Source organism: Legionella qingyii, assembly GCF_003184185.1.
The window spans coordinates 1-56,969 of record NZ_QHJG01000030.1 but is presented as its reverse complement, the minus strand read 5'-3'; the positions used below and the strand labels follow the sequence as shown (position 1 = coordinate 56,969).

The window sequence follows — 56,969 nt, the reverse complement described above, 5'->3', positions numbered from 1 at the left end:
ACTTCAAAAAAAATTATTCTTTTTTTAAAAATAATGGTCACTTTTTGTGACCATCTCTCAGGGCTTGTTCGTGGCATCCAAGTAAATAGTCGATTGTATTAACTTGTATCTGTTTTTAATTCTGACTGGAGGAATGTGCGTAGCACATGTGCTATTCGCCCTTGATGACGTTTGCCAGCTTGCCATCCTGGACATTGAGTTAACCGATAAAAACTTAAGCAGTATTTAATTGGGCTTAAACGTTTTGCCAAAGCAAATGCATTTAACAATCGTTCCTGAGATTCAAAAGCGTGCCAATAACCCAAATAGCTATCACGTAATTGACGATAAGTTTTATTTTGATCATTCATTTGATGAGCGCGCATCATGTTCACCAAAAAAGAAATTAGCGAAAAAAAAGGGTGGGAAAGAACACTTTCACCCCAATCAATAATTGTAAGATGTTGTGCCTGACAGAGGATGTTATTTTCGTGAAAATCACTATGCTCAATTGTTTCTGGAATAGAATATTGGCCAAGCTGCTGACAAAGCCCCGCAAATCTGGGGTGCAGCGAGATGAGGTGTTGCCGCTCATTTGAGGTGAAACCATCGTGGATCAAAAACTCGGTGTCATCCAGTAATTTGAAATATAACTCAGGGAGGTTCGGCAAACGCCAATCAGGGACTCCAAGTGCTAGTAGCGAATCAATTTGGCTTATAAGACCCATTTGGATTTCCGCACAGGATTTAAGTGCTTCTCTGGCCAAATCAACCTGAAAATTGATGGCCAATTGTTTTTTAAGAGGTGTTCCTCGGTCACTCATCAAAAAACAGCGTAAATTTGGATTATGGGCAAGCACTTCCGGCACTAGGGCTGGGAAAAAACTCCGCAGGTATAATAATAAATTAGGCTCAATGGCAAATGACTCAGGGATTTGTTTTAAATACAAATAGCCTCTTGTTGTGGCTAATTGATATACCTTGGCCCAGGATGTGTTTTGTATTAATTTAGACGATCCTTGTATGGAATAACCCTGTTGATTCAGATGGTTTTGCGCCCAAAGAAGCGCTGAATCATTTTCTGCATTCATAGAGAATTGTTTCATCCTGTTCGTCAGGCGATGCGGACCTATCAAATGCTTTGAGCAAGCGAATTTCTCTAAAACCGGTTTCATGAAGTAAGTCGAGTAAAAGAGAGGGCTCATCATAAAGACGGATCTTATATTCCTCGATTTCAGTTCTAATAAGTTGATTTGCCTCAATTAACTCATATTTGCCAATCGAGTAACAAATGGACTCCTCAACCAGGGCCAGTTGACTAAGCAAAATCGTTTGTCCATCGGCACGATGCCAACGCGAGCCACGCCAAATCCCCAATTCTTTGGGAACAGCATATGAGGTTTCCGCTTCAAATACGAAAATACCCCCATTTTTTAAATGATGATAAATAGCTTTTAATGACCGTTTAATCGCCTCTATATCAATGATTAAGCCAAATGAACCGCTCGGAATAAAGATTAATCCATATTGCTTTGCCTGGCAGAGTTCTTCAAGATACCCGTGCCAGATCTTGGGTTCTAACTGTTGTACTTTTGCTTTGGCATGTAGCGCATCCAGCATCGATTTACTGGCATCAAATCCTTCAATCGCAAACCCTTCCCTCAACATAGGAAGCAGAAAACGCCCAGTACCACACATGGGCTCTAAAATATCCCCCTCGGTCTCATTTGCATAACTCAAATAGAAATTCCAAGCATCTTGTGGCGGATGCGGCTTACTCAGATCATAGACCTGGGTGCATAAGTTTAAATAAGTATCCAGAGATTTATTGGCCATCAACACAACCTTCATTAGGATTAAAAAGGGATAATTTTATCCACTGTTTTTCTCTTTTTTTATTGATATTATCTGTAATGAATGATCAATGCCAATATGTTTTTTGTTCCGATTTTGAGAGTTAACCAATGAATTAATGAGTCACTTATGCTGAGCAAACTGTTGCACCGGGAGCTATGGTTTGTCTGGATGATGATTTGGTTTTGTGGTTTACAAAACGTTTTTCGTCTTAGAGAAGGGTATCTGTAATTCCGCGCATAATCCTTAAGCCTGACGTCAGACTTAGTGAAAAAAGCTAGCTAGAACCATATTTAGACGAACATGAAGGGTCTTGCTCTTGCTCTTGATTATCTAGATCAGTTTTTTTAATTTGCATAATGGAGTTTTTAAATTCTTGTACTTTATTAGGTTTTTGAGGAGTTGGAAAAATTAATTCCTTAACTAATTCAACTATATCCCATAAAATACCCTCGCTTACTTTTGTAGAAGCCTCATTAAATTTTTTTTCACTAGCTGTCAATAACTCATTAAATTTATCGACCCTTCTTTCGAGTGATAATGATTTATTTTCTATGATTGTTTTAAGGTCCTTTGCGCTATCAATAGCCAATTCTAAATTTGCTGCTTTAAGACCAAGCTGTAAGGCTTTACTATCTTGGGGGATTAGTTTTTTTTGTTGTTTTACACACTCATCAGTAAGTTGGACCTCCAACTGTTCTAATTGCTGTATATATTCATCAAGTTTTTCGATTAATTTAACTATTATTTGCTCATTATGCTCAACATCGCTTATTAACTTAGAAATTTTTATTGCAGCTTCTCTTTTTGCAAAAAAATCATATTCCTTCTCATCGCCATTTATAATACCGTATAATTCCTTAAAAGATTCTTTAGCGCTCTCATCACCTAGAGAATCAATCTTTTGAAGTATTCCCTCTTTATTTTCATTCAGCTGGCTAATAAATATCGTTTCTAGTTCATCTAATAACGCACATTGAAACGCTGCCGCTGCTGGCTGTTCTTCGAAACTACACTCAGGTGGCCAATTAGATATTGCATTATAATAATAAGTATAATTATTAACCACGTTTAATGAAGAGAAATAGTTTTTATTTTTCACTATATCTTTAATTTCCTCTGCCATTTCCTCATAATCTTCCCCAGTAGAATCAACAGCTTGCAAAACTACTTCTTTAGCAATTTTTAAAGCACCAATAGGGTCTTTAATCATTGTATCAATAATGTTTGTTGTCGAAGCCAAAGATGTATTTTCTAAGTTTGATTGAGCCATATAAATGCACCATGATTATTTATTGACCAATAATATATTATAAGCATAAATGGCAAAAAACACATGCTGGACCAACGGATGCAATTCGTGCGAAAACCTCTTATTAAAAAGTATTTAATCGAATCATTTTAAGATGGTCATTTTATTTTAAAATCACTTGAGTCTTAAAAGGTCATATTGACTTGAATTTATATATTTTCTTTATTTAACAATTAGTTATCTAAAATAAGTAAAAATAGAAAATTACACGTTTACAGGATTTAAACTTATCACCTAAACTAAAAAAACATTAATTAAATACCTGCAACGGATGAATGCGCTAACAATAATAAAAACGGCAAAAGAAAAGCCAACAACAGTCGCCAACAGCCGATTGGTTTTTTTACCTGGGGTTTTGTCGGATCATCGCGTATGGGCTTATCAAACACATCATTTGCAAGATCTGGTGAGTTGTCAAACCATTCCACTCGTTCATGGGAATACTACTGAGGATTTGCTCCAAACGGTGTTAAACCATGTTGAAGGGAGTTTTTTTCTGGCAGGACATTCGATGGGTGGATGGTTGGCATTGGAACTTGCCAGGAGGGCTCCGGAGCGCATTTTAAAATTATGCTTATTGAATACTTCTGCCCAACAAGACTCTGAAGAAAAACATCAAAAAAGAATAGAAATGATACAAAAAGTTGAGCAGGGAAATTTTCAGACGGTTGCTGCGGCACTTGCAGATCATTATGTGTACGATAACCGGGTTAAGGCGGAAGTGCTTTCCATGTTTCTAAGTGTTGGTCAACAGGCCTTTCTTTCTCAGCAAAAAATCCTGTTAGCTCGCGAAGAATGTAGCTCGTTCCTTGCATCACTTGCAATGCCTACTTTGGTCATTCATGCACGCCAAGATAAAAATTTTTCTCTGGCCGTTCATACCGAGTTGGCAGGCAAAATTCCCAATGCCAAATTAGCGATTATTGAGGACTCTGGCCACATGGCACCTATGGAATCACCACAAGCGGTCACTGCATTATTACGATTGTGGCTGGATTATTTTTGAGGTAGTCACTCTTCATAATCACTCAGATCAAATGCTTCTTGCAAATTACCCAGCTGCTCTTCAACCACCGTTAATTTTTCAAAGCTGGCAATATGAAACAAAGCCTGTCCTGAATGCACAAGCGGCAGCATATTTTCACCAATAATAATGCCAGAAAGTGGTGATTTTAATTTGTATTCTTCCGTACTGGTTGGATTGGCGATAACCGCAATTACTTGTCCTTTGGTGACTCGATCTCCTGATTTTTTAATGTGTCTTAAAATGCCACTTATGGGTGCTCTTATCCAATAGCTGTTCCTGGATACAGTAGGGGTACATTTTTTTACTCTGTATCGCCCTGGTTGAATCATTCCTAAGGCCCCCATAACACTTAAAATTCCATTAATACCTGTTCTGATGGATAATTCATCAAAACGCAAAGACTCTCCTCCCTCATAAACCAAAATAGGAATGCCCTGCTCATTCGCATATTCCCGCATTGAACCATCTCTAAATGTTGAATGCAGAATGACTGGGACATTAAAAGCGTGAGCCAATTCTTCGACACCTGGCATATCAAGATTTGCTCTAATTTGCGGTAAATTAAAGCGATGATTGGAGCCAGTGTGTAAATCAATGGCGTGAGTTGATTGAGATAAAATTTGCTTGCTGATAATTTTAGCAAGAATGGAGGCCAGTGAACCATTTGAACTGCCAGGAAATGATCGATTTAAGTCTCTTCGATCCATTAAGTATCGTTCCTGGTATAAAAAACCGTATACATTGACAATAGGAATCGCAATGACATTCCCGTTCATATTTTTTAGCCCCTTTTTTTTCAAGAAGCGTCTGATGATCTCAACTCCATTGATTTCATCGCCATGAATGGCTGCAGTAATGCATAACGAAGGTCCTTCTTCCACCCCGTTAATGACATGTATTGGCAAACTGATGGGAGTCCAGTCATATAATTTGGGCATGGGTAATAAAACAGTTTTGCGGGTACCAGGTTTAATTTTCACGTCACCAATTACAACGGGTGCTTTGCTACTCATTCTTACTATTTCCTTAAATAAGGTTATATAACAAGTGTAGCTTGAATTAAGGCAGATATAATGAAGACACCGCTAAAGTTTCAGTCTTTGAACATTTAGCGGTTTGGATGGACATGCTTTTAAAACGGTTTTTGATATGTCATAAAATCATTTAATCAAGGCTTAAATCTGAACCAACAGAAAGTGTATTTCCAAGTTTTATGCCCGAGAGTTGTTGATTAAATATCGCATAGTTATTGTGTGAGCCGGTATTAATTATTGGGAACACAAGATGCTCGAAGAAATGGGCTCGTTTCTCAATTTCTTCACTATATACCCTTGCTACTATTTGAGGATCATTTTTAAATTCACCACAACCCCAGGCACCTAAAATTGCATTGGGTTGATTTGCAAGAATTAATGTATCGAGCTGGGCGGCAATGCGTCTTCTTAGATCCGCTATATATTGTTTCTCGGTTTCAAGATCCAAGTCATGGGGTGTGGAGGGAAGTTGCGGCGCAGCTGATCTTAATTCATAAAATGGGAAAATATCTGATTCAGGAAGAAAGGCATAACTCATGTCACTATCTGCAACATAGCGTACATGTGTAAAGTCATCAGGAGCCGTGGGAAAAGATATTTCAGGCCCTCTGAAACATACCCTGGGTTCCGGGCTAAAAAATACTTTATATCCTTGGGAGTCCGTTTCTCCACCGTGTTTTTTCAATGTCTCACGTTCTTCCTCAGTCATTTTTATCTTGGCTTCTAAAAGCTTTTTTGCTGTGTCACGGTAGCAAAATGCTTTAGCTTCTTTGTCTAAATAAATAATATTGTCCAATAAAGATTGAGCACAGTTACTTCGATGCCATATATTTTCCTCTTGGGCACTTCCTCCTTCTAAGGCAGCCCCCCCAGGGAACATCGGACTTGCCATATTGAGTACCGAGTAAAATACGCCATATTTTTTGGTTGCTTCAAGCGCTGCAAGCCCCCAATCTCTGTGGATGACTTCAACTAACTTTGGTGAAGCTGATTTATGTTTAGCCCATAGGTTTAAATTATCTTGTGCTATACGGTGTAATTCCTCTGATTTTTTTAAATCAGTGATCCAATCTAAGGTTTTTTCCATGCTTTTGTGTCGCCATCTCTGACCAGTATAAGATCCTTTGATGAGGCTTGGCTTATTTTCTGCATGCACTTCTTTAATAACAGATACGCTATTTTTCGGAAGTGAAGGATTAAATAGTCTAATTTTCGACATCATTTTTTTTTATCCTTAATTTCTTGGCTCCATCTTCTATCTTCAGTGACTTGCTTCTAAAATCAATTGATTGGTTTTTATTAAGATTCCGCTTTTTAATAGAAGACGGTACTCGTCAAATTTCCATCAGGCACAACAGCTTTGAGTGTCATTAGTTTAAATTTCCATACACAGACAGCACTCTTGATTTGTATTTTTTTTATAGGGAGAACATGCAACAGATAGGGGTATCTCTACTAATAGCAATATTCTAAGCAATTGTAACCTTCCATATATACTTCTTTGACTCAACTTTGAATAAAGTTGAATCAAAGTCAGTAGACCAAAATGTCCAAAAAAAGTCAACTTTGTTTTTTGTTATGAGACGAAGTTCATTTATTATCATATTGATGGGGCATGCAATACCGCATAAAAGTTGGATTCCAATACCCCCTTTAGGCTAAGAATAAAGAGGTGTTAACACGGACTTCTCATTAAAAAAAGATTAATTATTGATCTATAATTACATTAATCTCACTTTTTGATTGATTAATATGAAAATTGATGAGGATTCTATAAGGGAGCTATGTGGTAACAGTTCTGAAGTTGTTGTATTCGGTTTTGGTAAATATAACTATAAAGAGGTCTGTAATGCATTCAATAAAAGCAATGGAATAAATGCAGTTCATTCTGATAATTATGAAACCAAAAACACAGATCTAACCAATAATAACCCCTATTCTATATATAATTATTTTAAGTTTATTATTAACGACTTAATTGTTGAAAATTATAAGAGGCAAAAAGAAGGTAAACCAATAGTTCCTTTAATTTTTGTAGTTGGAAAAAGTGATGAGAGTTATGACCCAAAACAAATTGCTCAAAGAGATGAGGGGCCTATCGATAAATGGGTCACGCTCACAGAACTACGAAGAGTCTATAAATTAGCAACAGAATTTGGTCCCGAATTTTCTAAAGTTGCTCTAGATACGGTTAAGTTTGTAAGGCTTGAAACAAACTCTGAGGTAACCACATTAAAGCCTGTTCCTCCTTTTTGGGAAGGCAAAGAATGGCAGCAAGATTGGCAAACGCGAAAAGAAGAGACCCAACAGAGACATGGTCAACTGATTAAAAACAGTATTTGGCGCTCCAATTTACAAGAGAAAATTCAAGAAATCGATAGTCAATATTCTGATGAGAACAGTAAAGAAGAAAAAAATACTCTTAAGAGTTAGCTAAGATTGGTTTTAGCAGAAGACTCGAACTGGTGACCTAATCATTAACAGCCCTGCTTATCAAGTTGTGGTCGTTAGTTGTTGGTTAAAGCGAGGATAAGAATTAATCTATACGGTTATGCCCAACAATGAACCAATCCCTGCACTCACAACCATCGCTAGTGTTCCCCAAACGACAACACGTACTGATCCTAATAGTACTCGCGCGCCACCAACCTGTGCAGCAACTCCTCCGAGTAATGCCAAAAATAGAACCGTCATCACTGATATTGTTAGAATAAGATAGGTACTGGGAACAATAAATATGATTGATAGAGGTAATAATGAACCAAAAGTAAAGCTGCAGGCTGAAAACATTGCTGCCTGAAGCGGACGTGCACTCGATATTTCTGTAATGCCAAGCTCGTCTCGAGCATGTGTACCTAATGCATCCTTAGCCATCAGTTGTTTTACAACCTCTTTTGCAAGAGCGGGTTCTAATCCACGATTGATGTATATTGTGGTTAACTCTTCTATTTCATTCGCTAAGCTTGTCTCAAGTTCTTTCTTTTCACGTTGTAGCGCGGATTGTTCTGTATCTGCTTGAGAGCTTACTGATATATACTCACCTGCAGCCATTGACATGGCACCGGCAATTAATCCTGCAATCCCAGCTATAAGTATTCCATTATATGGCGTGTGGGCAGCAGCAACACCAATCAACAAGCTCGCTGTAGATATAATGCCATCGTTCGCGCCCAGGACGGCCGCACGTAACCAGCCAATTCGTTCAATTCGATGATGTTCTTTATGTTGCATAAACGACAAACCTCCTATGAGAAATAAGTCTGGAGCGAAATGCCACTAAGTTACTCTCGTGGCATATCAGATTTGTGCTTATATACTGCCTTTTCAGGGATATCAGTAGCTGAATAGACGCTAATTATTTTGAATGGTTTTTTTGCATTAAGATTAATAAAATTATGAGGAACTCCTTGAGGGATAAAGATCATATCACCTGCTGTAACCGTTGCATTTTTTCCATTGAGAACAGATTTTGCCTGACCCTCAACAACAAATATGACCTGATCAAATTTATGAATTTCCATCCCAATCTCATTGTTGGGGTTCGTTTTGGGGGTGATACTCATAAAAACAACCTGAGCATCTTTACCTGTCATAAATGCTAACTTCCAGTTTTCATTATTTTTGGCTTTTTCAAAAATTTTGGGAGAAATAACCGCATTTATTTTATTATCAACGGCGCTTTCTTCTGAACTGGCAAATGAAGATGTTGCGATTAACGTTGACATCAAGAACGTAGATATAAAAGCCCTTTTAATTCCTTTTATTTTCATACTATTCTCCGTAATTTAAAATTAGCATATTCACCTATGCATTAATCGAATTTTTTATTCTGATTCTTCAGTTTCTTTTAATAAACTGGAACTACTTTATCCACGAACTATGCAATAAACTCAAAAGTCTTATACAGTGTAGCATATGGATTAAATATTGAGTTAAACGTGATGAAGTTAGAACAAGCTAGAATTTGGCTTAAAAACTTTGATTACAATCATTATTAAAATTTATTGTGATCGCTTGGTTGCATTAGAAGAACTGTGCTTCATTAATGTAACTATGACCCCAAAATTATCTTCACTCTTAATACCCATTTGATTAGCAAGCAGTAATCGAGATATAGTATCTATTAGAATTGATTGCTATAATTTTGTCATTTTATCAATAAATTAAGCAATAAAGCTGTATGCCTCATTTTTTTAATGCGCTAAACCCTTTATCCAAGTCGTCAGGTATTAACTATCGTAACAAGCCTTTGCTAAATATATTAATGCCTGAGGAAATACCCGATCTGTTAACTCATGAATTTATTCAATTACAGTGGAATAGAGATTTGTGCTGGTATGAAACTATCGATGCAACATACGTATGTTTAGTCGGTGATCATTATGATTACTCGCCTTCTGCTTCTCAAAAAACTGTGTTTGAGCAAATAATGACAGCTTTCTTTCGTCCCTATCTGATCCCCGTAATAGTGGGTTCCGAAATCTATGCTGTTTATAATCGTAAAACAGGGATCAAAGGGGCATTGGATTTTTTAATTTTTCCATTGGTAGCACGTAAATTAATTGCTGATACCTGGTTAGAAGAGAGAAAAAATACACCCATACTTAATGGAATAGCCTGGGCAATTGCAATTCCTCTTGAAGTGTTAAGACATTCGCTGGCCTTAGCATTAACCATTGCTCTTATTCCTATTGTCTCTTTAATACATATATTCAGAAGCTTAATTAATAATTTCTCAAATGTTCCTTTAGATGAAAATGAAGAGGATACTCTGGATTTGGTGCTGTTCTAGTTTAATTTTTAAGCTTTGGATTCGTATTGGAGTTTAGTCAAACTCCCTTACTCATCAATTTAATTCTTTATTACTTTTAAGGCGCAAATAATTTGCATAGTGATTGCTCGTTGACTATTATGAATTTGGTAGATCTCATTTTTTGAATGGGTGTCGCATGGTAAACAAAAGCAAAACAGCTGAAGAAGTTAATAAGGCGTATGATTCTCCTTCGTGGTTTTATGACTTAAGAGGCCTCTTTATACTCACATTTGCTTATCAAGCGACTTTATGGAATCAAATTAGCTTTTTTAGTAAAAACATAAAGGGAATTCATCTTGAAGCGGCTATTGGCTCTGGCTCATTGTTATATGTTATCTTAAAATGGCTCAAATTAAAAAATGTAAAATATGATGTCATCTATGGTTTTGATTATGCAGAATCTATGCTTGCAGGAGCCAAAAAAAGATTTAAGAGAGACCCAAATATTATTCTTGAAAAAGAAGATGCCGCATCTCTTCCCTATGAAAATAACTTTTTCGATTCGGTTTCTATTGCAAATTCAGTTCATTGCTTCCCAGAAGTTGAAAAATCTTTAGCCGAACTGGTGCGAGTAACAAAACCTAAAGGCACAATTTTTTTGAATGTACTTTTATACCCTAAAACAAAAGGATTTCTGGATAAAATATCAAATAAAATCAATAACTGGGCTATTAAAAAAGGAATTCTAATAACTCCTTTTACTGAGAAGAAAATTAATGCTCTTATAGATAATCTTAACGTCAGCGTTATATCAAAAGATATTGAGGGAAACTCAATGAATATTAGTCTTATCAAAGAAGACTGATTTGAAGATCGATTTAGCGACAATGCTAAAACATTACTGTAGATTAAAAATTCTGAGAGGGTATTGTTCACTAGGGTAATGAAGCAATTGTCAACAGACTCTAGCGAGCTATTGAAAAATCTTGTTTCAAGTCCATTGCATTCGGGTATTGGGTTTCAATCAGTTCGTTAGCAATGAAGAACTCATTTAAGGTTTAATTGATGTTCGCCAAAACCCAGACTGAGATTGGCTTCTCGGACAGGCCTTGAACCCGCGACCTAATGATTAACAGTTATAAGATTACGGCTTTTAATTACTTTTACCAACTTTTAAATTATCTCAATAACCCTTTGTTTATAAGGACTATCGGCTTTTTTTATAGCACAATTACTTTTATTGTGTTTTAATCATTCCTTCGACACATATTCGACACGTTTGAATAAGAGGGAAAATGAAAATCACAAAATCGGCCGTTGATAAACTACCTTTGCCTGTTTCAACGACTCAGGGAAGAACGGCACAAAAACGATATTACGATGACGCAATGAAGGGATTTGGTATCAGAGTTACCTCCGGTGGCACTAAGGCTTTTTTTGTTGAAAAACTCATAAAAAATAAACTGTCCCGAATTACTTTAGGCCGTTATCCTGAACTGACAGTTGAGATGGCAAGAAAGGAAGCCCAAAAACTACTTGGACAAATTGCCACAGGAATAGATCCAGTTGCCGAAAAGCGCGCAGAAAAAATGCGGCAAATCACCTTAAACGATGTATTTAATGATTACATTCAAGTTCGTAAATCGCTAAAACACAATACCCTTTATAATTACAAAAAGGTATTAGCCACAGGATTTGCAAGCTGGATTAATAAACCCTTGCTGACCATCACCAAAGACAGCGTTGCAAAGCATCATAAAAAATTAGGGCAAGAGCATGGCAAGGCTTACGCCAATTTAGCCATGCGTCTACTGCGCGCCCTTTTCAATTTTGCAGCCGGCCAATACGAGGATACACAAGGTAAATCATTAATTACCGAAAACCCGGTAAAACGTTTATCACAAACTAGAGCTTGGTATCGGGTTGAGCGTCGTCAAAGTTTTATTAAAGCTCATGAATTGGCGGCTTGGTACCTTGGTGTACAACAACTACAAAATGAAGTTTTACGAGATTACTTATTGTTAATCATACTAACAGGATTGCGCCGTCAGGAAGCAGCCACTTTACGCTGGGATCAAGTGGATCTCAACGCTAAAACCTTAACTGTACTTGATACTAAAAACCATGAGCCTCATACCCTTCCCCTTTCTACCTACCTCTATGAACTGCTATTATCACGCAGCCAAAAAAGGATAAATGAGTATGTTTTTCCTGGCACGGGAGCCGCAGGTCACATTATTGAGCCACGTAAGCAAATGGCCAATGTAACTAAGCTCTCAGGCATTCATTTTACGGTTCATGATTTAAGACGAACGTTTATTACTATTGCTGAGGGACTGGATATCTCAGCTTATGCTTTAAAGCGTTTGATGAACCATAAAATGAACGGTGATATCACTGCTGGGTACATCGTGACCGATGTTGAACGGCTGAGAAAACCAATGCAGCAGATTACCGATTATTTTTTGAAGTGTATGGGTGTCCAACCATCCTCAACACTAATAGCAATCCAACAACAAGGAGCAGTTCATGAGTAAAGAAATTAAAGTTCAAGATGACGCATTACGCTTAAACCAAGATTACAAGCATTTTTTAACCGATATTAAAACACGGTTACAAGCAGCTCAGATTCGCGCAGCACTTGCTGCGAATAGTGAGTTGATCAAGTTCTATTGGGAGCTTGGTACTGATTTAATCGAGAAACAAAAAAATCATCAGTGGGGTACTGGATTTTTAGAACAGTTTTCGCATGACCTGCGTGAGGCATTCCCTGAAATGCAGGGATTTTCAGTGCGAAACCTACAGCGTATGAAGCAATTTGCCACGCTATATTCCGATATTTCAATTACGACACAAGCTGTGTCGCAATTACCTTGGGGCCATATTAGCCGCTTAATGCAAATGGTCAAAGATGATACGGCGCGTGATTGGTATGCGACTCAAACCATCAAAAATGGCTGGTCACGCTCAATCCTAGAAATGCAGATCGAAAGTGGATTATATGAACGTCAAGCCGTTGCCAGCAATAAAACCTCCAATTACCACAAGCATTTACCCGAATTACAATCCGATTTAGCCAATGAAATATTAAAAGATCCCTATAATTTTGATTTTCTGACCATTCAAGGCAAAGCCCATGAACGTGGTATTGAAAATGCTTTAATCACCCATATTCGTGACTTTCTCATTGAGCTCGGCCAAGGTTTCGCCTTTGTGGGTTCTCAAGTCCCCCTAACCTTTGATGATCAAGAGTTTTTTGTTGATCTATTGTTTTACCACCTCGAATTACGAGCATTTGTTGTCATCGAATTGAAAAATACGAAATTTAAACCAGAACATACCGGACAGTTGGGTTTTTATCTAGCAGCTGTTGATGATCAATTACGAAAGCCCGGCGATAATCAAACTATTGGAATCTTGCTATGTAAATCGAAAAATAAAGTCATTGCAGAATATGCATTGCGAAACATTAGTGCTCCTATAGGTGTTTCAGAATATACCTTATCTAAATCAATTCCAACTGATTTGAAAGGTAGTTTACCGACAGTTGAAGAAATTGAGGCTGAATTAAATGAATCTGCAAAAGAGGATTGATTGGTTCAATCTATTGTAGACTTGTAAAAAATGCTGGGACAAAAGGGACGAGTGGGGCACCCATATTAATACCGGGTTAAAACAGTCCCAGTATAAATTGTTCATGTTGGGACTTTGGGGACTTTTTTACTTTTTACTTTTGTTGTTTCAATCAGTATCATTCAAAACAACCAATTTTCTATAAAGAAAAATCGTAAGTAGAGAACCTATTGAGCAGATTAAAAATAAAGAATAATAGTCAGCTAACTGATAGATTGCACCTCCTAAAATGGGTCCAACCGCCAAACCAATTGCAGAGGCATTAAGAACACCATAACAGCTACCCATCACATGAGGTGGTGTAATTTTAGCAAGAAACACATCATTCAATGGGAAAAAGATCACCTCGCCCAGGGATAAAATCAGCATGGAGCAATTCAGTGTTAAGCTATTTTGGGCAAAGCAAAATCCCATAAAGCCTATAGCTAATAAGGATAACCCTATAGATGCAAGCAACATATAATTTACTTTTTGGAGAAGAGGTCCAATAAAAATCTGCAGCAAAACACAGGTTATTGCATTGACGATTAGCATGTTACTGTACACTACAACGCCATCGTCAAATTGTTGCACAATATATTGGGCTAACGAAGAGGTTATTTGGGAGTACATGCTGTAACAGATGAAACTAATGAGGAAGAGTCTTTTCAGAGATGTGTTTGTTGCGATAAGTTGCAGGGTATCTGTGATGGAGACGCTTTTGGAGCTATGAGAGTCTTTTGAGAGCTGCAGATTGTTCTTTTTTGACCAGAAGATTGACAATAAAAAACCAGTAGAAAGATAGCAGTATGCGATGAGCTGAAACAGCTGAGTGGATTGTTCAGCAGCATAACGTGCGCCGAATAATGGGCCTAAAGCCGCCGCTAAATTTAAAACAGCATAACGTAAACCAAACGCAACGCTTCTCTGTTGTTCATTGATACTGGTGGCTAACAACGTTTTCGATGCAATATCAAAAATAGCTCGAAATACGCCGAGGATGGTATTTAACACAATAAAACACACTAAAGATTGGCTTAGATAAAGGGCCTCATAGGCAATTCCTGCTCCAAATAAAGTCATAATGAATAATTGCTGCGGAGGGTAGCGATCAGATAGATGTCCTATGAATATGCTTGTCAGACTGTGGCTTAATTGTCCGGAAGCAATAATAACTCCTATAGAAATAGGCGATAGTGAAAAATAGTTCAAGTAAATTGCTAAAAAAGGTACGATCAAAAATTGCCCTAATTTTATGATAAAAAAAGCGATTATAAAGAGTGAAATGTTAAAAAATGCTCTACCTGATCGAGTTGCACTAAGATACATAGATTCTGACATAGTACTTCCCTAATCATGGTGAACTTTTGTTGTTATTTGTACCTGTTTCATAGCCAAATGCACTGTAGAAATCGCTTCATCAATATCGTGTCCTGTTCCTAAAATATATCCTTGTCTGGATTGAGAAGAGCTTAGTTTCCCAAACTTCTGACCTTTTTTCAGGGTACAATGAATACGAACAATTCCAGGTAAATTGTTTGCAGACTCAAGGCCATTAATATCAAGAATTTCTTCAAATTCTCGTGCAAAAAATAAAACAGCAGCGGCATTTTCTTTTTTATTCCTTGTTTTTTGACATAATCCCAATAAATGGAGCACCGTTTCAGAAATGACATCCACTCCTGTGGTCAATTCGGTTAGCTCCCAAATTTGATCGCCTCCCATTCGGGTTTGTGATTCAATCATTTTTATTTCACCCTGATGTACTTTAATTTCAGTATGCGCCGGACCATTTTGGTGTTGAATAATATCTAAAAATCGAAGCATAATTTGCTGTATTTTTTGTTGCATATCTGGAGTTAGGCGAGCAGGAGTGTAATGACCGAATTCAATAAAATGGGGAACTTCTGTTGTAAGCTTTTCAGTAATGGCAATGATTTGATGTTGCCCATCCAAACTTAAGGATTCCACACTGTATTCTTTACCTAAAAGAAACTCTTCTGCAATAAGCTCTTGGTTGTCGAGCTGTGTAGCCCAATTCCATGCTTTAGTGATATTTTCAACGGCGTCAACATAAAAAACACCTTGACTTCCTGCGCCATGAGCAGGTTTGAGGATAAAAGGAGCCTTTATTTGCTCATAAAAGGCATATACATCTTCTAAAGTGCGGCAGTTTTGATAGACAATGGAGTCAAGCTGATGCTTCTTAAGTAAACAGCGCATTTTAAGTTTATCGCGTGTATGATCCACTGGAAATACTGCATTGCCTTTAATGTTCAATTGTTCAGCGATTAATGCTGCCGGGTATAAACCAAACTCTGTAAAAGAAACAACCGCTCTAAAATGGTGAGCTTGATGTAAATTTTCTGCTATTTGACTTATTTCAGAAAGATTCTCATAAGTATCAACGAATACGATGTTTTCAACCAAATACTCAGTTAAAGGATCAAGTTGCGACTGAATCAGCACAAATTGAACTTGCATTGTCATAAGTTTTTGTAATGTATGTTCTCGTGCCCCGATGACGAGTAAACAAGGAGATGAGTTTATATCATATGCTTCCATAGTGGATGTTCCTTAAAAATTGCTAATTCTTGGGTAATTTCTGATACCGATTTATCTAGATAATAAGTACTGAGAGAAGAGAGCTCCTTTCCCGAAGATAAACGACCAAGCCATTCAAGGGGTGTAGACGTATCCTGAATAAAGTTGGTCCCCCATGCGTTTAAATCATTACTTAACATCTCTTGCAGGAGCTCTTGTTCATCAACAACATTCGGACCGAGTAGCTCGCCAAAGATTTTTTGGATTAAAGGAAGATAAGCAATTTGTCGCGTTCCACCCAATACTCGAATTTGGGGCATAAGGCATAAAACTAGAAAACTTAAAAAGATATTGGGAATTAATTGCCCATTGATAAGGGCCTCACAAATAGATTGAGGATCTAATGGTATTTTTAATTGTTTACTTAGATTGGTTGTCTCTTCTTTAAAAACATTATCCACAATTCTTAATGCACGTATCTTATTGTCTCTGACGCCCCAAAAAAATTCTGTCCCCTGTTTTAAGAATAAATGACTCTTTTCATGCATTAAGAGATTAATTAAATAGTTCAACTTACTGCGTTGTTTAGAGGAAAAAATAAGCTGGTAAATAATTCCTTCAGGATCACGTAAATGTTCTGCAACTAAAAGTGATGTGAAGTTATCATTTAGGATCACTGGCTGGACTTCTTGGGCATGATCACACTGCGTGAGTAAGTTTCGATTCGATAAGGTGAATGCTGGAATAAATCCTTTATATTCATTGGAATCAATGGTTGTAAGTAATTTTTCTATTCCTTTTTTTTCTAAAGAATCAGCTTGAGTCAAATATCGGATGAAATTATCAATGCAATAAGTTAATCGAGGGTAGGAGGAACAAACACTCAGTTTGGACATCTGTTTTGGCGTTAATGCAAATAAATTAATTACCCCTTGCTTTAAGTTAAGCCAGCCTGGCCCTTGCTGTTTACTCCATTGTAATGTTCGTGTCACGCTATTTAAGATAAACATATGGTTTAGCTGATGGAGTTGGCTTCCCATCCAACTCATCAAGATGGCATTAAAGTCAATCTCATTGGCGTACAACTGACAATGTGGTCCAGTTTGCAAAATGGGATAGCGGTCAAATTCAGAAAAAGCGAGTTCAAAATTAATATAGTTAGAACCAAAGAAAAGCCTCAATGCCGAATAGAATTTCGCTCTAGATTGACGTGCTAATGGGCTTACACAAGAAATCGGTTTTTGCCACACTTGTTTTATATAGGAGGACAAAGTCTCGTCCCAATTTGCTTTTAAATCACTTATAACACTTGGGCAAATGGCTTGCATTGCTCTTGTAATGGGGAATAAATCTAGTTTTTTCATGCTAATCAACCCCAGATATTTTGCGACACGTGATAAAAGGGATCAAACACGTTGGCGAATTGCATTTGAGAGTAGTCCTGGAGTTTTTTATGGAGGATATGGAGTTCTGCACAAGCAATAATAAATTGGTGCTCTGGAAATCGGCTCATAAATTCTAAAAACTCATCAAGTAGCGGTGCATCCACGAGATTGTCCTTCACTGCCTTAATCAGCGTATTGAGTTGTGTTTGCGCCTCACTCCCAACAAAAGTAATTTGCCGTGCTGCCTTTACCCAAAGTGGATGGTTCTCCAAAACCTGTGCCTCTTTGGCGGAAGAAGCACAAAGAACGATAAATTGAGTATTTTGTGCAAGTACATGTTCTAAAACCCATGTTACAAGGGAGCAAATTTTAGCCTGGTGCTCAGGTAATAATTGGGGAAGTAATGCATGGGCAGTAAAGCAGCAAATAATAAGGTAGTCGACATTTTGCTGTAAGAGATAAGCTATATTATTTTCCAGCTTTGCTAAGAGTTCCGCTTTACTTTGATGAACAGACATCAGTGCTGTTGATTGAGTTTGCAAGGGCTCTGAATATAAATACACATAAGGAGGATGGTATTCTTTTTTTAAAGTATGCTTGCTTAGATAGACCGTATAAAGAGTTTCAACAAATGCTGATGAAGCTAAAGGCCCCATTCCACCGATAATACCTATTTTGATTGTTTTCTTATTCATTATGTTTAATCCATTAATTTATCACAGCAGCCGCAAGGTCTGTTTAACTCGAAGTGTGCTTTGACTTTGGTGTAGGCGTTGTATCCTACTCTTGCGATGAGATTAAGTTTGTTGGTATCGATTCGTTTATCCTTGGTTAAGATGTCCGGATTAAGATGAATACCAACGACTTTCGCAATGACCATCCTGTTGATTAAACCCGAGTCATTAGGTGTCGGTAATTGCACCGATTGGTGATAAACACATTCCAAACTAATAGGAGACCCATTAACGCGATAGGTTTGGATGAGCTCCCCAGGTAAATGCTCCACCTCCGCCATATGAAATTCGTTAATTCCTCGTGAAAAATCTAGTGACGTAATATTCATTGCCTCTTTACTGCGATAACTCACTAAATTGACGGTAAATTCTTTGGTTTCCTCAACGTTTTTTAACGTATCCTTGGCTCCCCCGCTGCCATGTGAGCCGGTTGTGGCAAACATAATCATAGGAGGGTCTTCACAGACAATATTAAAATAGCTAAAAGGTGCCAAATTAGGATTGCCATCAGTATCTTTAGTGCTGATCCAGGCAATAGGCCTAGGAACAACACATGCTTTAAAGAGTCCTTTAGGCAACTTCTGTGATGTGTGAAAAAACATGATTGTGTATTCCTTTATTAGAATGTGGAAGAAAGACTCTTCCTCCTACAGTTTGAAAATTCCTGAATGCCCATAAACTGGGGCTTACAAAGATGCGTTGGATCCATCGATAAGGACAACCCTGGTTGTCGTAGGTTGGCGTAAATCGTTCTCGAGCATGCAGAGTGAAACGATTATCCACATAGATTAATTTTCCCGGAGTAATTTGAATGGCCTCAGATGTTTCTTTGACTGCCTGGTGAAAATGAACTAACGCCATTTTAGCTGCATGATTTATTGGTAGTATCATATTCGAGTAAAAAGCGACACTTATGCGAGGTTTATTCAATGTACCTCTGATTACAGAGCATTTTACCATGGCGTCATGTGAGAAAATTTCTCGCCAGCGATAGGGGAGGTTTAAATAAAAATTCGCGCCATATAAAATCTTCAAATCATAGGTGCTTAGTAATTTTAAGGCCTTTCGAGTATCAGCGATGAATGTTTTTGTTGGTTCAATGGTTTCATCAACTCTAATACCTAGAAAGAATATACCCGATGGGGAATAATCATCCTCAGAAATATACTGTAACGCTGCATTTTCAATATGAAAATCAAGCTCAACTTCTGAACCCAAGCCAGTATAATCAAATCGAGTTTTTCTCTGTGGGGTTAAATTGTTAACAAGTTCTTGCCCCTCGAAATATATGGAGTAAGGTTCACCTACTAGAGAGGCAAAGGCGGTAATAATATTTTCACTAAGGGTTCCTGATTTAAATAATCTGCCTGTTTGTTCGAAGTCTGGACTTCCATAAATGGCTTCATCGATTGGAACATTGTTAACTACTATTGCAGAAGCCAATTTATCGGCACTGCGCTGACTTGTCAGTGTATTAATTAATGTTTCTGGTAAAACTTTGTATATTTTTTTCCGGAGCAATTGGATGTAACGCTCTCCTCCTGAAGGGTCATATACAATCTCGTTAAACTCATGTATTAGTTTTTGCTTCTCCTGAGTATTTAGAGTGACTTCAATGATGCTTTTTTCTTCCATAATAATTCCATATTTAATCCTATACTTCTGATTAAAAATCAGTCCTTTTCCAAAGTTATTTTTAGCTGATGGATTTCATATCTAAATTTATAAAATAAGTTTTTTCTTAAAGGTTGAGCTCGATTAATTGAAACATCGAATATTAAAGAAAAAAATTACTTTATTTTCATTTAAATTTAAGGGCCTAATAATGATCAAATTAATTAAAAAAGGATCAGGGTGGCGAATCTAATTTGTTGACATGCCTCATTTTGTAGAACTAAAATCGCAGGTTTTTACTAGATCATACTAGAACGTGACTTCATTTGGTTTCAAGGCAAAAAATGAGGACACAACCTAAAATACAGGATGTTGCATTGATGTATACAGCGGTTGATGAAAGAAAAGGATTGGTTAAATGTTTTTGGTCAGATATTCGTCATCGTTTTGCAAAAGTAGAGCCTATATTCACAAGTATCGTAGATCAGTTATCGCCGAATCAATCTTACCCTCTTTATATTGCCTATTATCTTTATGGTGATACCGATGCTGACACATGCAGCTCCTTATTTCCGAATATAAATGGAGACTACTACCGAATCACGGATCCCAATGTTCCACAAGATATTCTTCAGCATCTTGGATATAGCTTAAATGGCACGCCTTTAGGCATGATTCTTGAGAAAGAGCTTGAGTGTTATATTGATTTGAAAAATGAACAAATCACAATTCCCTGGCTTGTTTATAAACCTGGGGATATTTTTCCTCTCTCAACCATATTAAATAAAAGAAAGAGTCATGTTTATACGCCCAATGGATTGTTGTCTTCAACAGCCGGAGCGCGATCAACATTTATGTTACCTAATATAGGAGCAACTCTAAATCACTCAAATTTACAGCGAGATTTTAATATTAAAAGTCGACCAGCAAAATCACTATATGAACATTGGCAAGTTTTTAGAGAGGTAGTCAATAGTAAGGTAATTAGTACTGATTGGCGTTGTTGTATTGTTTATTTCTCAGAAAATTGGTTAATTAGTTTGCATAATGATGTGGGTTGGAAAGCTTTGAAACAATATTTGCACGAATTGGCATGGTATCGATATGAGTATGAGCGAAACAGAATTTACTATGATATCACTTTTTCGATCATACAAAAAAATCGTAATTTAAAACCCAATCCTTACCTTGTCGATACAGCGAAACATTTATTTGCTACTGCTTTAGGGGCTGCTCCTGGTTATGCTCCTGCAACAGATAATAATGCTTTGCCGGTAGATATTTTGCAGCAAGCTTTTGTGGAGTCTTATGGCCTAAAAAAATATAGGCCAACAGTGATGCAACCTAAACATTTTAATTTTCAAACAGATTATTTCCCAATATATTATTCATTACAGCATCCTGCTACTCGTATATTCTCACCAAGATCACGCCTTGCCTCCAGTACAATAAATGAAGTACGCGAACTAGAGCATATCATGAATATTTTCATTGAAGAATTATCAAAAGATGGAGCGTTGTCTTCTGATACTGTTGTTGGACAAATAGCAAAATTTGTTAAGTTCAGCTACTTTCATAATTCTATAGATACTCATAACATTCTTAGAAACTCTCTTGAGCTGCTAAATAGTGACAAGCGGTTTAGTGATACTTTATTTCCACATGCATCAGAAGCATTATTTGCAGCAGATGCTTCCTTCTTAAGAGGATGTGTTAGTATAGGTTCTGCTGCCATACCAACACAGAAAAAAACACATTGTCCCAATGAACATGCTGCAATACCAAAGTAAATTTCCCCCCCAATTTTGATATATGATACCTCCTACGGCTGGTCCAATGACATTGCTTATTGCAAATGCAGTTTGAAATAATCCTAAGCTTTGTCCCTTTTTCTGATTGCTACTTTGCTCATAACATAAAAGTTGGGCCGTAGAGATAAAGAGCATTTCACCAGTTGTCCAAATAATGCATGAGAAAATAGCCAGCACAAATACAGAAGAATAGCTTAAAACCAACATCCCTATTCCCATTAATAAAGCCCCAATTCCTGTTACTAATAATTTATTTTGCCCACCTACTAAGGTAGTCAATGGAGCTTGGAAAAAGACAATTAGAAAAGTATCTAAGATAAATAAAATACTTACGGCCCTAATACCTAAATGTGGAAATAACTTTTGAATATAGAGAGGATAAGTAGTGCTTAACTGGGCAATAATTAACCCAACAAGAAAAACACATGCAATAACCAATAATATAATTATTTGAGACGCATTTGAATACTCGTAGTAATGCTGTCCTTTGATTGGTAACAGTACAGTAGTGCTCGTATTTTTCTGAAATAAAAGATAAAGTGCAGAGCACAAAAGCAATAAGCTTGATAAATAAAAAATTGACTTAAATCCATAAGTAGTCATGCTAGCAATTAGAACTCCTGATAATCCTAATCCAAAATTGGCAGCAACATGTGAAATACTAATCGTTTTGTACCGTAAATTTGTATCATTTCGACATAAGCTAAGCATCCATACATTATTGGAGGTTTTAAATCCATAAGCTGCAAATCCAAGCAAGAACATATTAGCCATTAATGCGAAGACTGAATGTAAGTAAGTTAAAAGAAAAAACGTTGTAGATTGCACTAAAAGGCTAGAGATTGAAATAAGATGAGGTGAAAACGTATCTGACAATTTACCAGTAATAAGTCCTCCTAAAACAGTACCCATACCATAGCAAGAAAGTAATAATCCAGCCATGGATGGAGTAAACTGCCTAATAGTAACAAAGTAGAGCGACAGGAAAAAGCAAATGCCAATAGTAAGCGTATTAATACAAATAAGCATAATACCCTGCCAACAATGCTTTGATAATCCTTTATAATTTGCTGCGTATTTTCTAGCCAAAGTTGTTAAATAATCCGTCATTTTTACATTAATCCGAGTGCACTTAATATTGCCTCATTACAATGAGTCTTTTTTACAGGGGGAATATATAAGGTTGAAATAGTCGATAATTGAATATCCGGTAAATACTGTAACTGCGTACGGGTTATTCTAGGATCTAAACCAGGATATTGGGCGGCTTCATAGATAATAATTTCATCTATAGGCTTATAAAAATGCTGCAAATAATCCAATAAGAGCAAAATCCCCATTTTTTTATTATTTGTTGATTCATGGTCAATAATGCCTACCGCATCAATTTGCCACAAGATTAAGTGTGACGAAGCATCTAATTGTCGCTGGTGAATTAAAAAATCCGATGCTTCGAATGATTGACATCCTAAAGAGCCAGGATCTATCAATAAATCAGCGAAAAGACAAGCCTCTGCAGAAATAGCAGGTAAGATTTTTGCAAAATAACCTTTTTTTTGCGCCTGCTTAACTGCTTCTAATCCTGGTTTGGAAAAAACACTTGGATGACCATATAGGGCAAAGCATACATGTTTCATTTGGTATAGATGCTCTAAAACATAATTAGTAATACGCTGATAGGCTTCTGCACGATGAGAGCATGAGCGATATAAAAAGTCCAACGATTCTGTATTCTGATTTTGCTTTTGTATCCATGACTTCAGAACAGGATCATTCACCAAATAAAGAACGATATCAGACTGTTGTATATAAGCAATTGTCTCTGTTGTTAAATGAGCGAAAAACTTAATTCCACATCCAACAACAACCAGTGAAGATGTATTTGGATTAATTTGCATATCTAATGCTAAAAGACTTAGAAGGTCTAGAGATCAAAAATTGTGGTTCTATCAGCAAGTATTGCTTTTTCATTGAAAAGGTTTTTTAGAAACGAGGCATCGTTATTAGCAAATACTTGCTGTATGTTAACATCTTTTTCTTTTAATAGCTCATCAAGATTTATTTTATGGTGAGTTGTGCTAGCCAGTTGTTCGAAAAGCGATATGATGCCCATAGTAGATCCCTCACAGATTAAATTTTGATTTTAGCATGGGGTTATAATAGTTTAAACCTTATCAAGTTTGATTTTGATTTATTATTCAAATTCCATTGGCATTTGATTAAAAGAGATCTTCCTTCACTTAAATTGATCATCACAAATTTTAACATTCTTTAAAATTAGCCTATTTCAAAGTGAAAAGCATGATGTTTTTCTAAATTTATACCATCCATAAGATACCTATTACATTTTCAAACCAATTCAGGTTTCTTATCCATTACAAGAACTTCTTCTGATTGAATTAAATTATTAAGTAAACTACTAGGATCAGCGTGTATCATAGGTATAGTAGATTGCTTAGCGTGTATAAATCCATTTTCTTGACAATGTTCAATAAAACTAAATAGTTTTACAAAATATTCATCTATATTAAGGAATCCTATCTTTTTGTTAAGTTCACCTATTTTTATTGCATTCCAGGTTTCAATTGCTTCTTCTAGTGTTCCTAGCCCACCAGGTATAACTATAAATGCATCAGCCAATTGTTGAAGCATTTTTTTACGTTCTTGCATTGAATCAACTATATGAAGCTCATCTAGAGTATCTAACGGCTTTTCTTTGTCTAAAAGATGAGTAGTTATAACTCCTATTACTTTGCCTCCCAATTCTTTAACTGTAGTTGCTAATAAACCCATCATCCCTAGACTAGAGCCACCATAGACAAGTGTAAGTCCGTGATCAACAATTTCATGAGCAAGCTTATTAACAGCTTGTTTAAATGCAACATTGTTTCCAAAACTAGCTCCTAAGTACACGCAGATTGTTTTCATATTAAGCTTTCATGGCTGATTTTTTTTGTATCATACAAGCATCAAGTAATGCATGGAAGGCGTAATAATTACGGTATATATTATTCCGCTATTCAACACAAATCTGTACATTCATTTTGTTCATTTTTTCATTTTGTTCATTTTTTCATGTTGTTCATTTTATTTGAACAAGCAATAATTATGAACATGGCAAAGAGGATATTGTGATGAGTATAGATAAACTATTATCGATCATAAAGGATAGATCAAAGCTTCAATGTAAATTTGATGAAAAACGAAATCAATTAACCCTTCAAATTGAAAAGAATAATAAGCTAATCTATAACCCTGAACTCGTTGGCAATATCGATAATTCGAATATTGGTGCCATCGTTCAATATATGCAACATTTAAATAAAAAAAGCATTTTAATTAGCAACCACATTAATAAATGTTTTGGCTGATAAATTGCAAAAGGCGAATATTGAGTACGTTGATTTCTCTGGCAATATGTATATAAATTCTCCCCCTGTATTTATCTCTATTAAAGGAGAAACGCCTCAAAAGAAAAGTCTATCGGATATCACCCAATTCACACTGAGTGTTGCCAGTATAAAACTTATTTTTACATTGCTTGTCATTAAAAAAACGTTAGAGCATACCTATCGTGAGCTTGCTAAAATGAGTGATGTGGCATTAGGAAGTGTTAGCAAAACACTTTTTATTTTAGAAAAGCATGGATATATCGTAGAAAAAAATCGTGGTGAAAAGCATTTGGTTAATAAAGATATCTTATTAAGTAAATGGTGTATTGGCTATGCTGAGAGATTACGTCCAAAATTAATGATCGATAAATTTTCAACAGATAATCTGGCACAGTTTAAAGAAACAAATCCCTGTGAATTTAATTTTCTTTGGGGAGGAGAAATAGCTGCTGCAAAGTTAACTCATTATCTAAGCCCCCAAATAATTACACTTTATGCAGACGATGCATTACCACTATTACAATATAAATGCAGGTTAAAAAAAGATAACAATGGGAATATAGAGCTAATAAAAAAATTCTGGAATTTTGATACCAAAACTCATAAAGAAAACCATGTACCCTTCATTTTGGTTTATGCCGATTTATTGAGCTCACTCGATGAAAGAACTAAAGAAACAGCGGAAATTTTATATGGACAAATTCATTAGAAAACAGATGGAATAATTTTTCAAATAATGATATCGGCTCTACCCCAAATAAGGGGCAGCTTTAAAGTTTTGTGTTCTTGATTAGTGCCCGGGTTGGGGGAAGAGCCTAAAAAACTTGGAAACCACAGGTGCGTGTTATCTCCGAACGTCATCCCAAACTTCGACACATATTCGACACGTAAAATTTAAGGTTTGATTGATTTTCGCCAAAACCCAGACTGGGATTGGCTCCCCGGACAAGACTCGAACTTGTGACCTAATGATTAACAGTCATCCGCTCTACCGACTGAGCTACCGGGGAATAGGGTCGGAATCTTAAAACGATTCTGGTTGGGGGTCAAGTAGATTTAGTAATAATTTTTTAAAATTTAATATTTATTGGGAAATTTTTATTTTTTATCCTATTTTAGGATACCTCTTCTGCCTTTGTGGGCACCTTCTCCCCATTGGGGAGAAGGGATTTTTTGTGTTAACTGCAAAAACGTTGCAGGCGATTTAAAGCATCTTCTAATATTTCCATGCTGGTCGCAAAGGATAAACGAATGCAGCCTTCATTGCCAAATGCGGAGCCGGGAACTAAGGCAACCCCTGCTTCAACTAACAGTTTTTCAGAAAATTCAAGGTCATTGCTGTATCCACGCTTTTCTATGATTGCTTGCACGCTTGGGAAAATATAAAAAGTCCCATCAGCCGGAATGACTTCAATTCCTGGCATTTCCTGCAATCGAGATGCTACAAAATCGTGTCGTTGGCGAAAAGCCTTTACCATTTCCAATACACTTTCATTGCCACCGGTTAGTGCTGCTACAGCTGCTCTTTGGGCAATGGAACAGGGATTTGATGTTGATTGGGATTGGATGGTTTTCATCGCATTCATTAATGGAGCAGGGCCTGCTGCATAACCGATGCGCCAACCAGTCATCGCATAGGCTTTGGATACGCCGTTCAAGACAATGGTTCGCTCATAGAGCTCAGGACATGCGTTAAGAATATTGGCGAAGGGTTGGCTCCAAAGGATATGCTCGTACATGTCATCCGTGGCAATAATAATCTGGGGATGCTTTTTCAAGACTTCGGCTAAAGATTTTAATTCATCTAGCGTGTAGGCGACTCCGGATGGATTGGATGGACTATTTAAAAAGATCATCCTGGTTTTGGGGGTGATGGCTGCTTCGAGTTGCTGGGCATTAATTTTATATCTTTGTGCTGGAGTTGTAGAAATGATAACAGGGATTGCATCAGCCAATAAGACCATATCAGGGTAAGAAACCCAGTATGGTGCCGGAATAATGACTTCGTCACCAGGATTAAGCAGGGCTTGGCAGAGGTTGTAACAACTTTGTTTGCCTCCTACTGAAACTAGAATTTGATTGGCCTGGTAATCAAGATTATTATCGTTTTTGAATTTATTTTTAACGGCTTCTTTAAGTTCAGGAATGCCATCAACAGCCGTATACTTGGTGTAACCTTGATGAATGGCAGCGATAGCTGCTTCTTTAATGTAATTGGGTGTGTCAAAATCGGGTTCGCCTGTACCCAGATTAATGACATCATGCCCTTGAGCACGCATTTGGGTGGCCTTTGCTGCTACGGCCAAAGTAGGTGAAGGCTTAACTTTTTGCACGCGTTTTGCTAATGCGATATCCATTTGTTGCTCCTGTGAGATATACTATAAAAGATATGAAAGATTTATTTAAACTCTATGCCGATTATAAACCTGCTGGTGACCAGCCGGCCGCCATAGCCTCATTAATTGACGGCTTGAAATCAGGCTTATCCAAACAAACCCTTTTAGGGGTTACTGGCTCAGGCAAGACTTTTACTATAGCACATGTTATTCAAGCCATGCGCAGGCCTGCCTTAATTATGGCTCCTAACAAAACGCTTGCTGCCCAGCTTTATGGCGAATTTAAAGCCTATTTCCCCGATAATGCGGTAGAATATTTTGTTTCCTACTATGATTATTATCAGCCGGAAGCTTATGTGCCTGCTTCGGATACCTTTATTGAAAAAGATTCATCCATCAATGAGCATATAGAACAGATGCGTTTGTCTGCCACCAAAGCCTTAATTGAACGTAAAGATGCGATTATCGTCGCAACAGTTTCTGCAATTTATGGTTTGGGTGATCCTGATTCCTATTTGCGTATGGTATTACATCTTTCCCGCGGAGAACAATCCGATCAGCGTAAAATTTTAAGACGACTTGCTGAAATGCAATACACACGCAGTAACTTAGCTCTGGAGCGTGGCCAATTTCGAGTGCATGGCGACATTATTGATATTTTCCCTGCTGATGCGGAACGAGAAGCCATACGCATTGAACTCTTTGATGACGAGGTGGAGAATATTGCTCAGTTTGATCCGCTTACCGGCGAAATTCTGCGGCGGGTGCCGCGGGTGACTATTTTCCCTAAAACGCATTACGTCACTCCTCGTGATCGTATTTTACAAACGGTAGATTGGGTCAAGGAAGAGTTGCAAGAACGTTTGGCGGAGTTTAAAGCGCAAAACAAATTGGTTGAAGCCCAGCGTTTGGAGCAACGTACTTTTTTTGATATAGAAATGATGCTGGAATTGGGTTATTGCTCTGGTATTGAAAACTATTCTCGTTATTTATCTGCGCGAGAAGCCGGTGAACCCCCGCCAACCTTATTTGACTATTTGCCAGCCGAAGCGTTGCTTATTATCGATGAATCCCATGTTACTGTACCCCAAATTGGTGGCATGTATCGAGGTGATCGAGCTCGTAAGGAAACACTGGTCCAGTATGGTTTTAGACTGCCTTCGGCGCTGGATAACCGGCCATTACGGTTCGAAGAATTTGAAGGACGCTCTCCACAGACCATTTACATTTCAGCAACTCCTGGCCCTTATGAACAAGAGCATTCTGATAATGTTGCGGAACAGGTAGTGCGCCCTACAGGACTTGTTGACCCAGAAGTCGAAATTCGCCCGGTGCGTACCCAGGTCGATGATTTAATGTCAGAAATTCGCTTGGTGATTCAACAAAATGGACGGGTTTTAGTAACCACTTTAACAAAACGAATGGCAGAGGATTTAACCGATTATCTGAACGAGCATGGTGTTAAAGTTCGTTATTTGCATTCGGATATCGACACGGTTGAACGCGTTGAAATTATCCGTGATTTGCGTCTGGGGGTCTTTGATGTTTTGGTTGGGATCAATTTATTGCGTGAAGGTTTGGATATGCCAGAGGTCGCTTTGGTTGCGATTCTTGATGCAGATAAAGAGGGTTTTTTACGCTCTGATCGTTCTCTGATTCAGACTATAGGGCGTGCAGCACGTAACGTGAAAGGACGCGCTATTCTTTATGCTGATAAAATTACTGGCTCCATGCAAAGGGCTTTGGATGAAACCAGCAGAAGGCGTGAAAAACAAAAAGCATTCAATGAGGCACATGGAATCATCCCCAAAGGGATTAATAAATCCATAACAGATATCATGGAAGGCGCCTATTCAGGAAAACGTAATGCGGCAGTTGCTGAACCAAGCCCAGAATATTTACATTGGTCAACTCAGGAATTAGTGAAACACATCAATACGTTGGAAAAACAAATGTATTTGCATGCGAAAAATATGGAGTTTGAAGCAGCAGCCAAGGTTCGAGATGAATATCTTTTGTTAAAAGAGCAACTAATGAAAGGATAGCCCGACAGACATGGATTATGAACCCTGGGGTTCAAGTGGGTAGCGGATGAGTCGGTTCAGGCTTCCCACTACAGGGTGGGCTTGCACAACGCCGACTTCAGGATGCTTCCCATGCTGTTAGCATTGGTTCTAAAATCTCTCGCTATCGGGTTAAGTTAATTATACCATGGTCTTCTCGATGAAAGTCAAGAAATGGCGCTGTTTGGCTCTATTTCACAAGTGAAAGCGGAGATTTTCCGCCACTGCAGGGCTGCTGCTAATGGCTTTGTTGTCGGTGACTATCCATTCTAATATGTTGGGTCCTTCCCATAATAGATGTTTGCCTTTTATTCCTTGAAATAATTCTAAATTTAACGATGCCCCCTTGGGGAAGTCTTCAATGTCGATGCCGTAGACTTGCCAATTTGAGTTCTGTTCCTCTGGCGCTACGAGCACGGTGGCATAGTAATTTAAATCGGAGGGGATATAAGCGATTACTGGATGATTAAAGGCTTGTTCCAAGCAGGCAAGAAAAGGTCTGGCAAATTCAAACAAGTTTTTGTGTTTATTATTATCAGAAATGAGAAAAACAACGGATTGAATTTGAGCCGATAACTGTTGTTTTAATAGTGCTTTGGCGAAACTAACCGGCTCAAGGTAACGTAAAAATTTATCATTAGCATCCACATCAACTAATAGAAGCGGTTCTTTGGCTTTATTTAAGTCAGTTAGCTGATCTAACGTTACAACATCAAAATGAGTCAATTGTTGTAAGTTCGTCGCAGCCGTTCTATTCTCTTTGCTGTTGCTCATCAATACTATCATCGTATTCTCTATAGTCCGTGTAGTTCAATTATAGTAAATAGACTAAAAAATAAACAAATGGAACTATACTAACATTATTAGTCCTTTGGTTTTCCATTTATTTAATGAAGTCAAAAAACATTATACTCATTTTAGGTGATGATTCGGCCACTCTTAGTTCGGCTCAAAGTATCGCCAAGCAGCTCCCAAATAGTGAAATAAAGCGTTTTTCCCCGAATTGCTTGATTGGCTTAAGTCCGGCTGATGTTACGCGAATAACCGTAGTTGGACATGCTGGTTCTAAAAGTTACGGCGAATCTCATTTTTCCCCAAAACAATTTGTAAGAGCCTTTGATGAGGCTAGAGAAATAGCTGGATTAAAAAAAGGAGTTATCAAAGGATTACGGTGTTTCGGCTGTGAGTTAGGTTTGATCAATAAGCAGGGTAATTGTTATGCGCAAGAGATGGCCAATGAATTCGCCCTGCAAGGATATCATTTAAATTTAAGCGCATTTACTAATCGGCATTCAACTACTTTGCAGAATATGATTGTTGGAGTACGTTTGGATGGGAGCATAAACGTATATGGTTATACAAATCCATTCAATACCATCCGAGGCGAAGCATTAGTAGAGCAATTAAAAGCAAAGAGTGAGGAGATAGAAAGGTTGCAAGCAAAAGTGTCGTTTCTTGATTTCTTATTGGGGCGAACAAAAGCGACAAAGGCAGTAGATAAAGCAGTAAAAGAGTATGAGGACCTTTTAGAAAAGCAAAATAAAATACGGGTTCCGATCGCTCGAGAAGAACATCCAATTGAGGCATTAGATCATGATAAAAAATATCAATTCTTGCCTTCGCTCAATCCCAAAGAGCTCGAAGAGAAAGTTAGCGACTTGCGGGAAAGAATTAATACATGCGAGCACAACTTTAAGATGTTCCAAGATTTTGGAGATTTCAGTTTAGCCTCGCAGATGCAAACAAGACAAAAAGAATTAGAAGAACAATTAAGGACTATTGAAAATTACCTCACTAATGAAAAAAATAAAGATCTTATAGAGGAGGTAACGCCCGAGCAAAAACAAGATTCCCTCTTGGGTAATTTAAAAAAAGAGCAGCAATTGGAAAAAAGAGCTGTTCAATCTTGGCTAAAAAGCGCATGGCAGGGTGTTAAACAATTTTTTAGCGATCTTCGTATGAAATCGTCAGCAACAGAAGATGTAGTAATGTCGGAATTGAGTCCGAAAACTCAAGTGGTAGAACGAACGAATGATACACGCATTAGTAGTTATCGAAAATCTATGGTAACACTTGATAGCCCGGTTATAAAAAGCAACAATAAGCCTATTGAACCAATGGAAATGAAGGATAAGGAACTGCGTGATCAACCGATAGCATATACAAGCTATAAGAAAGACTCGCCGCAAGCTGTTGCTCGCAATTTTAAGCAACAATTAACTCAACTGCGGCAGGGGCATATATCTCAAGAGCAAGAAGAACCGCAAAATGAGACTCATTCTCAGCCTGAGCTTAGATGAAGTAGATAGCAAATGCTGATGAGCATTCAGCCTCTCGTTTGATTACCCATAATTTTTCGTTTAACATGTCATCACTAAAGGTTACCCCAATTCTTTTTTGAATTTGTATTCAAGATTAAGAGCAACGACACAATCAATGAACCTACACTAAGTTCTATTTTATAGATATTCTGCTGCATGATTGAATGGAGGTCGATGTGGCACATATTTTGATTAACGAGAGGTAATTATGGCAGCAACTGCATCAAACATGCTTCCTTTAGGAAGTAAGGCACCTGATTTTACTTTAGTTGATACACGCAACGATCAAGGGATTTCCCTGGCACAGATCAAATCACCCATTGCAACAGTTATTATGTTTTTGTGCAATCATTGTCCTTATGTCAAACATATTCAGACAAAAATAGTGGAGTTGGCGGAAACGTATCAGAAAAAAGGACTTCAATTCATTGCAATCAGTTCTAATGATGCAGAAAAATATCCAGCAGACGGTCCGGAAAATATGCGGATTGAGGCAGAAAAATTTCATTATCCATTTCCTTATTTATATGATGAATCACAAGAAGTAGCTAAAGCTTATCATGCGGCATGCACCCCTGATTTTTATATTTTTGATAAGGATCTGCTTTGTGTCTACCGTGGTTGTTTGGATGAGTCAACGCCTGGGAACAATAAACCCGTGACTGGCTCTCACTTACAAAATGCGCTGGACAATATCCTCGCTGGTAAGCCAGTAAGTCCAGAGCAAAAGCCAAGCCTGGGATGTAATATTAAGTGGAAATAAGACAACTGGCTTGGGTGGCGGTCTGAAGGACCGTAACCCGGGGTTCGCTGTGCTTCACCCAGGCTACCCTACGATTTTCAAATTAAAATTTGTCCGGATCAGCCTTGTCCCAATGTGCTTTATAACTCTCAGGGATATCAGGGCCTAGTAGTTGCCCAGGTGAAAGATACTCATAAATTTCATTAAAGCATTTAACTTCTTGTAAGCTTATTCGTCTCATGATGTGGCTGGGTTTCAAATCGCTGGGGTTATCCAAGCCGAGGGATCCTACCATTTCCAAAAAGCTTTTCATGGTATTTTTATGGAAATTGGCAACGTGATATTTTTTCAAATCGACGACTAAGCCATATTGTAACCTTTTGTTTTGTGTTGCTACTCCTGTGGGGCAAGTATTTGCATTGCATTGTTTGGTTTGCAAACAGCCAGCCGCCATCATCATGGCTCTTGCAGAATTGCACATATCGGCACCTAAAGCGATATTGGTCAGTATATCGAAGCCATTCGCGACTTTACCGCTACAGATGATGCGTATTTTGTCGCGTACATTAATCCCTACTAATGCATTATGCACAAAGACTAATCCTGCTTCCAGAGGAGTTCCCATAAAGTTAACATATTCTACTGGTGCCGCCCCTGTTCCTCCTTCGGCTCCATCAACGGTAATAAAATCAGGTAAGATATTGGTTTTTAACATGGCTTTACAGATAGCCAGAAATTCATCTCTACGCCCCAGACATAATTTAAACCCAATGGGTTTGCCATGGGATAAGTCGCGTAATTTTTTTACGAAATAGAGCAATTCTACAGGAGTACTAAACGCAGAGTGGGCCATTGGGGAGATGACGTCCTTGCCCATGGAGACTTTTCTTACTTTAGCTATTTCTTCAGTTAATTTGGCAGCAGGTAAAATACCCCCGTGCGAGGGCTTTGCTCCTTGAGACAGTTTAATCTCTATCATCTTTACTTCTTTACGATTGGCTTCAGCAGCAAACTCCTTATCATCGAAATTTCCCTGGGCGTCGCGGCAACCAAAGTAGGCGGTTCCAAATTGAAATATCAAATCGCCTCCTTGTAAATGATAGGTACTTAACCCCCCTTCACCCGTGGCTTGGGCAAAACCACCAATCAATGCGCCCTTATTCATGGCCATAATTGCTTTGCCAGAAAGTGCGCCAAAGCTCATGCTGGAAATATTAAATCGTGAGGCACAGTAAGGCTGCAGGCAATCGGGTCCCCCAACGGTAATTCTTGGTTCGACTTCTGAATGATGTTTTGGGGCTAGAGAATGAAGCGCCCAAGTATACCCCACACTTAAAATATCGCGTTCCGTACCAAACGGTACAGTATCACGAGTATTTTTTGCACGTGCATAAATAAGAGAGCGTGTTTCACGATTAAAGGGGAGTTCACTTTCATCGGTGGCAATAAAATATTGTTGAATCTCTGGGCGAAGAAACTCGAGAAAATAGCGTGCATGGCCCAAGACCGGGAAATTGCGTAGGATGGAATGTTCCTTTTGAATCAAGTCATAGATCCAAATCACAAAAATGGGAATAAGAAAAGCGATAAACCATTTGATGCTATGAAACATCGCAAAGAAGGCAAGTATAATTAATAAAGCTATTCCAAAGCCTACATACCATTGGCGTCTCATTTTAAATCCTTTTAATCAAAATTGGTTCGCTTTCTCTTGTTCAGAGCGCATACACTAAATATATTGTCTCCTCGCGAAAGACGAGGAGGTCTCTTTTATAAAATGAACAATAAAACTAATCTATTTCGGAAAATCGTTCCACCATCTCACCACCTACCATTTTGTTAATTTTATTTTCCAGTGAGTTAATAAATTGTGTTACTTGATGCTGTTGATGTGCTTGTTTGTTTTTGCATAATATTAATTCATGACTGATATCGAGGGCCGCAAGTAATAAAGTTTGGAAATCATCTAGTTGCTTCGATTTCTTTTTATTAATCCCTATTTGGTTGTTTAATTTTTGCACCGCAAGCAATAAATTGGGTTCCTCGCCTTCAGGGCATTTTATGTCATAAGTTTTATTTAATAATTTAACAGTACACGATTTCATTTGCGTCATGATAATAAGACCTTTGCAATTCCATAGGGAGCCTATGTGAATAGTAACAATTTTGCTCGCAAGCAGCAATTAGTAGGGTGAACGCTTACGTTAAATCGGTTATCATGGAGTATTTTCTATAAATGAGTTGAATATGTCCGAAGAAAGAGCACATTTGCATTTGCCCGATTATGATGAGTTTTCTGCAACGATTTCTATTTTGATGTTGCATATATCCGCCAGTTTATTACATGGAATGATGTGTGGCTACCTGTGTGCTGGCGCTGACAGTCAAGGCGAAGCGTATTTACGTGCTTTATTAAATAATAAAAAAGATGAGGCCAGTCGTAATGCTGTTTTAGCTATGTTTTCTGTTTTTTCTATAAGTCAGCAGCAAATTAATACTATGGATTTTGAGTTTGAAATGTTGCTCCCTGATGATGAGGAATCCCTGTTGATCCGCGCGCAAGCTTTTAGTGAATGGTGTGAAGGTTTTACTCAGGCGTTGACTTTAGCTGGTGTTACTGCCAATCGATTTCATGAAGATGAAGCGCAAGATGCATTTCAACATCTTGTTGAATTTGCCGAGCTCGATTGTGATACCTTGGATGTAGACGAAGAGGATGAGCGTGCATTAATGGAAGTCAGTGAATATGCACGAATGGCAGTGCTTCGTTTATACAGTGATTTAGTTATGAATGAAAATGAACGTGGTGGCCATACTGGAATGACCCATTAATAAGGATGTTAATATGATTTCTCAACAAGAATATCTAACAAGAAGAAACCAACTGGCAAAGAAACTGCCCGAAGGTAGCATTGCCATCATTCCTGCTGCTCGCGAAGTATTACGTAACGGTGACACACATTATCGTTTTCGTCAGGACAGCAATTTCTATTATTTAACTGGATTTAACGAGCCTGACGCATTGTTGGTTCTGATTTGTGGTGCGGATACACAGAGTATTTTATTTAGCCGTACTCGTAATCCGGCAGAGGAACAATGGACTGGAAAACGCCTGGGACAAGATGGGGCTCTAGCGGTATTAGGCATGCACGCGGCTTTTCCTATAGACAGTGTTGCTGAAGAATTACCTAAATTATTAAGTGGTAAATCAGCAGTTTATTATGCTCTTGCGCGAAATTCAGATCTGGAAAAAACCATCATGCAGTCATTGGTGGCGCTTAAAGGTCAAGTTCGGCGTGGAATTAAAGTACCGGGCCATTTATGTGATTTGGAGCCTATATTAGGTGAGATGCGTTTATTTAAAAGTGATGCAGAACTGGATTTAATGCGCCGAGCAGCAACTATTTCTGTTAAAGCTCATGAACATGCAATGCGTCGTTGCAAGCATTTGGAGCATGAATATCAGCTGGAAGCCGAGCTGATTTATGAATTCAGCCGCCATGGCTGTCGGAGTGTCGCTTATGATCCGATTGTGGGCTGTGGAGAAAATGCTTGCATACTGCATTATACAGACAACAATAAACCCCTGCACCGAGGTAGTTTAGTGCTTATTGATGCAGGCGGTGAGTATGAGAATTATGCTGCGGATATCACAAGAACATTTCCAATCAATGGCAAATTCAGCCCGGAACAAAAAAGCATTTACGAACTGGTGCTCAAGGCACAAAAAGCAGGAATTGCAGCAGTTAAACCTGGACTTCCTTGGAATGCGGTACAACAAATAATGATACGCATTTTAACGGAAGGGCTTTGTGCGTTGGGTATTTTGCAAGGTGATGTGGATGAGTTAGTTGCAATAGAGGCTTATAAGCCTTTTTATATGCATAATTCAGGGCATTGGCTGGGATTAGATGTTCATGATTGCGGCCTATATAAAGTGAATGGTGAGTGGCGGCCTTTAGAACCAGGAATGGTTTTAACTGTTGAACCAGGTTTGTACATTAGTTCAAATATTCCTGGGGTTGATAAACGTTGGTGGGATATTGGTGTGCGTATTGAGGATGATGTAGTGGTAACGAAAACAGGCCATGAAGTATTAACTGCGGCATTGCCTGTAGAGGTAGATGAAATTGAGGCGTTAATGCGTGATTAATAAAGAAATTGATATACTGATCATTGGTGGGGGATTGACGGGGGCAACCCTAATGCTTGCTCTGCAAGGATTGGGCTATAGCACCTTGTTGGTAGAAGCAAAACCTTTTAGTGACAAAGTAAACCCTGATTTTGATGCGCGATCTTTAGCTTTATCTCCAGCGAGTCGGCGTATTTTAACCATGCTTGGCGTTTGGGATCTTCTTAAAGACCATGCAACTGCTATAGACACGATCCATGTTTCTGATCAACATCATTTTGGGGTATCACGCCTGCAAGGGGGGGCAGATGCTCCTTTAGGCTATGTTGCTGAAATGCAGCATATAAATCAGGCTTTGCATCAATTATTACCGCATAACCAGATTATTGCACCAGCAAGCCTAAAGTCCCTGGATTATGAACAACATTCGGCAACAATTCTTACTGATTCTGGTGAAATTAATGTTGTTGCACGTTTAATTGTTGCTGCAGATGGTGCGCAATCCTCAGCACGTCGTTTTTGTTCATTACCTGCCAAGACCAAACTTTATGGTCAACATGCAATTGTAGCGAATGTGGGGTTACTTAAGTCCCATGGCCACCGTGCTTATGAACGATTTACAATGCATGGCCCTTTGGCACTTTTACCCATGCAAGATAATCGCATGTCTTTAGTTTGGGCCGTTCCTCCTAAGGAAGCAGAGCACTTATTGTCTTTATCTGAGACTGATTTTTTACGGGAATTACAACAGGCTTTTGGCTATCGCTTGGGGCGCTTTGCCAAAGTGGGTAAGCGCTTTTCTTATCCTTTACAGCAAGTTTTAATGCCAATACAAACCAAATGGCCAGTAGTTTTTGTAGGTAATGCGGCGCACACCCTGCACCCAGTAGCGGGACAGGGATTTAATTTAGGGCTTAGAGATGTGGCGACTTTAGCGCAATGTATTGCTGAGCAAGGAATTAACGCGGCGATGTTGCAACATTATGTGCAATTAAGAGCCCACGATCAAAAAGCTATTACTCGTTTAACAGATGGTTTAATTCACGTATTTACCAGTCGTTTACCAGGATTTGGGGTGGCACGAGGGTTGGGCTTGATTGCTCTTGATAATATTCCTGTATTGAAGAACCTTTTAGCACGATATGCACGAGGGTTTGGGGGAGTGGTTCCTGATTTGGTTTGTGAAATCGCATTGCCAAAGCGATAAAATAGTTATGAAGGAAAAAAAATGAGTCTGCAATTTAACGTATTAGTAATTGGCGGTGGCATTGTGGGTTTAACTGCTGCTCTAGCTATGGCGCAGCGTGGTCACTCTGTAGCAGTAATTGATGCAGGCTCATTAAAAGTTGATAGCTCACAACCTGATACTCGGGTCTATGCAATTAATTTTGCATCACAAACACTGTTGCACCAATTAAACGCCTGGCAACATTTAGATAAGCCACGTCTTTCTCCTTACCGTAGTATGTATGTTTGGGATGCTGAAAGTAACGCTCATATTGATTTTGATTCACGCTATATAGGCAAACAGAATCTAGGGAATATCATTGAAGAATCTGTGTTGAAACAGGCTTTACTACACCAGGTTTCAACTCAGCGTTCCATTCATTTATTCCCTGACAGCCGTGTTGAAGAGGTTTTTAGTGATGAAGCTGGGGTTAAAGTATCAAGCAATCAGCAAACTTGGGAAGGACATCTGTTAATGATTGCTGATGGAGCGAATTCACCAGCACGGCAAAAACTTAAGGTGCCATTAAACAGCTGGTCTTATGAACAACATGCTTTAGTAGCCACCGTATCAGTAGAGAAACCGCACCAACAAACCGCATATCAGGTATTTCGTGCTGATGGGCCTTTGGCATTTCTACCACTTGCCGATGCACATCAATGTTCTATCGTATGGTCTACTGATCCAGTACATGCAAAAAAATTGATGAATCTTTCGGAGCAGGAGTTTAATGAATCATTAACCCGGGCTTTTGCTAAAAAACTGGGTCGGGTTGAAGTAATAAGTACACGCCATCAGTTCCCTTTACAGATGCGTCATGTGAAACAATATGCAGGTGACCGGTGGTTGCTTCTTGGTGACGCAGCACATACGATCCATCCTTTAGCTGGTTTGGGTTTAAATGTTGGCCTGGCTGATGTACGCTCATGGATTCAATGTTTGGATACCGTACAGGATAAGCTGTTATCTAAAAAAGCGTTAGGTGCTTATCAACGTGAGCGCAAACATGCAGTATGGCAAATTATTATGATGATGGAAGGTTTCAAACGATTATTCAGTAATTCCTTTATGCCGGTTGTTACCTTACGTGGTTTAGGTTTAAATTTATGTAATCGATTGATGCCTATAAAACGATTATTTATTCAACATGCACAAGGCGGGTAACACTAGGAGCGCCTCTTTTTCCACGATTATTTATGCTAAAAAAACTGCTATTTATCTGATGAGTAAATGATCCATTATTCTATTATTAGGGATAGATACGATTACACATTTAATTGTTATTTCAATAAATGGAAAGAAATTACCCCAATTGCAAGCCAATCCGTGTTTTTGTCTAAAAAGTAGCTGGACAGGTTACTTTTTTTTATTAAAATTCATCCATCATTGAACTATGAAGAATCAATATGAAAAAACCCATTATATTTTTAAAAAACTCAGACAGAGTACAAGCCATGGAGGAAATGCTAAAAGAGGAATTGATTTTTTTTCCTGACGAAGAAGATTCTCGCATAAAGTTATGTAATTATGTAAAAAATAATTGCAGCCAACCAGATTTTAATTATCAATGTACAGAGTATGATGAGGATGTAATTATAGCCGCTAATCCCAATCTTGGCCCCAAGCAACTAGGGGTCTATGCTGCTAAATCATTTAAGGCTGGAGACATTGTCGGAGAAATAAAAGGCACTGATTTATTTGGGATACGGCCTAATGCTGAGATAGACAGGAAGGTCGAAGCGTATCAAGAGGATTCCTCTTATGTTTGGAAATTAAATTTAGATGATAAAGACAAATATGCTGTATTAATTGATTTGTTGAAAGAAGGATCCGGTACTCGTTGGGTTAACCACGCAAATAAACCTAATTTAGAAGTAAAAGTGATTTGCAAGCAACGTAAAGATGAGTATGGTCAAATTTTATTTGATTATCATGCCTATTATGTTGCAGTCAAAAATATTGCATTTGCTGATGAGCTGACTATTTCTTATGGAGATGATTATTTTTCCGTGGAGCGACCTCAAGTTATGTGTCAACCTCAAACTTTGGTCGATATCCTTCATGAACTTGCTAAAACACAAGCAGTTGAAGTAAGTAAGATAAGTACTCGTTATGAAATAAAAGATTTTTTCACTTTATTAAGAGCCGCCATGTTAAGCAAAGAAGAACAAAAAAAACGAATGTATCTAGATAAAAATTTAGATCCTAAAATCTATGATTTGAGAAACCTCGAAGATGTAATGCGCTTTCAAAAAGAGCAAAAGATTGAGCTGAAGCGAAACTCGCCTTACCATTTATATATAGCTCCTACAGTACGCGGGAATGGGGAATATCGTTATTCATTATTTAGTGGTCAGAAAATTCCTGCGAAGAAAACCCTATGCGAGCTAGTTGGCCAGAAAATGGAAGGCGTGCCGGTAAAGAATCAAGAGATGCTCTTGTGGGCGGCCCAGCGTAATATTGATACGAATTATTTAGTGGAATCAGGCGAGGGCGGATATCTTTATACTAAAGACAAGGCATCAGAAGCCTATTGCATAGAAGGAGCAAAGTACCGAAATGAAATGAATGTTCGCTTTGATTTTGCAACAAATTCTTATATAACGACACGACAAATTCTACCCGGTGAAGAAATTTTGGCGTTTTATCAGAGTTATGATTTCGGAGCCTCCCCGACGACTTTGGCTAAAGTGTTCACTGATTTTAATGAGTCACAATATTATTACCAAGCTACCTGGAGCAACGATAAAGTCGTTATGGAGCACGTGATACCCAAAACCCCTGGTTATAATTTAGATGAGGTTGATGACTCAATCTACCCCGAGTTTTCTGATCAAGAGTATACAAATGAAATGAGTCCGCTAACTGATTATGATGAAGATGTGCACATTTTAACACCTGGTCATGATTTAGAAGAAGATGAAAAAATCCTCCCTCCTGGTTATAGCGTTGATGTAGTGGACACCGACCTCTCTCGTGGTTCGGAGGAGGAGCTTCAAATAGATGAAGAACGCCTCCATGAAAAAAGGAAGACTTGGAGTCCATCTTTTCAATTTAGCGAAAATAGCGGGCATAAAAAAAGGAAAATTACAGAAATGGAACCGGGTGAATATAAAGAGGATGGAACTCTTTTGGATACAGAATTACGCCTCCATTAATTAGCCAGGCTTTGCTATTGGCATTATGAACGGTGAGGGCTTATTATTAAGCGCTCACCAGGAGAAGTTATCTCGAAAAATAGACGTTAATCCGAATATAATATGCGCTCGTCCCGAACGTGGGGCGATCTCCAAGAGAGTGATGCCGAGCTGGATTTTAGTGATAGGCCGAGGCACCAGGCAAGCGAGGTAAGAGTCAGCACGCTCTACTTTAAACGAGCGAAATGTTCACGGCTAAAAGCTACTTTTTCAGCAACTGATTCTTTAGGATGCTCCTGATAGTGGGCTTCAATGATTCGATATCGTTTTAATCCGCCTTCCCTGTTCGCAATTTGAATATTTAAACCGGGTCGGGCATTTAATTCAAGCATTAACGGTCCGTGTTCTTTATCAAGAACTATATCTACACCGAGATAGCCTAGGCCTGTTAGATCATAGCAGCTGGAGGCAATCTCAAGTATTTTATTCCAATAGGGTACTTCAATGCCTACGATGGTGTTCAGGGTATCCGGATGATAATCGATGATGTCATTATGATATACACCACCAAGGGTTTTACCTGTGGCCAGATCTACTCCAACACCAATAGCACCTTGATGTAAATTCGCTTTTCCACCAGATAAACGAGTTGGGAGTCTCACCATGGCCATGGCGGGATAACCCAATAAACTAATAATGCGAATATCAGGGATGCCTTCATAACTTACTTCGGCAAATACAGGGTCTACTACAACCCGTTTCTCTATAATTGCATAATCTGAGGAACCACCGAGGCTATATGCTCCTGAAAGGAGACAGGATAGATGGTAGCTAAGCTCTTGGGTTGTGGTGAGCTTGCCATTAATTTGTCGATAACGGCCATAAACTTTATCTTTAAAAACTAAAATACCATCTCCACCAGAACCACGAGCTGGTTTAACAACAAAGTCATTATAAGGTTCTAAACGTTCCTCTATGGTTTTTATTTGTTGTTCTGTTTCAATGATATCGTATAAAGGTGGGACCGCAATACCTGCTTTTAGGGCCAGCTTTTTTGTTTTTAACTTATCATCAACCAGTGGGAATAGTTTTCTTGGATTATAGCGTAACACAAAATCTGAATTACGCTGGTTAATACTTAATATTCCGTGGTTTTTTAAACGGCGAAACAGAGTAATCATTTTACGTGTCCCGCAAGTGATTTAAAGCGTTTCAATTCAAATAATCGGTATCCCCGATATTGACCAAACCATAAGATTAAAGCGAGCAGAACTAATATCAATTCTGGGAAAGCAAACACCAGGTATTGTAATGGTTCATAACTCATTGCCCAATAAGAGATAACTGCAGCGATTAGACTGCCTATGCCTGATTTGATGGCTTCTGATGCACCTCGTTCATCCCAAGTAATGCACATACGTTCTATAGTCATGGTTAAAATAACCAGAGGGAATAAAGCAACTGATAGCCCTGCATCAAGTCCAAGATTTTGACTGATGATACTAATAAAGATCATTAGCAAAATCACGACAGTAAGAATTGCCGCGAGTCTAGGAACTAAAAGCAACCTCAATTGATCCAAATAAAAACGAGCCAGTAAGCCAAAGGATACAATAATAACGAAGAGGGAAATTCCCCAGACTACATGGGTTTCTCTAAAAGCTAAAGCGATTAGAACAGGCATAAAAGTTCCAAACGTTTTAAGTCCGATAAAATTTCGTAGAATTAAGATAATAAAAGCACCTATGGGCACAGTTAATAAAATCTTATAGGTGGCCTGAGCATTGACAGGCAGTTGCAATAATGAGAATCGCAACAGTTGCGAATCGGATTGCAGTCCTCGCGATTTCGCAATACTTAAGGCATTAATGGGCGTAGGCGATACAGTCAAATTAAATTGCGCCTTTTTGCCACCCACAACGTTAAATACAGGCTCATTGCCATATTGCCAAATAAGGAAATCTTTAGGCAAGCCTGCCCCGCCTGTTTTAGGGTTAATATAAATCCAGTTTTTACCATTGAATACAGCCAAAAATGAACTTAATTCAGCTTTGCTTTTTTGAGATAAATAAATACCCTTTACTGGAATTGCAGAAATTTTAGACTGATTTAAAATTAAAATGGCGGCATTAATAATGTGTTCATCACTAAAGTCATTACTTGTTAATAACTTGGCATTCCCATCTTTTTTATTCAGTTCTTTAATCGTGCTCTGAGCAAAGGTCTTAATATCTGCTGAAGATTGTCGTACCTGACTGGTAATGGTTTCAACAGCGGATTTTTGACTTTCTTCAAGTGGTTGTGTTTTGGCGGCAGGAGGTGTCGCTAAAGGTGATTCATTGCCCTCTGCTTGGCGAAAAATTGCCCTGTAGTACAGAGATTGCGCGCCATGCGCTCGCCGGATTGACCAAACGGTTTCCCGGTTATCGCCATTTAAGTTAGTCGTTACCCCATAATTTCTTGATACGAAATACTCATCCAGAATAGCAAAATGCGGTGGTAAATAAGGGATATTAAAACTCGCTTTAATCGGCGTATTCGGGTCCGCAACGAAACGTAAGTTGGATTCAACCATCCAACTGTTTATCGTTTCAGTATCAGTTAATGGCACATCGAGTACGAAGTGTCGATACAAAAAAATTCCTGCTCCAAGGATAAATAGTGTAATGATTAATCCATAAACATGACGCGTGTTGTTTTTCATTGTTTCTTAAGACTCTGATTTCTTAACGTAAATGTGAGTGCTGGATTAACTGCACCATTAAAGGCAATAATTGCATCTCTTCCCAAAAGCAAAGGATAGAGGAACCGTTTGCGGTTGGTTAAATTCACTTTAATTGTTCTAACCTTATCTCCAAGTTGTAGATCAAGCAGTACAACGGGGCGTTTGATGGGGGCGTGTGCTATGATTTCTGAACCATGCTCTCCATCGCGAACTTTAATTTTTACTCGGCCTTTGTATTCGGCTTCAAATATATAATCGCCAGTCTTGGTAGGAACGGTAAAATGTAAATAAGGAACCCCATTTTTGGTAATTTCAGTAATGTTGGTTGCATTTAAAGATGCTGATTTAGCCCCAGTATCTAATTTAGCTGATAGAGTCAAATTTTTTTGGGGAAACGAAACTTTTTCGACATAACCATAAATTTGTACTTCATTCGATGCCATAACGGGTCCGGTCATTAGTGCTGCAAAAATAAAGAGAGCAAATATTGATCTCATTGAATCCTCTTTCCTGAGTTGTTTTTATATGAGGACAATATCGTAGCAGGTTTGCATCCTAAGTCACAACCCGTAAGTGGGGTTAATGAAATATTTTTTGTACGAACTGAATGTGATATCATGATAAACCACCCAAAAATTGTACTTATTTAGCCCATGATGAAACGATTATTGACATCAAGAGCAATAATCTATATACTTCGCGCATCCTAACAGGTGGCCATTTTTGTGTGTAAGAATGACTATTAAGGCCGAAGAAAATTCATCGTTAAAATCTGAAGACCTCGTTTTTCTCTTGGCGATCGCCGGCCGTATTGACGCGCAAAGTAGACTTCTCGCTCAAAAGCTCGATAAAGATCGTTACATTTATCATGCTTATGCCGTTATGGATTCTCTGAGCTCATCCTACAGTATGTTTAAATACTTTTTTGAAGTATTTATCGCCAAGACTGATCCTGATTTAATTCATAAAGTACTGACTTCCCCCGAAGGAATCGCCGCGGTTGCTGCAGAAGCAATTTTTTTAGTTTCGTTTTCTTTTTTAGCAAGTGTTTATGATAAAGAGGATAAGGATTCTGTAAAAAAATTTATATCGTCTGCATGGCCCTATTTTCGTGATTTGATGAAAGGCTTAAAGAACGCATATAAAGGATGGCGAAGTACAGTGCAAGTATTAAGCCTGTTAAGTGGGATGGACCTCAAATATATGGTCATCCCCGTGGGATTGGTATTAGGTATATTTGCTGCTGCCAATCGTCTTTGGATACGCAGCATGGTTGAGCGGCGTAAAATGCAAATGGATAAGAATAAAGAGCTTTTACTTGAAATCCAACAGTTGAGCTCCGTAACACACTTAGACCACAAATCCTATTTATCAAAAATTGAATATCAGGATATAGATACTCGCGTTTATGCCTATTTAGCTGTAGCGACCGGGGGATTTCTAGATGGGTTATATCTTTATATTGGTGTAGTGAGTCTTTCGGTCCTTTCGCCGCCTCTTCTTCTTGCGCTGACAATTATTGGCGCTTTGTACACGCTATCCTGTGTTATTTCACGAATTTATGAAGAATATGATTTTCAGTTGCGTCTAGAGGTTACCCAAACACGCTGTAAGTTGGCGTTAACTACTAAAGAATTGGAGTTAACCTATGCTAAATTACTTGAGTTACAAGCACGTAACAGCATTAGAAATGAAGACCTAGAGGAAATCAGTAGATTGAAGCGTGAGGTTTGTCGTTTAATTGAGAAATTTGCAGAAGAACGTCAATTCTTACAAGACCAAACAACCCACAATTATTTAACAGCCGGTCTGTTAGGCATGAAGTATGGTTTATTTGCTTATGGCGTTTTGACCAGTATCTTATTTACAGCTTCTTCGCTTTCTTTAATTACTGCAAGTAGCTTTCCTCCTGCTTTATTGGCAGTAATTATCGTTTCTGGCCTGGTGCTTATGATAGGGATGACCGTTTACACCTTGAATGCTCATTATCAACATATGCAGAGACGCAAAGAACAGGTTCAAAAGGAATCTCCTTACACTCAAATCATGGAGATGAAGAAGCATATCGAGGCGAACCCAGATACGGATGTTTTAACTGCAGATACTTTTGCAACATCATTACAAGATGGTCTTAAACTGGATCCTTCGCCACAGACTTTTTTCCAAGAGTGGTTTGAAGTGTTCCGCTCTTTTGCTTCAGGTCTATCCAAGGGAAATAATTTCTCCAATTTTGCAATGACTTTTTCCCAAGAGGCTGATTCTGATGGGCATTATCACGATACTCCTGTAATGGGGGTATTGGCAATCGCAAGTGGCGTCTTATTTTCAGTAGTTTTAGGTCTTCGGGCTTTGGCAAAAGGCTTAGGGCGTCCACCTCTAGGCCAGGTTGGTTCTACGAAAACTAAAGAATCAGATGGTGCCGAAGTGTCGATGGATAAAATGAAAACCCAGTCTCAAAGGGAATCAAGTGAGCCTGTGAAACCCCAAGCCCCTGATTCCCTATCGAAACGCGGTTCTTCATTTTGGAATTTCTTTTATCATAAAACAACCTCACAAGACGCCACACTGCCTCATTCAAAGAGCGAGACTAACTTAAATCGTTACCATTCTTCTCCCGGGAGTACAATTGGGGGTTTAGAGTAGGATCATTATACATTTTAAATTGATGATAGATTCTAAACGTACGCTTTTTTGCTTGTACTTCTTCAAGTAATTCTTTGAAACACTGGGCTAATTGTTCTAATTGTTGATCAATAATTTCTAATTTATGGGCACAATTGTTCCGATGCTCTTGTGCAACATCTTCGCGCTTGGTTTGTAGCCCCATGTGATAAGATTTCAAAGACAAAATAGAAAGCCTGTCTATGATCATTCCTGGTGATTCAGAGTTGACTGGACAAACATTATAATCTGCTGGTTGCAATTGGTTGAAAAGCCATTCGTCCATTGCTTCCATACGGTTATTACGTAATTGATTGAAGCGGTCAATTTCTCGCTTTGCCTGGTATACAAATTCATGCCCTTGATCATCACGGCGCGCCCTATCTTCTGCATGCCAGAGCTGATAGTTAAATGCATGATTTTCTTCAACTAGGCGATAAAATTCTTGGTGTTGATGCACTATACCTGAGGCTTTCCATTGGATGATGGAGTTTTTATGTAGATTGATGATTTCTTCGCTATTAATACGATCTGACATGTTTTATCCTGTCTCTTTGATAAGAGATGCCAGTTTAACCTATACCGCATAGCGCTACAAATTGGAGCCGAAGTATTTATTATAGATGTTTTCATAAGCCCCATCATTTTCCATTTGTAATAAAACCTTGTTGATGCTGTTGATGAGCGCCGTATTTTTGGGGAGTGCCAGGATTCCATATCCATTTCCCAGAATGATCGGTTTGCCTACAGTTTGAAAGTTAATCACTTTATTAATCGTAAGATACTTAAAGATATTGATGTTCAACACAATTGCATCAACATCATTATTGAGTAAAGCCGTAATCATTAAAGAAATTTTTGGATAGGTTTTTATATTATCTCTGCTGGTATAAAGTGCAAGAGTATCTTCAAGGTGGCTTGCTTCTAGAGTGCCTATTTTTTTGTTTTTAAGATCTGCAATGGTTTTTATATTTGAGGACATGGTTAAAAATTGTCCATCACTTGTCATAAAGGGCAAACTGTAAACATAATCTTGTGATATGGTTTGGGGTATGGGGCTTGGCGGAAAAGTAATATCAATGCTCCCTGCATTTAATTGATCCAGTTGGTTTTTCATGGTAATTGGTTTGTATTCGCATATGATATTGAGACGTTTACAAATTTCATTCATCAGGTCGATACAAAAACCAAAATAGTGATTGCTGCCATCTACTGCAGAAAAAGGAGGGGCTGATTTTGAAACGCCTACTATAATGCTGTTGCTATAAACGAGTGTAGTACCTGCTAACAGAATAAAAAAAAGGAAATGCCTTATCAGCTTCATGCCGTTGTACCATTTCATCTTGAGCCTATTTAAAATCTAGGTTGCTGATAATTATTTGTCAAATTAATAAATTAACTGCAAGTGACTGATCATCGCATAGGATGATTTTTTTGCCATAAAAGTTATGGCGTTCAAATTGTACTTAACTATATGAATTTAATGATTACTTACATATGTTCTTTGCTAAACACCTATCTAAGGCATTGGCAAAAGCAGTTTTTTCCTTAATGCTTAATGCAGCAGGTCCACCAGCATAATGGCCTGTGGCTCGTAATTGTTCGTTCATATCTCTTAAATTTAAACGCTGTTTGATATTGTTCTCAGTGTACTCCTCTCCACGAGGATTAATCGCCAATCCCTTTTTGGCAATAACATCTGCTGCCAAAGGGATGTCAGCGGTAATAACTAAATCGAAAGGTTTTAAATGAGTTGTGATATAATGATCTGCACTGTCAAAGCCTTTCACGACTTGCACTGCATCGATAAAAGGTGAGTTAGGATAATTAAGATAGGAATTAGCCACTAAGGTGAGTCGTGTTTTTGTACGGACTGCAGCGCGAAATAAGATCTCTTTAATTATTTTGGGGCACGCATCGGCATCTACCCAGATATGCATATTGTTTAAATTGTCAGGCGAAAGTTAGAATGATTTTAGCAAGTAAGGCTGACAAGTAATATAGGCTAATTATATAATTTTATCCTTGCAAGCTGCCTTCATGATTTGAACAATCAAATTTTCTATTTTTTGGGAGAAAGTAATGAGAATTTTGGTTTTTGTTTGTTTTTCACTGTTATCTTTTTATGTTGCTGCTGAATCAACCTTGCCTGTTGGGTGTCAGGCTGTTGCTGTTCAAGGTGAATCAGTGACCCTGCAAGCCAAAAAAAGCAGTCTGGTTTTTATTCATAACCTCACTTCTGCCGATTTATGGATTACCCATCCCGTTACTAATCCGAGTGCTAGCGCAGGTTGGACAACTCGATTACAAGGTGGAAATTGGTCTGCATTAGCCTTGAATAAAGGCCCCTTTGCTTTAAATTGCATTGAATCTAAGCCTGGTCATGAACAACAAGCTCCTTGTGAAGGACTCATTGCTGTGTGTAAATGGAAAGGAGTGAAAATTCCTGCCAATGGGCAAGACAGTACGTTTTGGGCCGCAGAAGATATGTCGTTATCTGCATTAACAGCTGCGGTAGGAGCTCGCGGGTTTGTGATTCCTGTGCCTAAGTAAGGACTACTTATCTTGCTACTTTCATAGATAAGTGTTAGAACTTGGCAAATGATATAACTTAAATATGACAACAACATATAAACAGGATAAGCGTTGAGTAAAAAATCAAAAGATCCCTTTTATAAACGGGAAAGTGAAAAATATACCGATCCAGTCCCCAGTCGCGAATTCATTATGGAAATTCTTAATGAATACGGGAAACCGATGTCGCGCAATCAATTATTTGACAAATTAAAGATAAGTGATGAACACAAGCAAGAGTCTATGGGATTTAGACTAAAGGCCATGTTGCGTGATGGACAAATTATGCAAGATCGGCGCAACCGCTTTTGTCTGATGCAACGGATTAATTTATCTCGAGGTATTGTTCAAGGGCATGCTGATGGATTTGGTTTTTTTATTCCTGATGATGGTTCAGAGGATATGTTTTTGTCCGCTAAAGAAATGCGGGCGGTGATGCATGGAGATGTTGTTCTTGCTTATCAAGTTGGTGTAGACCGACGTGGAAGACCAGAAGCCAAAATTCACGAAGTAATTGAGCATGCTAATGCCACTGTAGTGGGACGATTTTTTACAGATCATGGGGTTAGTTTCGTCTTGCCAGATAGTAAACATTTGACTCAGGACATTTCTATTCCACAAGAAATGGTGAACGGCGCAAAAAATGGTCAAATCGTTTTAGTCGAATTAATTGCATTTCCTAGTAAGCGAGCGCAAGCTATAGGTAAAGTGATCCATGTGTTAGGTGAGCACATGGCGCCAGGCATGGAAATTCAAGTTGCACTTTATGCACATGGAATTCCTTTTGAATGGCCTGAAGATGTGAGCGTTGAAGTTGCAAAAATTCCCCAGCATGTCACCGAAGAGCAAGTCAAGGGACGCACGGATCTCCGCAGTCTTCCTTTTGTGACGATTGATGGTGAAGATGCTAAAGATTTTGATGACGCGGTTTATTGTTACAAAAAGCCCAAAGGCGGTTTCCAGTTATATGTTGCAATTGCGGATGTCAGTAATTATGTAATGCAAGATTCTGCATTGGATAAAGAGGCTGCGCGTCGAGGCAACTCGGTTTACTTTCCTGGCAAAGTCATTCCCATGCTCCCTGAAGCTTTATCCAATGGCTTATGTTCGTTAAATCCTCATGTCGACCGCCTGTGCATGGTTGCTGAAATGTCGATTAGTAACGAAGGTAAAATATCGCGGTCACGATTTTATCGCGCGGTGATTCATTCCCACGCCCGATTGACCTATACGCAGGTTGGTTCTTGGCTTGAGCAGGGTGCCACAGACGAACAACATGTTTCCCTATGGCCTACTTTGCAAGCTCTTCATGATTTGTATCACGTTTTATTGGTTACCCGTAAACTTCGGGGCGCAATGGATTTCGAGACCACTGAAACGCGAATTGAGTTTGATGAACATAAAAAAATTCAATATATAATCCCGGTGATTCGCAATGATGCGCATAAATTGATTGAAGAGTGTATGTTGGCTGCGAATGTTGCTACGGCACGATTTTTGGAAAAAGCAGAGATTCCTACTCTTTATCGGGTGCATGCTGCTCCTGAAGAGGATAAGGTTACTGCATTAAGGCAGTTTTTAGGCGAATTGGGATTGCAATTGAGCGGCGGTAAAAAACCTGGACCCAAAGATTTTCAGCGCACGATGAATGCCATAGAAGATCGGCCTGACAAGCACTTGATTGAAACAGTAATGCTCCGTTCTTTAAAACAAGCGCTCTATGTTGAAGCGAATGAAGGACACTTCGGTCTCGCCTATTCTGCGTACACTCATTTTACTTCACCCATAAGACGCTATCCTGATTTATTGATCCATCGTGCAATTGGTCATTTGTTAGATAATAATCCTGTAGATGAATTTAGTTACACCCATGAAGACATGAACCGATTGGGCAAACATGCATCAATGACCGAGCGTCGAGCAGATGAAGCAACAAGGGAAGTAATTTCTTGGCTAAAATGTGAGTACATGCAAGATAAATTAGGGCAAGTATTCAAAGGGCGAATTTCTGCAGTGACAAGTTTTGGAATTTTTGTCGAACTTGATGAAATTTACGTCGAAGGTTTAGTCCATGTGACCTCATTAAAAAATGATTACTATACTTTTGACTCTGTAAAACATCGTTTGATTGGGACACGAGGTGGGCATGTGTATCGCTTGGGGGACAAGATGACCGTATTAGTGGCCCGTGTTGATCTGGATGAGCGTAAAATTGATTTTGAGCCGGTAGAGGAAACAGCAAGTCATGAGTGAGCAGTATGTTTATGGGGTACATGCGGTTTCTGCTTTGTTAACTAATCCGCATCGAGTGACTAAAAAACTTTATATAAGTGAAGACCGTGTAGACAAGCGATTACAGGATATTATTGATAAAGCCATACAAGCGCATATTAATATTGAAAAATTAAGCACCCAAAAAATGAATCAGCGCTTCGCTGATTTTGCCCATCAAGGAATCGTTGCAAGTGCTTCTTTGCTGCCTGATTATAATGAGTCCCATTTGCTTGCATTATTGGAAGCGAGTAAACAGCCTACCTTGATTCTTATTCTAGATGGAGTGACCGACCCCCATAATTTAGGAGCGTGTTTGCGCACTGCAGATGCAACTGGCGTTGATTTTGTGGTAATTCCTAAAGATAAAAGTGCCAGTATTACTCCGGTAGTGAGTAAAGTCGCATGTGGTGCGGCAGAATCTGTGCCCTTGGTGAGGGTGACAAATTTGGTCCGTAGCATGAAGCTTTTAAAGGAGCATGGGGTTTGGATTTATGGTGCAGCTGGCGAGGCAACCAGTTCTCTATATCAAATAGATTGCACTGGTGATGTCGCTATCGTGATGGGGGCTGAAGGTGAAGGGCTGCGCCGCCTGACACGCGAACATTGTGATGGCTTATTTTCTTTGCCCATGTCAGGCAGTGTAACAAGTTTAAACGTTTCTGTAGCCACTGGTGTTTCTTTATATGAAATTATAAGGCAAAGAAAGGGGAGCGGTTCTTAATGAGTGAATTAAAAATAAACGCGGCGAAAGCCGCGTTACAATACATCGAAGACGATATGGTGGTTGGCGTAGGCACAGGATCTACAGTGAATTTCTTTATTAAAGAGCTCGCTACCATAAAACATCGAATTGATGCATGTGTGTCAAGCTCCAAGGCGACAGAGGCTTTATTACGGAAAGAAGGTATTCCTGTTATTGATTTAAACTCGGTACAGGATTTACCGATTTATATTGACGGTGCCGATGAGGTGACTGAGCATGGCGAAATGATTAAGGGCGGCGGCGGCGCTCACACGCGCGAGAAAATTGTAGCCCAAGTAGCAGAAAAGTTTATTTGCATCGTCGACAATTCAAAGCTCGTGAAGCATTTGGGAAATTTCCCTGTAGCTGTTGAAGTAATTCCTCTCGCACGCAGTATGGTTGCTCGACAATTAGTCCAATTGGGTGGAGATCCTGAGTATAGGGAAGGCTTTGTTACCGATAATGGTAATATTATTCTTGATGTGTTTAATTTAACAATCAACGAACCTATGGATATGGAAGATCGCATTAACCGAATAACTGGAGTTGTAGAAAACGGGATTTTTGCGCATCGAGTAGCAGATATTATTTTGCTTGCTTCTCCAGATGGTGTTAAGCAAATAAAGTAGATTAAATCGAAGGTTCCTGGATGATGTGGCGACTGGAATATTCTCGGATTATGCTTTGTTTCAATACCATCAAGTTAAGGAACCAAGCATCTCTATGTTCTATGGCTTGTCGATGGAGTCCAGAAATCGTTTAAGAAAAACACTGTCGTTCCCGCGAAGGCGGGAACCTATTTCTAGCGAGGCACAGTGCTAGTATAAGAATAGATTCCTGCTTTCGTGGGAATGACAAAAATCATTAAATTAATGACAATAACACTACTTTACTCTTACTACTTTATAACTAAATAGGTTTTAGGCTAATGAATGAACATAAAGTTTATGTAAACCGAATTTTAAATATGAAAAAAATCAAGCTGATCGGCCTGGACATGGACCATACCTTGATTCGTTATAATTCTGAGAATTTTGAGTCTTTGGTTTATCAGCTTGTCAAAGAGCAATTGGTAGAAGTAAAGCATTATCCTGAGCAGATTAAAAAATTAAATTTTAACTATCATGATGCAATTCGTGGCTTGGTTATTGATAGCAAAAATGGCAATATTTTAAAGCTAAGTCGATATGGTGCAATTCGCCAAAGCTATCATGGCACGAAACCTATCGATTATGCTGAACAACAGAAAATTTATCGAAGTATTTATGTTGATTTAAGTGATCCGAATTACATGGCCATAGATACCGCTTTTTCGATTGCGTTTTGTGTTTTATATGGCCAATTGGTTCATTTGAAGGATACTTTGTATCCTGAAGAAATACCCAGTTATCAAACCATAGCGCAGGATGTACAATTTTGTGTGGATAAAGTCCATTCTGATGGCAGTTTAAAATCAATCATTAGCAAAAATTTGCCTGCATATGTAATTAAAGAGCGCGCCTTAGTTGAGGGGCTGAAGCACTTCATTCATCATGGAAAAAAAATATTTATTCTAACAAACTCCGATTTTTCTTATACAAAGCTTTTGCTGGAATATGCAATTAATCCCTTTCTAAAGAAGGGCGAGAGTTGGATTAATTTATTTGAATTTGTTATTACTTTAGCCAATAAGCCACGTTTTTTTTACGATAATCTTCGTTTTTTATCAATTCATCCAGCTATTGGTACAATGACTAATACAATAGGTCCAATAGTTCCAGGTGTGTACCAAGGAGGGAATGCCAAAAAATTTACCGAAGATTTACATGTCCGTGGTGATGAGATTCTTTATATCGGGGATCACATTTATGGCGATATCTTAAGGTTGAAAAAAGATTGCAATTGGCGCACCGCTTTAGTTGTAGAAGAGCTTGGAGAGGAAATAGCGGCACAAGCACGTGCCATGCCTATAGAGAAAGAAATCAGCAAGGCAATGGACATAAAAAAGGATTTGGAAAAAAAATACGTCAATTTGTATACCAAAATGGTTGATGAGGGTTCAAAACAATACAGCCATGAAATACAAGAATTGCAAGCGCAAATCAGTAGAATTGATGCCCAGCTTACCAAATTGTTAAAAGAGCAACAAACTTATTTTAATCCAAAATGGGAACGTATTTTCCGCGCTGGGGCAGAGGAAAGCTATTTTGCCCATCAAGTTGATCGCTTTGCGTGTATATATATGGAAAAATTGTCGGATTTATTGGAATACTCTCCAGTAACTTATTTCCGTGCGAATAGACGCTTACTGGCGCATGATGTTGAAGTGTAGACTTTTCCCCACGATTTTCAATTTGTGACTACGAGACTGCAACTGTTTGGGGGATGCGATGACGGTACATATTGATGTTTCACTTGTACGCAGCTTAATTGATTCACAATTTCCACAATGGGCTAATTTACCCATTAAACCTGTAGCATTCAGCGGTTGGGATAATAGAACCTTTCATCTGGGCAGTGAAATGACGGTTCGCCTCCCAAGCGATGCGTTTTATGCTCTTCAAGTAGAAAAGGAGCAGCGCTGGCTACCTTATCTTGCTCCTCATTTAACTTTGCCCATTCCCTCACCTATAGCTAAGGGAGAGCCAGCAGAGGGCTATCCTTGGCAATGGTCAATTTATCGATGGATTGAGGGACAAACAGCATCAGTTGAACGCATTAAGGATCTGAGCCTCTTTGCCGAGGATCTTGCAAAATTTTTGCTGGAATTTCAAACGATTGATAGTGCAGGTGGTCCATTAGCAGGTGAGCACAGTTTCTATCGTGGAGGACCACTGATTACTTATGATGCCGAAGTTCAAGAGGCAATTAAAATTTTGGCGGAACAAACAGATACAGTAACTCTTTCTTCAATATGGTCTGAGGCGTTAGCTCAAACCTGGCAAAAAGATCCTGTTTGGGTTCATGGGGATATTGCTGTAGGCAATTTATTGATTCAAGGAGGTCGTCTCTGTGCTGTAATTGATTTTGGTCAATTGGCGATTGGTGATCCTGCCTGTGATTTGGTGATTGCATGGACCTTTTTAAAAGCGCAAAGCAGGGAAGTTTTTCGTAGGATACTTCAACTTGATAATGCAACGTGGGCGCGTGCTCGAGGATGGGCCTTGTGGAAAGCATTGATTGTATGTGCGGCATTACCAGGTACTAATCCACTGGATATTGCAAAATCTTGGGGGGTAATTGAGGAGATAATTGCAGATTATAATAATGACAACTAAGATTTTATTGATGCATGAATTTTAAGTCTACAAAGTAGGATTTTAAAAATACATCGGCATATAAACGATTTATGGAATAAATAATGAATAAGGAAAGCCATGTCAACAATTAAACTATTGAAAAGAGTGATCCTTGCTTTTTGTTTGGTAGGAGTTACTGTATTTGTCAGTTCCTGCAATATAAATCAGCCCGTTTCAACAAGTGATGAAAAAGGTTATGGCGGAGAAGGGGGCGCTGGTCGCTAGGTTGTTAAAAACATAATTGTTCTGACTCATCATCTTGCAGTGCTTATCTGTGGGATGATGAGTACTTTGCCAAACTCAAGCAGAGTTATTTTATCAACTACTGAATTACTTTTCTTAATGTTTCCAGACTAATATTAGCTCCACTTAAAACAACTACAGCATTTTTTCCTTGATAATATTTGGCACATTTTAAACAGGCAGCCAAGGCAACACCAGCAGCACCTTCAATTAATAAATGATGTGTGTTGATGATTGTTACGATTGCAGATTGAATCTCATTTTCGGAAACCAAAACAAAATCATCCACATAGTCGCGACACAGATCCAAAGTAATTGAATCAGGTTCTATGCCGCCTGCTGTAGCATCGGAAAGGGTTGGCAATGTTTCCATGGAAATAATTTTTCCTGCTTTAATCGACTCGGACATCACTGGAGAGTTTTCTGGTAAGCACCCTATAATTTTGGTTTTTGGTGAAACGGCTTTCATATATCCAGCAATCCCTCCAATTAATCCACCTCCGCCAATGGGTATAAAAATCACATCAATTGAATCCAGTTGGCGCATGAGTTCTACAGCGATGGTGCCCTGGCCAGCAATTACTTGCGTATTGTTATAGGGTGATACATAAACCATGCCTTGTTGTTTTGCATAATCTATTGCGTGTAACTCAGTTTCTACACAATCCTGCCCATAGAGTTTAAATGACGCATTATAAAAACCTATATTCTCTTTTTTTACTGGAGATACATTTTCAGGAACAAAAATAACTCCAGGAAGTTTGAGTTGATGTAATCCATAGGCAACCGCTGCACCGTGATTTCCTGTTGATGCTGCTACAATGCCATTTTGCTGCTCTTTATTTAAAGACAATAACGCATTAAACGCACCACGTACTTTGAATGAACCTGTATACTGTAAATTCTCACATTTTAAATGAAGATTTACATCAGTTAGTTTACTTAGTGGGACAGAGAAATCCAAAGGAGTTTCACGAATATAGGCACGAATTCTATGTTCTGCTTTAATTACTTCAGTTTTAAGATCAAACATGAGTTTTTTTCCTCCCTCAACTACGAACGATGCAGGTAAGTATATTAGCGGCGCGTGACCTCTAATTATATAGACAAGCAAATAAATCACTTTTTGCCGGACAATTTTTTAGAAGAGAGTCTTTTAAAGGTCAAACAAAATCCAATTTGAGAGCTTTGAAAACAATTTAATTTTAATTTTGGAATTGGTTAGAAGATCCCTGAGACAATCTAGCCCCAACCGGAAGAAACTCGATTGCGGTCTTTTTGGGTTTCGGAGTTTTTTTAATGGAATGGGTTTTAAAGCGGCCTTCCACTCACCAATACGATGGGCCAAACATCTGTACTTTCATGCCGAATACGTGTTGTTGATAAGGTGCAAGATGAGCAAATAACTGGGCTGATTTTTTAAACTTTTTTCGACCAATACACACATCCATGTTACCTTTAA

The 56,969-nt window shown here is 38.5% G+C and carries 53 protein-coding genes, 1 tRNA gene and 1 other RNA gene; 25 read left to right on the top strand and 30 right to left on the bottom strand.

The annotated features are described in order from the left end of the window. Positions 1-98: 98 nt before the first annotated feature. The 3 genes from DGG96_RS16100 to DGG96_RS16090 form a co-directional block, all read right to left on the bottom strand. Positions 99-1,085 (bottom strand): phosphotransferase, encoded by a 987-nt coding sequence (locus tag DGG96_RS16100; protein ID WP_158618892.1) that lies wholly within the window; start codon positions 1,083-1,085, stop codon positions 99-101. After that, positions 1,054-1,815, bottom strand: a complete 762-nt coding sequence (locus DGG96_RS16095; RefSeq protein WP_110143659.1) for a class I SAM-dependent methyltransferase — start codon at positions 1,813-1,815, stop codon at positions 1,054-1,056. Before DGG96_RS16095 ends, DGG96_RS16100 begins: the two co-directional genes overlap by 32 nt. Positions 1,816-2,110: 295 nt before the next feature. Further along, positions 2,111-3,106 carry a hypothetical protein gene (locus DGG96_RS16090; RefSeq protein ID WP_110143658.1) on the bottom strand — a complete coding sequence of 332 codons (996 nt, stop codon included), beginning with the start codon at positions 3,104-3,106 and terminating at the stop codon, positions 2,111-2,113. A gap of 310 nt (positions 3,107-3,416) precedes the next feature. Here DGG96_RS16090 and DGG96_RS16085 point away from each other — a divergent pair, with 310 nt between their 5' ends. Beyond that, the gene (locus DGG96_RS16085) at positions 3,417-4,151 is read left to right on the top strand and encodes an alpha/beta fold hydrolase (protein WP_110143657.1); all 735 of its coding nucleotides are present in this window, start codon (positions 3,417-3,419) and stop codon (positions 4,149-4,151) included. Between the two features lie 5 nt (positions 4,152-4,156). Here the strand turns inward: DGG96_RS16085 and DGG96_RS16080 are convergent, their stop codons facing one another. Together DGG96_RS16080 and DGG96_RS16075 are read right to left on the bottom strand one after the other, a co-directional pair. Next, the gene (locus DGG96_RS16080; protein WP_110143656.1) at positions 4,157-5,185 is read right to left on the bottom strand and encodes a succinylglutamate desuccinylase/aspartoacylase family protein; all 1,029 of its coding nucleotides are present in this window, start codon (positions 5,183-5,185) and stop codon (positions 4,157-4,159) included. Between the two features lie 151 nt (positions 5,186-5,336). Further along, a complete protein-coding gene (locus DGG96_RS16075; protein ID WP_110143655.1) occupies positions 5,337-6,428 on the bottom strand; it encodes a poly(ADP-ribose) glycohydrolase domain-containing protein in 1,092 nt (363 codons plus the stop codon). 530 nt (positions 6,429-6,958) lie between these two features. On the opposite strand from DGG96_RS16075, the gene DGG96_RS16070 reads away from it, so the two are divergent. Then, complete coding sequence (locus DGG96_RS16070) at positions 6,959-7,639, top strand: hypothetical protein (RefSeq protein ID WP_110143654.1); 681 nt, start codon at positions 6,959-6,961, stop codon at positions 7,637-7,639. Between the two features lie 108 nt (positions 7,640-7,747). On the opposite strand, the gene DGG96_RS16065 is transcribed toward DGG96_RS16070, so the two are convergent. Both DGG96_RS16065 and DGG96_RS16060 read right to left on the bottom strand, forming a co-directional pair. Beyond that, entirely contained in the window at positions 7,748-8,437 is a 690-nt protein-coding gene (locus DGG96_RS16065; protein ID WP_110143653.1) for a VIT1/CCC1 transporter family protein, read from the bottom strand. A 50-nt stretch (positions 8,438-8,487) separates the two neighbouring features. Further along, positions 8,488-8,976, bottom strand: a complete 489-nt coding sequence (locus tag DGG96_RS16060) for a cupin domain-containing protein (RefSeq protein WP_110143652.1) — start codon at positions 8,974-8,976, stop codon at positions 8,488-8,490. Positions 8,977-9,386: 410 nt separating this feature from the next. On the opposite strand from DGG96_RS16060, the gene DGG96_RS16055 reads away from it, so the two are divergent. The 4 genes from DGG96_RS16055 to DGG96_RS16040 all read left to right on the top strand — a co-directional run bounded on the left by DGG96_RS16055 (position 9,387) and on the right by DGG96_RS16040 (position 13,553). Next, entirely contained in the window at positions 9,387-9,998 is a 612-nt protein-coding gene (locus DGG96_RS16055; RefSeq protein WP_110143651.1) for a hypothetical protein, read from the top strand. Between the two features lie 157 nt (positions 9,999-10,155). Beyond that, positions 10,156-10,824: a class I SAM-dependent methyltransferase gene (locus tag DGG96_RS16050; protein WP_110143650.1), complete on the top strand. Its 669-nt coding sequence runs from the start codon at positions 10,156-10,158 to the stop codon at positions 10,822-10,824. A 430-nt stretch (positions 10,825-11,254) separates the two neighbouring features. Next, entirely contained in the window at positions 11,255-12,496 is a 1,242-nt protein-coding gene (locus DGG96_RS16045; protein ID WP_110143649.1) for a tyrosine-type recombinase/integrase, read from the top strand. After that, on the top strand, positions 12,489-13,553 hold the full coding sequence (locus tag DGG96_RS16040; RefSeq protein WP_110143648.1) for a PDDEXK nuclease domain-containing protein: 1,065 nt from the start codon (positions 12,489-12,491) through the stop codon (positions 13,551-13,553). The genes DGG96_RS16045 and DGG96_RS16040 overlap by 8 nt, the downstream gene beginning before the upstream one ends. A gap of 147 nt (positions 13,554-13,700) precedes the next feature. On the opposite strand, the gene DGG96_RS16035 is transcribed toward DGG96_RS16040, so the two are convergent. Genes DGG96_RS16035 through DGG96_RS16010 form a run of 6 tightly spaced genes read right to left on the bottom strand, consistent with a single transcriptional unit; the run spans position 13,701 to position 19,869 of the window. Beyond that, positions 13,701-14,912, bottom strand: coding sequence for an MFS transporter (locus DGG96_RS16035; protein ID WP_110143647.1), 1,212 nt, complete (start codon positions 14,910-14,912; stop codon positions 13,701-13,703). Between the two features lie 9 nt (positions 14,913-14,921). Beyond that, positions 14,922-16,136: an ATP-grasp domain-containing protein gene (locus DGG96_RS16030; RefSeq protein WP_110143646.1), complete on the bottom strand. Its 1,215-nt coding sequence runs from the start codon at positions 16,134-16,136 to the stop codon at positions 14,922-14,924. Further along, a complete protein-coding gene (locus tag DGG96_RS16025; RefSeq protein WP_110143645.1) occupies positions 16,118-17,479 on the bottom strand; it encodes a hypothetical protein in 1,362 nt (453 codons plus the stop codon). Before DGG96_RS16025 ends, DGG96_RS16030 begins: the two co-directional genes overlap by 19 nt. 5 nt (positions 17,480-17,484) lie before the next feature. Then, positions 17,485-18,195: an aspartate/glutamate racemase family protein gene (locus DGG96_RS16020; protein WP_110143644.1), complete on the bottom strand. Its 711-nt coding sequence runs from the start codon at positions 18,193-18,195 to the stop codon at positions 17,485-17,487. Positions 18,196-18,200: 5 nt separating this feature from the next. Further along, on the bottom strand, positions 18,201-18,836 hold the full coding sequence (locus tag DGG96_RS16015; protein WP_110143643.1) for a flavin reductase family protein: 636 nt from the start codon (positions 18,834-18,836) through the stop codon (positions 18,201-18,203). Then, on the bottom strand, positions 18,805-19,869 hold the full coding sequence (locus DGG96_RS16010) for a Fe(II)-2OG oxygenase family protein (RefSeq protein ID WP_110143642.1): 1,065 nt from the start codon (positions 19,867-19,869) through the stop codon (positions 18,805-18,807). Before DGG96_RS16010 ends, DGG96_RS16015 begins: the two co-directional genes overlap by 32 nt. Positions 19,870-20,192: 323 nt before the next feature. Between DGG96_RS16010 and DGG96_RS16005 the strand changes: the two genes are divergently transcribed. Further along, positions 20,193-21,638, top strand: a complete 1,446-nt coding sequence (locus DGG96_RS16005) for a hypothetical protein (protein WP_233590617.1) — start codon at positions 20,193-20,195, stop codon at positions 21,636-21,638. On the opposite strand, the gene DGG96_RS16000 is transcribed toward DGG96_RS16005, so the two are convergent. The 4 genes from DGG96_RS16000 to DGG96_RS15985 form a co-directional block, all read right to left on the bottom strand. Then, the gene (locus DGG96_RS16000) at positions 21,549-22,769 is read right to left on the bottom strand and encodes an MFS transporter (protein WP_110143640.1); all 1,221 of its coding nucleotides are present in this window, start codon (positions 22,767-22,769) and stop codon (positions 21,549-21,551) included. The two genes, DGG96_RS16005 and DGG96_RS16000, sit on opposite strands and share 90 nt — an antisense overlap. A gap of 2 nt (positions 22,770-22,771) precedes the next feature. Beyond that, entirely contained in the window at positions 22,772-23,557 is a 786-nt protein-coding gene (locus tag DGG96_RS15995) for an SAM-dependent methyltransferase (RefSeq protein ID WP_110143639.1), read from the bottom strand. Between the two features lie 26 nt (positions 23,558-23,583). Then, a complete protein-coding gene (locus DGG96_RS15990) occupies positions 23,584-23,772 on the bottom strand; it encodes a hypothetical protein (RefSeq protein WP_110143638.1) in 189 nt (62 codons plus the stop codon). A gap of 236 nt (positions 23,773-24,008) precedes the next feature. Beyond that, entirely contained in the window at positions 24,009-24,587 is a 579-nt protein-coding gene (locus DGG96_RS15985; protein WP_110143637.1) for an LOG family protein, read from the bottom strand. Between the two features lie 203 nt (positions 24,588-24,790). Here DGG96_RS15985 and DGG96_RS21215 point away from each other — a divergent pair, with 203 nt between their 5' ends. Together DGG96_RS21215 and DGG96_RS15980 are read left to right on the top strand one after the other, a co-directional pair. Further along, positions 24,791-25,030 (top strand): hypothetical protein, encoded by a 240-nt coding sequence (locus DGG96_RS21215; protein ID WP_240610472.1) that lies wholly within the window; start codon positions 24,791-24,793, stop codon positions 25,028-25,030. Next, on the top strand, positions 25,023-25,760 hold the full coding sequence (locus tag DGG96_RS15980; protein ID WP_240610471.1) for a type IV toxin-antitoxin system AbiEi family antitoxin: 738 nt from the start codon (positions 25,023-25,025) through the stop codon (positions 25,758-25,760). The genes DGG96_RS21215 and DGG96_RS15980 overlap by 8 nt, the downstream gene beginning before the upstream one ends. 225 nt (positions 25,761-25,985) lie before the next feature. Here DGG96_RS15980 and DGG96_RS15975 read toward each other — a convergent pair. Both DGG96_RS15975 and DGG96_RS15970 read right to left on the bottom strand, forming a co-directional pair. Continuing rightward, positions 25,986-26,061, bottom strand: a tRNA-Asn gene (locus DGG96_RS15975). A gap of 168 nt (positions 26,062-26,229) precedes the next feature. Next, positions 26,230-27,408, bottom strand: coding sequence for a pyridoxal phosphate-dependent aminotransferase (locus tag DGG96_RS15970; RefSeq protein WP_110143636.1), 1,179 nt, complete (start codon positions 27,406-27,408; stop codon positions 26,230-26,232). 32 nt (positions 27,409-27,440) lie between these two features. On the opposite strand from DGG96_RS15970, the gene uvrB reads away from it, so the two are divergent. Further along, positions 27,441-29,432, top strand: a complete 1,992-nt coding sequence (gene uvrB, locus DGG96_RS15965; protein ID WP_110143661.1) for an excinuclease ABC subunit UvrB — start codon at positions 27,441-27,443, stop codon at positions 29,430-29,432. On the opposite strand, the gene ssrS is transcribed toward uvrB, so the two are convergent. Both ssrS and DGG96_RS15955 read right to left on the bottom strand, forming a co-directional pair. After that, positions 29,427-29,587, bottom strand: a non-coding RNA gene (ssrS, locus tag DGG96_RS15960) — 6S RNA. The two genes, uvrB and ssrS, sit on opposite strands and share 6 nt — an antisense overlap. 58 nt (positions 29,588-29,645) lie before the next feature. Then, entirely contained in the window at positions 29,646-30,236 is a 591-nt protein-coding gene (locus tag DGG96_RS15955; RefSeq protein ID WP_110143635.1) for a hypothetical protein, read from the bottom strand. Between the two features lie 104 nt (positions 30,237-30,340). On the opposite strand from DGG96_RS15955, the gene DGG96_RS15950 reads away from it, so the two are divergent. Continuing rightward, positions 30,341-31,750, top strand: a complete 1,410-nt coding sequence (locus tag DGG96_RS15950; protein ID WP_110143634.1) for a hypothetical protein — start codon at positions 30,341-30,343, stop codon at positions 31,748-31,750. 229 nt (positions 31,751-31,979) lie between these two features. Beyond that, the gene (locus tag DGG96_RS15945) at positions 31,980-32,534 is read left to right on the top strand and encodes a thioredoxin family protein (protein WP_110143633.1); all 555 of its coding nucleotides are present in this window, start codon (positions 31,980-31,982) and stop codon (positions 32,532-32,534) included. An 82-nt stretch (positions 32,535-32,616) separates the two neighbouring features. Here the strand turns inward: DGG96_RS15945 and DGG96_RS15940 are convergent, their stop codons facing one another. Next, positions 32,617-34,188: an FMN-binding glutamate synthase family protein gene (locus DGG96_RS15940; RefSeq protein ID WP_110143632.1), complete on the bottom strand. Its 1,572-nt coding sequence runs from the start codon at positions 34,186-34,188 to the stop codon at positions 32,617-32,619. 115 nt (positions 34,189-34,303) lie between these two features. After that, entirely contained in the window at positions 34,304-34,627 is a 324-nt protein-coding gene (locus DGG96_RS15935; protein WP_058467636.1) for a cell division protein ZapA, read from the bottom strand. A gap of 133 nt (positions 34,628-34,760) precedes the next feature. On the opposite strand from DGG96_RS15935, the gene DGG96_RS15930 reads away from it, so the two are divergent. The 5 genes from DGG96_RS15930 (at position 34,761) to DGG96_RS15910 (ending at position 41,031) form a co-directional block, all read left to right on the top strand. Further along, entirely contained in the window at positions 34,761-35,345 is a 585-nt protein-coding gene (locus tag DGG96_RS15930; RefSeq protein WP_110143631.1) for a UPF0149 family protein, read from the top strand. Positions 35,346-35,358: 13 nt separating this feature from the next. Continuing rightward, the gene (gene pepP, locus DGG96_RS15925; RefSeq protein WP_110143630.1) at positions 35,359-36,666 is read left to right on the top strand and encodes a Xaa-Pro aminopeptidase; all 1,308 of its coding nucleotides are present in this window, start codon (positions 35,359-35,361) and stop codon (positions 36,664-36,666) included. Beyond that, a complete protein-coding gene (ubiH, locus tag DGG96_RS15920; protein ID WP_110143629.1) occupies positions 36,659-37,852 on the top strand; it encodes a 2-octaprenyl-6-methoxyphenyl hydroxylase in 1,194 nt (397 codons plus the stop codon). The genes pepP and ubiH overlap by 8 nt, the downstream gene beginning before the upstream one ends. Before the next feature lie 21 nt (positions 37,853-37,873). After that, positions 37,874-39,037 (top strand): UbiH/UbiF/VisC/COQ6 family ubiquinone biosynthesis hydroxylase, encoded by a 1,164-nt coding sequence (locus DGG96_RS15915; protein ID WP_110143628.1) that lies wholly within the window; start codon positions 37,874-37,876, stop codon positions 39,035-39,037. 242 nt (positions 39,038-39,279) lie between these two features. Next, positions 39,280-41,031: an SET domain-containing protein-lysine N-methyltransferase gene (locus DGG96_RS15910; RefSeq protein ID WP_110143627.1), complete on the top strand. Its 1,752-nt coding sequence runs from the start codon at positions 39,280-39,282 to the stop codon at positions 41,029-41,031. Positions 41,032-41,237: 206 nt separating this feature from the next. Here the strand turns inward: DGG96_RS15910 and DGG96_RS15905 are convergent, their stop codons facing one another. Genes DGG96_RS15905 through DGG96_RS15895 form a run of 3 tightly spaced genes read right to left on the bottom strand, consistent with a single transcriptional unit; the run spans position 41,238 to position 44,232 of the window. After that, positions 41,238-42,191 carry an alpha-L-glutamate ligase-like protein gene (locus tag DGG96_RS15905; RefSeq protein WP_110143626.1) on the bottom strand — a complete coding sequence of 318 codons (954 nt, stop codon included), beginning with the start codon at positions 42,189-42,191 and terminating at the stop codon, positions 41,238-41,240. Continuing rightward, the gene (locus DGG96_RS15900) at positions 42,188-43,714 is read right to left on the bottom strand and encodes an inactive transglutaminase family protein (protein ID WP_110143625.1); all 1,527 of its coding nucleotides are present in this window, start codon (positions 43,712-43,714) and stop codon (positions 42,188-42,190) included. Before DGG96_RS15900 ends, DGG96_RS15905 begins: the two co-directional genes overlap by 4 nt. After that, the gene (locus tag DGG96_RS15895) at positions 43,711-44,232 is read right to left on the bottom strand and encodes an ATP-dependent zinc protease family protein (RefSeq protein WP_110143624.1); all 522 of its coding nucleotides are present in this window, start codon (positions 44,230-44,232) and stop codon (positions 43,711-43,713) included. The genes DGG96_RS15900 and DGG96_RS15895 overlap by 4 nt, the downstream gene beginning before the upstream one ends. Before the next feature lie 238 nt (positions 44,233-44,470). Here DGG96_RS15895 and DGG96_RS15890 point away from each other — a divergent pair, with 238 nt between their 5' ends. Then, entirely contained in the window at positions 44,471-46,378 is a 1,908-nt protein-coding gene (locus tag DGG96_RS15890) for a hypothetical protein (protein WP_110143623.1), read from the top strand. On the opposite strand, the gene DGG96_RS15885 is transcribed toward DGG96_RS15890, so the two are convergent. The 3 genes from DGG96_RS15885 to DGG96_RS15875 form a co-directional block, all read right to left on the bottom strand. Then, a complete protein-coding gene (locus DGG96_RS15885; RefSeq protein WP_110143622.1) occupies positions 46,323-46,934 on the bottom strand; it encodes a DUF4254 domain-containing protein in 612 nt (203 codons plus the stop codon). The genes DGG96_RS15890 and DGG96_RS15885 overlap by 56 nt on opposite strands. Before the next feature lie 54 nt (positions 46,935-46,988). After that, a complete protein-coding gene (locus DGG96_RS15880; RefSeq protein WP_110143621.1) occupies positions 46,989-47,720 on the bottom strand; it encodes a transporter substrate-binding domain-containing protein in 732 nt (243 codons plus the stop codon). Positions 47,721-47,883: 163 nt separating this feature from the next. Further along, positions 47,884-48,336 (bottom strand): YaiI/YqxD family protein, encoded by a 453-nt coding sequence (locus tag DGG96_RS15875; RefSeq protein ID WP_110143620.1) that lies wholly within the window; start codon positions 48,334-48,336, stop codon positions 47,884-47,886. A 142-nt stretch (positions 48,337-48,478) separates the two neighbouring features. Here DGG96_RS15875 and DGG96_RS15870 point away from each other — a divergent pair, with 142 nt between their 5' ends. The 7 genes from DGG96_RS15870 to DGG96_RS20920 all read left to right on the top strand — a co-directional run bounded on the left by DGG96_RS15870 (position 48,479) and on the right by DGG96_RS20920 (position 55,489). Then, positions 48,479-48,949: a hypothetical protein gene (locus tag DGG96_RS15870; protein ID WP_110143619.1), complete on the top strand. Its 471-nt coding sequence runs from the start codon at positions 48,479-48,481 to the stop codon at positions 48,947-48,949. Positions 48,950-49,042: 93 nt separating this feature from the next. Further along, positions 49,043-51,223 (top strand): ribonuclease R, encoded by a 2,181-nt coding sequence (gene rnr, locus DGG96_RS15865; RefSeq protein ID WP_110143618.1) that lies wholly within the window; start codon positions 49,043-49,045, stop codon positions 51,221-51,223. Beyond that, entirely contained in the window at positions 51,216-51,965 is a 750-nt protein-coding gene (rlmB, locus tag DGG96_RS15860; protein ID WP_110143617.1) for a 23S rRNA (guanosine(2251)-2'-O)-methyltransferase RlmB, read from the top strand. The genes rnr and rlmB overlap by 8 nt, the downstream gene beginning before the upstream one ends. Further along, entirely contained in the window at positions 51,965-52,615 is a 651-nt protein-coding gene (gene rpiA, locus DGG96_RS15855) for a ribose-5-phosphate isomerase RpiA (RefSeq protein WP_110143616.1), read from the top strand. The genes rlmB and rpiA overlap by 1 nt, the downstream gene beginning before the upstream one ends. A 299-nt stretch (positions 52,616-52,914) precedes the next feature. Further along, a complete protein-coding gene (locus DGG96_RS15850) occupies positions 52,915-54,297 on the top strand; it encodes an HAD-IG family 5'-nucleotidase (protein WP_110143615.1) in 1,383 nt (460 codons plus the stop codon). Between the two features lie 58 nt (positions 54,298-54,355). After that, positions 54,356-55,243 carry an aminoglycoside phosphotransferase family protein gene (locus DGG96_RS15845; protein ID WP_110143614.1) on the top strand — a complete coding sequence of 296 codons (888 nt, stop codon included), beginning with the start codon at positions 54,356-54,358 and terminating at the stop codon, positions 55,241-55,243. Between the two features lie 99 nt (positions 55,244-55,342). Beyond that, positions 55,343-55,489, top strand: a complete 147-nt coding sequence (locus DGG96_RS20920) for a hypothetical protein (RefSeq protein ID WP_165831632.1) — start codon at positions 55,343-55,345, stop codon at positions 55,487-55,489. Between the two features lie 97 nt (positions 55,490-55,586). Here DGG96_RS20920 and DGG96_RS15840 read toward each other — a convergent pair whose 3' ends face one another. Then, entirely contained in the window at positions 55,587-56,540 is a 954-nt protein-coding gene (locus tag DGG96_RS15840; RefSeq protein ID WP_110143613.1) for a threonine/serine dehydratase, read from the bottom strand. Between the last annotated feature and the right edge of the window lie 429 nt (positions 56,541-56,969).

What these genes read in the sequence shown, in the direction of transcription:
- DGG96_RS16100 (WP_158618892.1), bottom strand. Translation starts at nt 1,085, where the DNA reads ATGAAACAATTCTCTATGAATGCAGAAAATGATTCAGCGCTTCTTTGG.
- DGG96_RS16095 (WP_110143659.1), bottom strand. Translation starts at nt 1,815, where the DNA reads ATGGCCAATAAATCTCTGGATACTTATTTAAACTTATGCACCCAGGTC.
- DGG96_RS16090 (WP_110143658.1), bottom strand. Translation starts at nt 3,106, where the DNA reads ATGGCTCAATCAAACTTAGAAAATACATCTTTGGCTTCGACAACAAAC.
- DGG96_RS16085 (WP_110143657.1), top strand. Translation starts at nt 3,417, where the DNA reads ATGAATGCGCTAACAATAATAAAAACGGCAAAAGAAAAGCCAACAACA.
- DGG96_RS16080 (WP_110143656.1), bottom strand. Translation starts at nt 5,185, where the DNA reads ATGAGTAGCAAAGCACCCGTTGTAATTGGTGACGTGAAAATTAAACCT.
- DGG96_RS16075 (WP_110143655.1), bottom strand. Translation starts at nt 6,428, where the DNA reads ATGATGTCGAAAATTAGACTATTTAATCCTTCACTTCCGAAAAATAGC.
- DGG96_RS16070 (WP_110143654.1), top strand. Translation starts at nt 6,959, where the DNA reads ATGAAAATTGATGAGGATTCTATAAGGGAGCTATGTGGTAACAGTTCT.
- DGG96_RS16065 (WP_110143653.1), bottom strand. Translation starts at nt 8,437, where the DNA reads ATGCAACATAAAGAACATCATCGAATTGAACGAATTGGCTGGTTACGT.
- DGG96_RS16060 (WP_110143652.1), bottom strand. Translation starts at nt 8,976, where the DNA reads ATGAAAATAAAAGGAATTAAAAGGGCTTTTATATCTACGTTCTTGATG.
- DGG96_RS16055 (WP_110143651.1), top strand. Translation starts at nt 9,387, where the DNA reads ATGCCTCATTTTTTTAATGCGCTAAACCCTTTATCCAAGTCGTCAGGT.
- DGG96_RS16050 (WP_110143650.1), top strand. Translation starts at nt 10,156, where the DNA reads ATGGTAAACAAAAGCAAAACAGCTGAAGAAGTTAATAAGGCGTATGAT.
- DGG96_RS16045 (WP_110143649.1), top strand. Translation starts at nt 11,255, where the DNA reads ATGAAAATCACAAAATCGGCCGTTGATAAACTACCTTTGCCTGTTTCA.
- DGG96_RS16040 (WP_110143648.1), top strand. Translation starts at nt 12,489, where the DNA reads ATGAGTAAAGAAATTAAAGTTCAAGATGACGCATTACGCTTAAACCAA.
- DGG96_RS16035 (WP_110143647.1), bottom strand. Translation starts at nt 14,912, where the DNA reads ATGTCAGAATCTATGTATCTTAGTGCAACTCGATCAGGTAGAGCATTT.
- DGG96_RS16030 (WP_110143646.1), bottom strand. Translation starts at nt 16,136, where the DNA reads ATGGAAGCATATGATATAAACTCATCTCCTTGTTTACTCGTCATCGGG.
- DGG96_RS16025 (WP_110143645.1), bottom strand. Translation starts at nt 17,479, where the DNA reads ATGAAAAAACTAGATTTATTCCCCATTACAAGAGCAATGCAAGCCATT.
- DGG96_RS16020 (WP_110143644.1), bottom strand. Translation starts at nt 18,195, where the DNA reads ATGAATAAGAAAACAATCAAAATAGGTATTATCGGTGGAATGGGGCCT.
- DGG96_RS16015 (WP_110143643.1), bottom strand. Translation starts at nt 18,836, where the DNA reads ATGTTTTTTCACACATCACAGAAGTTGCCTAAAGGACTCTTTAAAGCA.
- DGG96_RS16010 (WP_110143642.1), bottom strand. Translation starts at nt 19,869, where the DNA reads ATGGAAGAAAAAAGCATCATTGAAGTCACTCTAAATACTCAGGAGAAG.
- DGG96_RS16005 (WP_233590617.1), top strand. Translation starts at nt 20,193, where the DNA reads ATGAGGACACAACCTAAAATACAGGATGTTGCATTGATGTATACAGCG.
- DGG96_RS16000 (WP_110143640.1), bottom strand. Translation starts at nt 22,769, where the DNA reads ATGACGGATTATTTAACAACTTTGGCTAGAAAATACGCAGCAAATTAT.
- DGG96_RS15995 (WP_110143639.1), bottom strand. Translation starts at nt 23,557, where the DNA reads ATGCAAATTAATCCAAATACATCTTCACTGGTTGTTGTTGGATGTGGA.
- DGG96_RS15990 (WP_110143638.1), bottom strand. Translation starts at nt 23,772, where the DNA reads ATGGGCATCATATCGCTTTTCGAACAACTGGCTAGCACAACTCACCAT.
- DGG96_RS15985 (WP_110143637.1), bottom strand. Translation starts at nt 24,587, where the DNA reads ATGAAAACAATCTGCGTGTACTTAGGAGCTAGTTTTGGAAACAATGTT.
- DGG96_RS15970 (WP_110143636.1), bottom strand. Translation starts at nt 27,408, where the DNA reads ATGGATATCGCATTAGCAAAACGCGTGCAAAAAGTTAAGCCTTCACCT.
- uvrB (WP_110143661.1), top strand. Translation starts at nt 27,441, where the DNA reads ATGAAAGATTTATTTAAACTCTATGCCGATTATAAACCTGCTGGTGAC.
- DGG96_RS15955 (WP_110143635.1), bottom strand. Translation starts at nt 30,236, where the DNA reads ATGATAGTATTGATGAGCAACAGCAAAGAGAATAGAACGGCTGCGACG.
- DGG96_RS15950 (WP_110143634.1), top strand. Translation starts at nt 30,341, where the DNA reads ATGAAGTCAAAAAACATTATACTCATTTTAGGTGATGATTCGGCCACT.
- DGG96_RS15945 (WP_110143633.1), top strand. Translation starts at nt 31,980, where the DNA reads ATGGCAGCAACTGCATCAAACATGCTTCCTTTAGGAAGTAAGGCACCT.
- DGG96_RS15940 (WP_110143632.1), bottom strand. Translation starts at nt 34,188, where the DNA reads ATGAGACGCCAATGGTATGTAGGCTTTGGAATAGCTTTATTAATTATA.
- DGG96_RS15935 (WP_058467636.1), bottom strand. Translation starts at nt 34,627, where the DNA reads ATGACGCAAATGAAATCGTGTACTGTTAAATTATTAAATAAAACTTAT.
- DGG96_RS15930 (WP_110143631.1), top strand. Translation starts at nt 34,761, where the DNA reads ATGTCCGAAGAAAGAGCACATTTGCATTTGCCCGATTATGATGAGTTT.
- pepP (WP_110143630.1), top strand. Translation starts at nt 35,359, where the DNA reads ATGATTTCTCAACAAGAATATCTAACAAGAAGAAACCAACTGGCAAAG.
- DGG96_RS15915 (WP_110143628.1), top strand. Translation starts at nt 37,874, where the DNA reads ATGAGTCTGCAATTTAACGTATTAGTAATTGGCGGTGGCATTGTGGGT.
- DGG96_RS15910 (WP_110143627.1), top strand. Translation starts at nt 39,280, where the DNA reads ATGAAAAAACCCATTATATTTTTAAAAAACTCAGACAGAGTACAAGCC.
- DGG96_RS15905 (WP_110143626.1), bottom strand. Translation starts at nt 42,191, where the DNA reads ATGATTACTCTGTTTCGCCGTTTAAAAAACCACGGAATATTAAGTATT.
- DGG96_RS15900 (WP_110143625.1), bottom strand. Translation starts at nt 43,714, where the DNA reads ATGAAAAACAACACGCGTCATGTTTATGGATTAATCATTACACTATTT.
- DGG96_RS15895 (WP_110143624.1), bottom strand. Translation starts at nt 44,232, where the DNA reads ATGAGATCAATATTTGCTCTCTTTATTTTTGCAGCACTAATGACCGGA.
- DGG96_RS15890 (WP_110143623.1), top strand. Translation starts at nt 44,471, where the DNA reads ATGACTATTAAGGCCGAAGAAAATTCATCGTTAAAATCTGAAGACCTC.
- DGG96_RS15885 (WP_110143622.1), bottom strand. Translation starts at nt 46,934, where the DNA reads ATGTCAGATCGTATTAATAGCGAAGAAATCATCAATCTACATAAAAAC.
- DGG96_RS15880 (WP_110143621.1), bottom strand. Translation starts at nt 47,720, where the DNA reads ATGAAGCTGATAAGGCATTTCCTTTTTTTTATTCTGTTAGCAGGTACT.
- DGG96_RS15875 (WP_110143620.1), bottom strand. Translation starts at nt 48,336, where the DNA reads ATGCATATCTGGGTAGATGCCGATGCGTGCCCCAAAATAATTAAAGAG.
- DGG96_RS15870 (WP_110143619.1), top strand. Translation starts at nt 48,479, where the DNA reads ATGAGAATTTTGGTTTTTGTTTGTTTTTCACTGTTATCTTTTTATGTT.
- rlmB (WP_110143617.1), top strand. Translation starts at nt 51,216, where the DNA reads ATGAGTGAGCAGTATGTTTATGGGGTACATGCGGTTTCTGCTTTGTTA.
- rpiA (WP_110143616.1), top strand. Translation starts at nt 51,965, where the DNA reads ATGAGTGAATTAAAAATAAACGCGGCGAAAGCCGCGTTACAATACATC.
- DGG96_RS15850 (WP_110143615.1), top strand. Translation starts at nt 52,915, where the DNA reads ATGAATGAACATAAAGTTTATGTAAACCGAATTTTAAATATGAAAAAA.
- DGG96_RS15845 (WP_110143614.1), top strand. Translation starts at nt 54,356, where the DNA reads ATGACGGTACATATTGATGTTTCACTTGTACGCAGCTTAATTGATTCA.
- DGG96_RS20920 (WP_165831632.1), top strand. Translation starts at nt 55,343, where the DNA reads ATGTCAACAATTAAACTATTGAAAAGAGTGATCCTTGCTTTTTGTTTG.
- DGG96_RS15840 (WP_110143613.1), bottom strand. Translation starts at nt 56,540, where the DNA reads ATGTTTGATCTTAAAACTGAAGTAATTAAAGCAGAACATAGAATTCGT.